The sequence below is a fragment of the Halorubrum zhoui genome (genome assembly GCF_051194155.1).
GTDB lineage: Archaea > Halobacteriota > Halobacteria > Halobacteriales > Haloferacaceae > Halorubrum.
On record NZ_JBLZNJ010000001.1, the window covers coordinates 168,390 to 223,406 of the forward strand.

A 55,017-nucleotide genomic window follows, 5' to 3' on the forward strand; every position below is an offset into this window, starting at 1 on the left:
CAGCCCCAGGTCAACGTACCCCTTCGCGGTCTCCGAGTGGTAGTTGCCGGTGCCGACGTGCGAGTAGAGTCGGACGCCGTCGTCTTCTTGACGAACCACGAGCGCCGTCTTCGTGTGCGTCTTGAGCCCGACGGTGCCGTACGCGACGTGGATCCCCTCCTCTTCGAGCTGGCGCACCCACTCGAGGTTGTTCTCCTCGTCGAAGCGCGCCTTGAGTTCGACCATCACCGCCACCTGTTTACCGTTGTCTGCGGCGTCGATGAGACTCTGGATCACCTTCGAGTCGCTGGCCGTCCGGTAGATTGCCGCCTTCACCGCGAGCACGTCCGGGTCGGTCGCGGCCGCGTCGAGGAACTGCTGGACCGTCCCCTCGAAGGAGTGGTACGGATGGTGCGTGAGCACGTCACCCGCCCGTATCTCATCGAAGATGTCGTGGCCCCCCTCGCCGGTCTCCCCGTTCACCGGTCGAACGCGCGGGTGCGGCTTCGGTGACCAGGCCGGAAACGTCAGCTCGGGCCGGTCGAGTTCGGTCAACTCGAAGAAGTCCTCGAAGTCGAGCGGGCCCTCGCGTCGAAACACCTCTCGGTCGGTCACGTCGAGTTGCGTCTTGAGCGTCTCCACCGACGCCTCCGGCATGTCCGCGCCGACCTCAAGGCGAACCACCGTCGCGAACCGACGTTGTTCTATCACCTCTTCGACCACCTCGATGAGGTCTTCGGCCACCTCCTCGTTGCGCCGTACCTCGGCGTTGCGAGTGACTTTGAACTTGGAGACGTCGAGTATCTCCAGGTCGGGCAGTAACAGGTCGAGGTTCGCCTCTATCAGGTCCTCGATCAGGACGTACCGGCCGTCGGCGTTGGGAACCGGAACCAACCGCGGGCGATTCGGCGGCACCTTGATCCGGGTGAACGTCTCGTCACCGCTCTCGTCTACCGACCGGACCGCGAGCGAGAGCGAGAGGTTCGAGATGAACGGAAACGGGTGTGCCGGGTCGAACGCCAGCGGCGTCAGCGTCGGGAGGATCGACTCTTCGAAGTACGTCTGTAACGCCGTCTGCTCGGCCGAGCTGAGCGACGCCGGATCACAGACCGCGATGCCCGCGTCGGCGAGTGCCGGCGCGAGCGTCTCCTCCCAGTACCGTGATTGGTCGCGGAACATCGGACGGGCCGCATCGAGTACCTCTCGCCACTGGGCCTCCGGCGTTCGGCCGTCGGGGGTCGTCTCGGTCACGCCGGCGTCGATCTGTTGTTTGAGCCCGCCAACCCGCTTCATGAAGAACTCGTCCGTGTTCTTCGTGAAGAACGCGAGAAAGCGGAGTCGCTCGAGCGGCGGGTTGCGCTCGTCCATCCCCTCGGCGAGCACCCGCCCCTGAAACGCCAACTCGGAGAGCTCTCGGTTGAGGTAGTACGCGCTGTCCGTCGGGTCGATGTCCGTCATCGGCGTGGTGGCGTCGGTCGCACACTCGGCGTCACTCGCCGCCCGGCGGCAGCCGTCGTCCGGGTCGCGTCGTCGTCACTCGGTCTCATCGGTGTTCGTCTGCTGTGGGTTCCATCGCGGCTACGCGTACACTACGTCCCGCGTCGACATCAATCTGGTCCGGAAGCCACGTCGCCGCCGGATCACACCACGCCGCCGTCGGGAGGCGGTCGCGATCCGTCGCCGAGACGAGAAGCTCAAGCGCGTCGGCGGCGACGTGGTGCGTGCCGATGGCGCGCCGCGGCTCGGACAGCGCGTGCGTTTCGAGGTGGCTCCGCGCGACCCGGTGTACGTCGTCCACCGCCGTCCCGCCATCGAGCACCCTGACCGCAGCACAGACGGGACACTGCAACAACACTGCTCGTGGCATTGTGCGACGTTCGTCCGTCCGGGTACAAGAACCCCGATTAATACCCCTATTGTGGCGTATATATCCCGTCGAAGCGCGCCGATCCGGCGGCGCGTGGCTCGCGAAGCGCGTAACTCACCGTACCTGCGCGTCGAACGCACGCCGAACCCGACTGCGACGGTCGTCGAGCACGTCGAACCGCTCGTCTCGCCGCCGCTCGAGCCACCCGAGTAACATCGCCGCCCACTCGAGCTTTCGCGCCTTCATCGGGCTGACGGCCGGGTCGTCGAACGCCCACCCCGGGAACGTCAACCGGCCGGCGCCGACGTGATCGGCGAGGAACGCCGCCCGATCGCCGTCGGTGAATCCACCGACGTTGTCGACGGCACCGATGGGTGCCGCCTGCGTCGTCACCATCGTGTGGTCGCTGTCGAACCGAGGCAGCCACTCGCGGAGTGCAGGCACGTTGTCGCCGTGGGCGTGTGCGACCACCGGAACACCAGCGTCGGTGAGTGCGGCCGCGGTTTCGGGGTTCTTGTCCAGGTCGGTCACCATACAGTCGACGGCGATGCCGTGCCGTGAGAGGACGTCGGCAGCCGTCGACGCGGCGACGACGACGTCCGCCGCCCGTACCCGATCGAGTTCGTCACCGAGACACGGTGCGGCCCCGACGACCGCCACCGTGGCCCCCGCCCAGCCGTCGAACCGCGACGTCGAGAACGACGTTGCGAGGGCCGTTGCGACGTCTCGCGCTCGCTCGTCTGCCCCGCGGTCGAATCCGAGGTCTGCGAGGATGGCCTCGTAGACGGGCTCGAACGTCTCGAAGTTCATCGGCGCCCCCGGGTCGACGCGGGCGAGCCGCCGACGGCCGTGGTGTCACTCACGACGAGGACCGACCGACCGAAGCGCTTCGTCGAGGGCGTCCGACGTCCCCGTCGCCGTTTCGACGACGGCAGCGAGTTCGGCTGCCGTCCCGACGAGCAGTCCTCGCTGGTCGCGACGACCCGCCTGCTGGCCGGGGCGGGCATCGGCCTCGTCGGCCGGCACGCCGCGGGCGAACGCGGCACCGCTCGTTCGAGTCGCCGCCTCGAGCGCCTCGGCCGCAGCCGTAGAGAGCCCCGTCAGCTCGTACGTGGTGACTGCGGACGCGTCCGCGACGTCGGCAGCGACGGCACCGAGCCGGTCGAGGCGCCGGCGAACCTCACGTGGCGTCTGGACGTCGAGTTCACGGACGGTCACCGTGCCGTCTCTGGTCACGACGTCGGCCCCGAGCGCGTCGCCGATCAGCGCGGCGTCACGCGTCTCTGCGACGTCGTGGGTGCGGATCACGTTCGCGCCGCGCTCAACGGCCATCGCGGTCGCCGCGAGCGAGACGGGGAGCGCCTCCTCGGTGCTGCGACCGGCGATCGTCTTGAGGAAGCTCTTGCGGTTTATCGAGACGAGGATCGGTCGGCCGTAGCCTGCGAACTCCCGGAGGCGACGGAACGTCTCGCGGTCGTCGGCGTGCGTCTTCGCCGCCGACCAGCCGCCGAACGCCGGGTCTACGATCGTCTTGTCGGTGAAGCCGTTCATCGAGAGCGCCTCGTAGATCTCGTCGACGTCTTCGATGGCCCCCGGTCGCTCGAGGTCCGGCGGGGAGGCCATCTTCGAGACGGCGGCGTCGTGTTCCCGACAGACACGGGGCATCTCCGGGTCCGCGAACCCACAGATGTCGTTCACCATGTCGAACCCGCGCGAGAGCGCCTCGTCTGCGACCTCGTGGTAGCGAGTCTCGATCGACCACACCGCGTCGCCGGCGGTCGACTCGAGCGTCTCGACCGCGGTGTCGAGTCGCGCCAGCTCTCCCTCAGCAGAGAGCACGTCGAGGTCCTTGTTCGCCGACTCGAGTCCGACGTCGACGATGTCGGCGCCCTCGCCGATGAGCTCCTCGTCGACGTACGCCGCCGCCTCTCCCGGGTCGTCGTACACGGAGGGGTCGTACGGCGACTCCGAGGAGACGTTCAATACGCCCATGATTCGCGGCGGGTGATCGGGGCCGATCTCGAGGCCCGCGGCCTCCACGTTTCGCATACGTCGTTCACGAGCGCGATCGTTAAAGCCGGTCCGGAAGCGTTCGCCGTCTCGGACGGAGGGACGCGCTTTTATTTGGTCCACTCGAACGCGCGTTCATGGCGAAAGTGAGCATTGGCCTCCGCGGCTGGCGATTCGACGAAGCGGACATCGTCTCCGAGGACGGCGTGTTGAAACCCCTCGAGGAGATTCCCGAGGAGCCACGAGAGCGTCTGGTTCGGCTCGTTGGACTCGTCGACAAGCCGTGTGACGTCTGTTATCTCGAGCACGGCGAGGAGGAGGCACACCGCTGTGCTGAGGCGGCGATCGTCTACGGCGAGCCAGGCGGGGAGGTGCTGTTGTGTGACGCTCACGAGCCGGACCTCGTCTACTGGTACCGCGAGGCCGGCGGCGCAGCCCACGCCGGCGAGCAGACGTTCGGTGACCGCTTCCACGAGTGGATCGCCGCGGGCAACGAGGCCCCACCGGGGTACGAGTCCGTCGAACACGTCGACGAAGACCCGGAGGGGCTGCCGGAGCTTCCCGACCAGCTCGAGGTGCAGCGGCGCATGGAGGAGAACTTCGAGGGACGACGAATCGACATCCGGGCGCTCGCCGGCGACGAACCGACCGAGACCGAACTCGCCGACTCGCTCGACGAGGAGACGCTCGCCGAGTCGGACGTCGACCTCTCGACCGAGTACCCGACGGACCGATGACCGGCGAGGAGCCGGCCCCGTCGACCGACGACCGGTCGCGTCGGTCACCGCCGACGGTAGTCGTCGTCGACGCCGAGACGCCGGGGAACGTCGGCACCATCGCACGCGCGATGAAGAATTTCGGCCTCGACGATCTCAAACTCGTGGACCCGCCGGCGCTGGCTGAAGACGGCGAGGCGTACGGGTTCGCTGGCCACGCGCGTGAGGACGTCCTCCCGAACGCCGAGGAGGTGACGTTCGAGTGGGTCGTCGAGAACCACCACACGGTCGGCACCACCGCCATCACCGGAGAGGACGACCGCAGCCACGAGCGGTTCCCGTTCAAGACACCGGTCGAACTCCGCGAGTCGCTCCGGACGGTCGACGCGCCGACTGCGCTGGTGTTCGGCCGGGAGGGGCGCGGGCTCAACAACGACGAGCTGTCGCAGCTCGACGAGGTGTGTTCGATCCCTGCGTCCGCCGACTATCCAGTGCTCAACCTCGGCCAAGCGGCGACGGTGCTGTTGTACGAACTCCGTGAGCTCACCGTTGAAGAGACGCAGCTCCCGGACACAGACGTCACCCGCGCGCCGGAGGCGGACGTCGAGCGATTCCACGACCACTTTGGCGACTTCCTCGCCGCGACCGGCCAGCGCGAGCACCGCCGTGAGAAGAACGCGCTGTTGATGCGTCGTCTCCTCGGTCGCGCCCACCCGACGGCTCGGGAGGTACACTCGCTCTTAGGGACCCTCAGGAAGGCGACGACGAAACTGGAGCACACGGAGTACCTCGCCGCGAAGTACGACGAACTGCCGTACCCACGGGAATGAGCCGGGGTGACGACGGTCCCGTCGACGCCGACCTCCTTGCCGGCGTGCGCGACGTCTCACCGCTCATGCTCGGGATCGTTCCGTTCGCACTCGTTGCGGGCATCGCCGCCGTCGACGCTGGATTCTCGCTCGCCGAGGCGCTCGGCCTCTCGGTCGTCGTGTTCGCCGGTGCCTCACAGCTCGCCGCGCTCGACTTGCTCGGCGCGGACGCACCGCTCGCGGTCGTGGTCGGGACCGCCGTCGTGATCAACCTCCGGATGGTGATGTACTCGGCGTCGATCGCCCCGTACTTCTCGCGGTACGGCACCCGACTGCGGGCCGGGCTCGCGTACCTCCTCACCGACCAGGCGTACGCGCTGTCCGTCGCCGAGTTCGAGCGGTCACCCGACCGAGTTCGCTGGCGGTACTACCTCGGGGTCGCGGCGTCGCTGTGGGTCGTCTGGCAGGCCGGCACGGTCGTCGGCGTCGCCGTCGGTACCGGCGTCCCCGACGCGTGGGGACTCACGTTCGCGGTCCCGCTCGTCTTCCTCGCGCTACTCGTGCCGGCGATGAAGGACCGACCGACCACCGCGGCGGGCCTCGTCGGCGGCGCGGTCGCGGTCGCGGCCGCTGGACTCCCGCTCAACCTCGGTCTCCTGGCCGGCGCCGTCTGCGGGGTCGGTGCCGGACTGCTCGTCGAGGGGGCGGCCTCGTGACCGACCCTACCGGCGGATTCCTCGGAAGCCTCGGCGGCTCGGTCCGCGTTTGGGTCGCGATCGTCGTCATCGGGCTCGCGACGTTCGGATTTCGCCTCTCGTTCATCTACCTCTTCGGGCGGATCGAAGACGTGCCGCCGCGGATTCGTCGACCACTCACGTACGTCCCGCCCGCCGTCCTCGCAGCGCTGGTCGTTCCGGACCTAGTCACCGTCGAGTCGACGGTGACGGCGACGTTCGTCGACGAACGGCTGATCGCCGGCGTCGCCGCCGGGGTCGTCGCGTGGAGGACCGAGAACGTGTTCGCGACGATCGCGGCCGGCATGAGCGTCCTCTGGGTCCTCCGGTTCGTCGTCCTCTGAGGAGGCGGCACGCACCCGACCGACCTCGCGTGACCGCTGCTGTCAGCCGTACCGTGCGGCTGTCGGGTGTATCGCACACCTCAGTCTCGTCGTGCGGTGTCGACACGCCGTGTCGCACGAGCAGCAGTGAAGACGGCGGCTCCGACGACCCCGGCGGCGACGGCTGTCTGCCGGACAGTGAGGTACCCACGAGTCTGTGGAACCGTATACGTCACCGCGGCACCGCCGACGAGGGTGTAGCCGACCGCGCCCGCACCGAACAGCAGCGGTCGAAGCGACGCGTGACTCCAGAGTCGGCTCCCGCTCAGGAGACCGACGACCACTCCGACGGCGACGCCGGCAGGGAGTGCGACGAGAACCGAAAACGCAACGTGTGGCGTCAGCGCTGCTGCGAGCCCAGCCGTCACGACGAGGAACGCGGTCACGCCGGTGCCGACCGAGACGAGTGCCCGGGTGCCCGCGTGCGACACCACAGCTGATCAGTACGCCGGTCGCTGTGCCTGGACCACGGAGGCGAACTGCTGGTGCTCGTCGGCGAGCAGCTCGGTGAGGTCGTCGGCCGTCACGATCCCCACGAGCGTGTCTGGTGTGGCGGTTACGACGTCGTCACGGGCGAGGTCTTCGATTGGCATCGTATCTCACCACGCACATGATTACGGTACGTCACAAAGAACGTGCTACTCGTTTTCGCGGCGCGGGAAGTCTACCGGGTACAGACCGGACGCTGCTGGTGGGAATCACCGGAAAAAATCGGTGTCGTGAGTCGGCGCTGACGCTCGCTCAGTCGTCGGCGGGTGCCGCCGAGTCGCCCGCAGAGACGCCCGTTCCGGGTCCGATATCGATGTCGAGCTCGGCGAGCTTCTCGTCGGGAACGACCCCGTCGACCCAGCCCCGACAGTCGTAGTACTCCGCTTTCATCAGGTCGAGTTCGGCGAGTTCGCCTTCACTCGCTCCGGAACCCGGAATCGCGTCCGGGTGCCCTTTGACGAAGCGTCCCGGGAGCGTGTCGTCTTCGCCGTCGAAGCCGGCGAGGTTGTTGAAGTACCGCTCGAGCGTGTAGATGCGCTCGCCGGCCTCGAAGAGGTCCTCTTCGGTCACCTCGTGGCCGGTCATCCCGCTGTACTGGAGCACGTACTCTTCGATTCCCTCGGCGAAGGCGTTGAACTTGCAGATGTCGAAGGAGTCGGAGATCGCGTGCAGATCCTGGAACGTGGCGGTGAGCTCGCCTTTGCCCTCCCACTCGTACGGATCGACCTTCTCTGGAATCCCGAGGATCTCCGCGGCCGGGGTGTACCCCCGGAGGTGACACGCGCCGCGGTTCGAGGTCGCGAAGGCGATCGCCATCCCCTTCATACAGCGCGGGTCGTACGCCGCGATGCTCTGGCCTTTGACCGAGAGCTTGTTGTCGTGTGCGTCCTTGCGCTCTGCGACGCGCTCTGGGCCCTCCGCTAAGAGGTCTCCAAGCTCCGTCGACCGCTCGCCGATCTCGTCGATGAGGTCGACCATCCGCGAGGCGTCGCCCCAGTCGACTCCGACGTCGAGTTTGCCCTGCTCCGTCATCTCCATCGCCATCGCGATGGTGTTCCCGACCTCGATGGTGTCGACCCCGACGTCGTTACACCGCTCCAACATCAGCGCGATCTCGTCGCGTTCCGTGTGGCCGGCGTTCGGGCCGAGCGCCCACGCGGATTCGTACTCGTACGACTCCGTCCGGACGTTCATGTCCTGGCCTTTGTGATGTAGCTGAACCTCGACCTCTTTTTTACACGCGACCGGACAGGAGTGACACGTCGGCTCGTCGACGAGAATGTTCTCGCGGACGTTTTCACCCGAGACGCGTTCGGCGTCTACGTCGGCCGCTTCCGTGCCGCCGTACGCCTCCGTCGAGGTGTACTGGGCGTTCTTCGTCGGAAGGCCGTCCATCTCCTCGGTGGCGTTCATCAGGACGTTGGTGCCGTACATCGAGAGGCCACCCTCGTTGGGGGCCGTCACGTCGGACTCACGGATGACCTCCATCGCCTGCTGGTACCCCGTCTGGAACGTCTCCGGGTCGGCGGGCCGGGGCATGTCAGTCCCGCTCTTTACCACGACCGCCTTCACGTTCTTCGAGCCCATCACCGCGCCGGTACCGCCACGACCCGAGGCGCGGTCGTCCTCGTTGAGCACGCAGGCGTACCGGACGCCGTTCTCGCCGGCCTGGCCGATCGTCATCACGGAGACGTTTCGACCGACCGTTCCGTCGACCTCCTCGCCGAGGGCATCGATCGTGTCGTGGACGCCCATGCCCCACACGTGTGAGGCGTCGCGAACCTCGACGTCGCCGTCTTCGACGACGAGGTACACCGGCGACTCGCTCGCGCCGTCCAAGAGGATGCCGTCGAGGCCGGCCCACTTGAGCCGCGCGCCGGACCAGCCGCCGTGGTGTGAGTCGGTGACGGTTCCCGTGAGCGGTGACTTCGTCACGAGCGCGATCCGGCCGCTCATCACCGTTTGCGTCCCGGTGAGCGGGCCGGTCATGAACGCCAGCCGATTGTCCGGCCCCATCGGGTCGACGTCCGGTCCGGCGTCGAAGACGTACTTTACCCCGAGCCCGCGTCCGCCGATGTACTTTTTCGCGTCCTCGTCGTCGACGCCGCGATACGCCACGTCGCCCTCGGTGAGGTCGACCTGTGCCACTCGGTCTCTGAAGCCGCCCATCTCGGTCATGTAATGCTCTATCATTATATACGGCCCGAATCGTGTTAGTTCTTCACGTCGTAACGTAACTGAGTGTACTTACGCCACCGACCGATCCGACGCGAACACTCACCACCGCCCAGCCCCTATCGTGGCCGATGCCCGACGAGCACGGCCCCTCAGGGCGCCACGACCGCGCCGACACGGCCACGCACGGGGTGGCCCGCGACGACGTCGGTGCCAGCGGCGACGTGACGCCACGCGAGGCCGACTCAGGCGAGTGCACCCGCTCCGACGGCACCCGTCCGGGCGCTGCGACGCGGGTTCGACGGTGGCGACTCGTGTGTGCAATCGTCGTCCTCGTCCTCGGGGCATCGATCGTCCCCGTCCCAGCCATTGGGGTACTGGAGCCCGCGAGTGCGGGCGCACGGGGCCCGACGCTCGTCTTCCACCTGAGTGGGTACGCAGCGCTCGCCGCGAGCCTCGCGCGGGTTCAACCGGTCGAACGACGGCACGTGTTCGCCGCTGCGGTTGCGGTCGGCGTCGCCGTGGCCGTCGGGTTCGGTATCGAGCTCGTCCAGACGCTCGTTCCCTGGCGCCGGTTCGCCTGGGTCGACGCGGCAGCAAACGCGGCGGGCGCGTGTGTGGGCGTCGTTGGTCACGCCGTGATCCGTGCCGGAATCCACGCTTCGTCCTGAACGAACGGTCCGTATCGCCGCCGCGTCGACACGGATTTACGCGCAGGCTCGTAGACCTCTGTCATGAGCAACCCGAGCCCGGAGCCCGCAGAGCGAGGGCGCGGCATGGACGCCCACAACGCGGTGATGCGCGACATCCGTGCCGAGCGGTCGGAGACGTACGATCCGACACAGCCCACGAGGGTGTGGATCGACGAAGACAACACCCCCGACGGTGTCGTCGAGTCACTCACGATCATCTTGAACACCGGCGGCTGCCGGTGGGCTCGCGCCGGCGGCTGTACGATGTGTGGGTACGTCGCCGAATCCGTCGAGGGAGGACGCGTGAGCCACGATGCGCTTATGACGCAGATCGACGCCTGTCTAGCCCACGAGCGCGAGCACGCCGACGAGCCGGCTCCGCTCGTGAAGATCTACACCTCCGGATCGTTCCTCGACGAACGCGAGGTGCCCGCCGAGACGCGTCGGGCCATCGCCGAGACGTTCGCCGACCGCGACCGAATCGTGGTCGAGTCGCTCCCGGACTTCGTCGACCGCGAGAAGATCGCAGACTTCGCCGAACACGGGATCGCGACCGACGTCGCCGTCGGCTTAGAGACGGCGACCGACCGCGTGCGCCGCGACTGCGTGAACAAGTACTTCGCGTTCGCCGACTTCGAAGCCGCCTGCGCGGAGGCGGCCACAGCAGACGACGCCTTCGACGCGGCCGTGGGCGTGAAAGCCTACCTCCTGTTGAAACCGCCGTTCCTCGCGGAGCCCGAGGCGGCCGCGGACATGGTCGACTCGATCCGGCGGTGTGCTGCCGTCGACGGCTGTCACACCGTCTCGATGAACCCGTGTAACGTCCAGCGGTACACGATGGTCGATGAGCTCTTCTTCGAGGGCGGGTACCGCCCGCCGTGGCTCTGGTCGGTCGCACACGTGCTCGCGGAGACGGCCGACGTCGACGCCATTGTGATCTCGGACCCCGTCGGCCACGGCTCCGACCGCGGCGCACACAACTGTGGCGAGTGTGACGACCGCGTCCAGACGGCGATCAAAGACTTCGACCGCCGGCAGGACCCGACCGTCTTTGAGCAGGTCTCGTGTGCGTGTGAGTCGACGTGGGAGCTCGTCATGGCAGAAGAGACGAGCTACAACATGCCGCTCGCGCGCTGACGCGAGGATTCAAATCCCGGCACGGCGTATCCTCCGTGTGCACCGAATCGCCGAGGCGCAGCTCGACGGAACCGAGGTGGCCCGCGCCCACCCCTGAGGTCGCCGGCATCGACATCAGCGGCCGACACGAAGAGGACGACGCGTACCGGATGGTCGCGGCCGCCGTCCACGCGACCGTCGACTCCACGCGGATCCGGTCGGTCCACGGCATCGGCCTCGCGACGGCGAGTGTGGAACCGACGCTCGAGGCGACCGTGCGGCTCACAGCAGCGGCGGTGGCCGACCTCCCGACGCCCCCGGAGTGCCCGGTCGTCGCCGAGCGCGGCGAGTTCTACGAGGAGCCAGCGACGCGAGTCGCGGTGAACTTCTCGACCGAGTTTAAATACGTCGAGAGCATAGGTGAGCGCGAAACAGTGCAGGCTGCACATCACGCCGCGTACGCCGCCAGGGGGCTGTTGCTGTGAGCGACCGGCCGACCGGGATCGACCGGCACGCGACGGATCCCGACCGCTCCGAACGCACCCGCGACGACCGGGCCACCGATCAAAGCCGACGACGGGCCGACCCCGACGGTCGGCGTGCGATCGTCGCCAAGCGGGTCGACGCGGGCGACGCCGACCTCACCGAGATCCGCCGTCTCGCGGCCGCCGCGGGCTACGACGTCGTCGGCGAGCTGACGCAGACGCGAACCGAAGACGCCGCGTTCATGTTCGGCGAGGGGAAGGTCGCGACGCTGCGTGACCGCGTGCTCGCCGCCGACGCCGACTGCGTCGTGGTCGACAACGACCTCGGGCCGTACCAGACGTTCAACGTCGGGGGCGTGTTGCCCGAGGGCGTCGCGGTGGTCGACCGCTTCACCCTCATCCTCGAGATCTTCGGCCAGCGTGCGAACACCCGAAAAGCACAGCTCCAGGTCGAACTCGCCGAGCTACGATACGAACTCCCGCGCGCGGAGGCGAAAGCCAGCCTCGCGAAGCGCGACGAGCGCCCCGGATTCATGGGACTCGGCGAGTACGACGAGAGCGTCGAACGAGACATCAAGCGGCAGATATCCGAGATTCGCGACGAGCTGTCGTCGATCGCGAAAAAAGAACAGGCCCGCCGCGAACAACGCCGTGACTCCGGCTTCGACCTCGTCGCGCTCGCCGGCTACACGAACGCCGGCAAATCGACGTTGATGCGCCGGCTGGCCGCGGAGCTCGACGTCGACGAGAACGAGGGCCGCCACCCGGACCTCGACCGAACCGCCGAGTCACAGGACATGCTCTTCACCACGCTCGGCACGACGACCCGCCGGGCGGCGATGGACAGACGAGACGTGCTGCTCACCGACACCGTCGGGTTCATCGCCGACCTCCCACACTGGCTCGTCGAGTCGTTCGAGTCGACGCTCGACTCCGTCTACCGGGCCGACCTCGTCCTGCTCGTCGTCGACGCCAGCGAGTCGGTCGAGACGATGCGCGAGAAGCTCGTCACGAGCCACGACACGCTCTACGAGCGCGCCGAGGCACCGATCGTGACCGTGTTCAACAAGGTCGACCGGCTCGCGCCTGGCGAGCTCGCAGACAAGCAGGCGGCGCTCTCCGGACTGGCTCCGAACTCGGTCGCCGTGTCGGCACGGACCGGTGCCGGCGTCGCCGAGCTCCGTGACCGCGTGGAAGCCGAACTCCCCGACTGGGAGCGCGAACGGCTGTTGCTCCCGGTGTCCGACGAGGCGATGAGCCTCGTCTCGTGGGTGTACGACCACGCCCACGTCGACGAGGAGTCGTACGCGGACGACCACGTCGCCGTCAGCTTCGAGGCCCGACCGTCCGTCGTCGCGAAGGCGCGAGCGAAGGCGGCCGAGGTGACGCCGGCTCAGTGACGGCCGTGTGACGCCGGCGGCTCGGCCGTCACACCCGCACCGCTCGCCGCGGCGTGATACACGCCGGCACCCGTCTCGGCGTCGAAGAGATGGAGCCGTTCCGGGTCCGGCCGGACGGTCACGGACTCGCCGGGTTCGAGAGTCGTCCGTGGTGGCGCCTCCAGTTTGAACCCCACTTCTCCCGCCGAACAGTGGACGAGAAGGCTGTCGCCGAGCGGTTCGGTGACCTCGGCCGTCGCGTCGATCGAGCCCGACTCGAGGTCCGGGCGCTCCGAGTCGAGATAGAGGTCTTCGGGTCGGACGCCGAGGACGAACCGTGACTCGCCCGGGAGGGCCCGGTCGAGCGCGACGGCGTGCCCGTCGGTCCCACCACACCCGTCGGGGTCGGGGTCGACCGTGGGAAGCGGCACCTCGATGGCCTCGCCGACAGCGACGCCGTCCACGAGGTCGACGTCGATCATGTTCATCGCTGGGTCACCGATGAACTCCGCGACGAACCGGTTCGCCGGGAAGTCGTACAGCGTCTGTGGGGCGTCGACCTGCATCACCTGCCCGTCGTTCATCACCACGACGCGCTCGCCGAGCGTCATCGCCTCCGTCTGGTCGTGGGTGACGTACACCGTCGTCGTACCGAGTTCAGCGTGGAGACGCGTGAGCTCTGCGCGCATCTGAATGCGGAGCTTCGCGTCGAGATTCGAGAGCGGCTCGTCCATGAGGAAGGCGTCCGGGTCGCGGACGATGGCCCGCCCCAGCGCGACGCGCTGGCGCTCACCGCCCGACATCGCCTGCGGCCTTCGGTCGAGGAGATCGGCGATGTCGAGCGTCTCGGCGGCCGACCGTACCCGTCGGTCGATCTCCGCGTCGGAGAGCTCGCCCGCGGTGTTCATCCCGAAGGTGATGTTCCGTCGACCGGTCATGTGCGGGTACAACGCGTAGTTTTGAAACACCATCGCGACGTTCCGATCCTGTGGCTCGGTCGCAGTGACCTCGCGACCACCCATGCGTATCTCGCCGCCGGTCGCGCGTTCGAGCCCGGCGAGCAGCCGCAGCGTGGTGCTCTTCCCACAGCCACTTGGCCCGACGACGACGAGGAACTCGCCGTCGCCGATCCGAAGGTCGATACCGTCGACGGCGACCACGTCGCCGAACGACTTCGAGAGGTTTCGCAGCGTTAGTGTCGTCATTTTTGTTGGATAGTGAACGTCTTCAACAGCGGGTCACGGAAGTAGATCATGAGCGCGAGCGGCGGCAAAAGCGTCAACACCGACCCCGCCATCACCAGCGACCACGAGAGCTGTCCGCCCTGTACGTCGCCTTGTAACAGCTGGAGTCCGACCTGTGCGACCTGGTTGGCCTCCGAGTCGATGATCACGAGCGGCCAGAGGTACTGGTTCCACGCGTACACGAACATGATGATCGAGACGCCGACGAGGACCCCCCGCGACATCGGGATCAACACCGACCACACGAACCGGAGCGGTCCGACGCCGTCGAGCTTGGCCGTCTCGACGATCGACGCGGGAATCGAGAGGAAGTGCTGGCGGAGGATGAACACCGTCGTCGCGCTCGCGAGGTACGGGACGGTGATCGCGAGCAGACTGTTGCCCCAGCCGAGGTCGTTTACGAGCTGGAACAACGGGACGAACCGAACTGGCACCGGTAACAACAGCGTAAAGAGGACGAACACAAAGACAAGGTCCTTGTACGGCACCCGGTAGTAGACGATCGCCGTCGCAGCGAGAACCGAAACGACGAGCTTCCCGACGACGACGATAACGGCCATCACGAACGAGTTCCACATGAACCGGGCGAAGCCGTAGCCGACGAGCGCCTCACGGTAGTTGTCGACCGCGTGGGTCCCGGGAATCAGGTCCGGCAGACTGGTGACGATCCCCTGTTGTTTGGTGCTCACGGTGAGCGCAACGAAAATCGGGAACACGATGAGTAGTGTGAGGACCCAGAGCTGGGCGTGAACGGCCACCCCATCGGTACCGATTCGGTCCACCGTGTCACGCGGCTGCGTGGGCGACCCGTCCTCGCGTCTGTCTGTGATCCACCGTCTCGCGTACTGGCGTATTCCACCCATCTTAGCCACCGTAGTAGGAGTACTTGTCCGTCAGCCGGAACTGGACGAGCATCAGGAGCCCGACGACGACGAACAGGACGACCGATTTGCTCGAGGCGACGCCGAAGTTGAAATACGAGAAGGCCTCTCGATACAGATCGAAGATGAGCACGTTCGTCGCGTTCGCCGGTCCACCGCTCGTCAGCAGGTCGACGTACGCGAACGTGCCGAAGAACGCGTAGATCGTGTTGATGATCACGAGGAAAAACAGCGTCGGCGTCATCATCGGGACGTACACCGAGACGAGTCGTCGCAGCCGGCTCACCCCGTCGAGCCGTGCTGTCTCGGTGAGCGCGTCGGGAATCGTGTTCATCGCGGCGATCATGAAGATCACGTTGTAGCCGATCTGTTTCCATATCGCAGTGAGCGTCACGACGGCAAACGCCTGTGGGCCGTCGTTGAACCAGTCGAGGTCGACACCGAGTGTCTCTATCGGCCCCGTGAGCACACCGAGTGTCGGATGGAAGATGAACAAGAAGACGAGCGCGGCGACCGCTGGCGGGAGTGCGTACGGCCAGATGACGGCGATCAGGTACGCCCCCTGTCGGACGTCGACCTCGTGGATGAGGAACGTCAGGTACAGCGACACGACCATGACGCCGCCGACGACGAGCGCCGCAAAGAGGACCGATATGCCGACGCTCCGGTGATACGCCGGGTCGGTCAACAGCGTCTGATAGTGCTCGACTCCGACGAACGCCGGGGCCTGCCCAAAGCCGGCATCGAAGAGGCTCGTTCGGAACGCCATAACCGTCGGGTAGTAGAGGAAGACGACCGAGACGAGGACCGTCGGTGCGAGTAACACCGCAGCTTCGAGTCGACCGTGGAACAGCTCACGCGAGGCCATGCGTACGTTCGAGACTCACTCGTAGTACTCGGCGAGCACCGACTCGATCTCGGCTTTCATCGCGTCGATCTCACTCGCAGGGTCGGCGGCGTTGACGATGTCGACCGACTTGTCTTGGATCACCGTCTGGACGTTCCGGGCGGGTCCGAGCAGCGCCCGCTTCGTCGCCGGGTCGCTCGCGTCGCCCTGCTGGAGCTGTTCGAGTGCCACGTTGTACATCGGGTTCTCCTCGAACCACCCGTCTTCACGCAGCGAGTCCACCGACGGCTGCGTGATCGGATAGTATCCTGATCCCTTGTGCCAGGTCGTCTGCACCGACGGCTTCGACATGTACTGGAGCAGCTGGCCGATCTCCTCGTATCGCGCGTCCGGAAGCCCGTCTGGAACGTAAAACGACGCCCCGCCGATGACCGGGCCGACACGCGTGTCCGAGATCGTCGGATACGGTGCTGCGTCGACGGTGAACTCCTCCGAGTCGGCGATCAGGCCGGCGACAGACGCCGTACTCGTCAACAGCATCGCGGTCTCCTGTTCGATGAACAGCGACGTCGCCTCGCCCCAGGCCTCGATTCCTGGGTTCGTGTAGAGTCCGTCGTCTGCCATCCCCTTCCACCAGTCGTAGAGGTCGTAGATCGGGTCGGGCGCGTAGAACGTCGATGGGTCGCCTGTGTGTCCGTTTTCGGCGTCGGTCATGAGCTCGCCTTCGAAGCCGTACCACGTCTCCACGAACCAGACGTGGTTCGGCCAGGCGATGCCGTACTGGGTAACGCCCTCGTCGACGAGCGTCTGGGAGGCTGTACGCACCTCGGCGAGCGTGCTCGGCGGATCGTCCGGGTCGAGTCCGGCCGCCTCGAACGCATCACGGTTGATGTACATGATCGCGTTCGAGTTGTTGAACGGCAGCGACGCGAGCTCGCCGTCGGTCGTGAAGAACTCGGCGACGTTGTCGAGGAAGATGCTCGTGTCGAAGTCGTCCGGGAGGATCTCTGCGACGGGCCGCACCTGCCCGGTGTCGAACACCTGTTGAGCGAAGAGGCTGTCGACCTGGAACATGTCCGCGACGTTGCCCGAGTCGAACGCCGCGAGCGTGTTCGTGAGGACGTTCTCGTAGGAGTCTTGAAACTCCATGTTCGCCGCCATGCCGGTCTCCTCCTCGAAGCCGGCAGCGATCTGGTCGAGCGTCTCGCCGTTGGTCCCGCCCATCGCGTGCCAGGCGGTGAGCTCGTCGGCGACCGGCGTGAACGTGGCGCTCCCACCGCTGCCGGCACACCCGGCGAGCCCGGTCATCCCTGCGAGTGCAGCACCCGTCGTGGCGAGCGTCCGTCGGCGCGTGAGTCCCCCGTCCGTGTCCGCGTTTCGAGGCATGTGCGTCGGCGTTTCGACAGCCGGGTGAAAACCGCTGCTAAGAGGGGTACGGCCGCCACACAGCGGTACGAGTGGCTCCCGACCGAAATTGAGGGCTCCGGAGTCCTCCATTTCGGCCGGTTCGAGAAGTCACTCCCCTGCGTGACGCGTCACCGATCGACGACGCTAGCGTAGTCGCTGATGAGGCCATCGACGCCGGCCGCCGCAAGCTGCGTCGCTTCGTACCACGTAGTCACCGTCCAGACGTTGACCGCACGATCCGCAGCGTGGGCCCGCTCGATGAGCCCTGGCTCGGCTTCCACGACCGACCCGTCAGTGAACGGCGTCCCGCCGACCAGTTCGACCGGCGGGTGGATCGCCGCCGCGTCGTGTCGCTCGGCGATCGCGAGGGCGTCTTCGACCGAGCGCCAACAGATCGGCGCGATTGGATACGACGACACCTCGCGAGTGGCTGCGAGTGCTCCCTCACAGAACGACGAGCAGAGCACCTCGTTATCGTACGCCTCCAGCGTCTCGACCACGCGCGTGACGAACGGCCGCCACGCGTCGGTCCGATCAGAGAGCGTGGCGCGGTCGAGCTTCTCGGCGATGCGCAGGTCGGACCGGCCGGGATTCTTCAATTCGACGTTCACTCCGACCGTCGGCGGTATCGCTTCGAGCGCGGCCGACAGTCGTGGCACGGTCTCACCGCTTTCGAGCACCTCCGCACGCGTGACGGTCGCCGTGTCGGTCTCTCGGACGAGGCCGCTGGCGTCGGTGAGCCCACGGGCTCCGCCGTCGCGGCCGGCGAGATCGTCGTCGTGAAACACCACCACGTCGCCGTCGGCGGTCGCGACGACGTCGAGTTCGATCAGGTCCGCCCGTCGGCTCGCCGCCTCGAACGCGGCGACCGTGTTCTCCGGATGCTCGCCGGCGAATCCCCGATGTGCGACGAGCGTGCACTCCTCCGGCGTACGCCGCGCCGACACGTCCTGCCCCGTCACGGCGCGCCCTCGATCGGGCGCTTCGTCTTCGAGACCACCTCGACGTCCGTGACCGCGGTCTCTGGGTACGAGCCGTCGTCGTCCTTCTCTGCGGCTTTGACCATGTCCCAGACGACGTTGAGACCGGTCGTGACTCCCTCGAGCGCCTCCATCTCGCAGCCGGTCGTTCCAGTCGTCTCGACCGCGACGGTCAGTTCGACGCGATCGTCTCCGACGACGAACTCGGTCTCCACGTTGGTGATCGGAATCTGGTGACACAACGGAATCGTCTCCCACGTGTGTTTGACCGCCTGTATCGCGCCGATTCGGGCGGTGGCCAGCACGTCCCCTTTGGCCACCTCATCGGCGTGAATCGCCTCCACCGTCGACGCCGTCAGTCGAATCTCCCCGCGAGCTACCGCTCGCCGCGCCGTCGTGGGCTTCGACCCGACGTCGACCATCTGCACGTCGCCGTCGCTGGTCGTGTGTGTCAGGTCGTCTCCCGGTCCGTGGTCACTCATCGTACAGCGCCTGCGGGAGCCGGTCGATTAAGTCCGTCGCCACGAGACTGTGGCCGTTCGCCTCGGCCGCTGCGTCCCCGGCGAGGCCGTTCACGTACGCGCCAGCGGCGGCGGCGACGAACGGCGTCGTGCGTGTCGTGAGCGCGCCGACGACGCCAGCGAGGACGTCACCGGTCCCCCCCACCGTCATCCCCGGGTTCCCGGTCCGGTTGCGTCTGGTGACCACCGACCCGTCGTGTCCGGGCTCCGCTGGTACGCCCGCGATCACGTCCTGGCGTCCCTTGACGAGCAAGGTGTGCCCGAGCTCGGCGGCGAACGCCCGAACGAGTCGTGCGCGCTCGACCGGGTCGGCGGCCGTTTCACCGCCCATCTCGCGGAGCTCACCCTGGTGGGGCGTACAGATCACCTCGGCGTCGGTGTCGACGTCGGGAACGGCGCGGAGCGCGTCGGCGTCGACGACCACGCGCCTATCGTACTCGGCGAGGAACGTCGCGACTGCCTCGGCGGTCGCCGGTGCGTTACCGAGTCCTGGGCCGATCACGACCGCGTCGACGCCGGTCGCCAGCGAGGTCAGCTGTGAGGTGTGAGCGGAATCGAGCGTCGAACCCGACAGGGGGTGGACGATGAGGTTCTGGCTGAATCCCTGGACGGTGTCGGCCACCTCGGCCGGACACGCAACGTGTGCGAGGTCGGCACCGGCCCGAAGCGCAGCACGCGCGGTCAGCGTCGGTGCCCCGGCGTACGGCCCGCCGCCGACGACCAACACGCCTCCGTTGTCGCCCTTGTGGGAGTCTGGATCACGGCCGAGCCCGAGCAGCGTGCCGGGTCCGGTGCACCGTGTCGCCGCTGCGGGGATGCCGATAGAGGCGACGGTCACCGTCGCGTCGAGCGACGCCAGGCCGGGTTTCTCGTCGTGAAACGTCACGATGCGGTCGGCGTCGACGGCGACACCGTCGGCGTCGCCGGTCGGGTCACCGGTATCGGCGTCGATCCCCGTCGGAACGTCGACGGCGACCACGGTCCCGTTCGCTCCAGCCGACGCACGCCAGTCGTCGATCCGTTCGACGGCCGTCCGGACGGGTTCTCTCGGAGCACCGTCTGCCCCAGTACCGAGCAGTGCGTCGACGACGACGTCCGGAGAGCCGACCGCGAAATCGGCCGAGTCGGTGACGACGTTCGTCGGGATCTCGCTCGCCTCAAGCACGTCCCAGTTTTCGCGTGCCACCGTCGTGTGGATCGCCGTCGGGCGACCGAGGAGGTGGACGACGACGTCACGGTCGGTGAGGTGACGTGCGGCGACGAACGCGTCACCGCCGTTGTTCCCCCGACCGCAGAGGAGGGCGACGGTGTCGCCCGGGTCTGAGACGGCGAGCACCTCGCGTGCGAGTGCGCTGCCCGCAGACTCCATCAGCCGGGCGGACGAGACGCCGAGCGCCGCGGCGTTGGCGTCGACCGCAGCCATGCGCTGACTCGAAATCACGTGTGCCGCTGCGGCGCTATCGAATAAAAACGTACGGACGAATCGACGCCGCTCAGACGGCCGGGTCGTCCGCGGTCGCGTCCGTGTCGGCAGTCTCACACCCGGGCATGAACCACTCAGCGGGGCAAATGCCGGTGAAACTGCTCTGTAACAGGTTCAACCCGGCGAAGGCCGCTATCGCGAGGAACCATGGACTGACGAGCTGTGAGAGTCCGACCCCAAGCAGTACAACGACACCGGCGAGCCGTCTGACCCGCTGTTCGCATTGCCGTGTCATTACAGTACAATACTACGTCGGTGATCCACTTAATCTCTCGGATCGATGCGGTCACCGCCACGTGTCGACGATTTTCTCCGGAACCGGTGGGGTGTGATGAACAACGAGTACGTAATAGGTGGGCGACACGAGCGCCGACTGAGCAGCTCCCAGGCGTCGTCGCCGGTACCGCAGACGCTGCCGCATTCGACCCCGATCGGCTTCTGGCAATCCAGCACACGCCCGGCGTATCACGCGATGTCCGTCCCTCTGCACCGGTTTCTATATAGCAATATGCAGTGTATACGTCTCGAAGCGAACGGGAACCGTGTCCTACCGCAGTCATTCTCCTGTGGGCTCCGGAAAAATTACCCTCCTCGCAGTACGAGCAGGGACATGACACGCTCCGATTGGGGAGACTGGCTCCCGAAGGCAGTTGCCAACGCCGAGCCAGACACCGTCTCACTCTGGTATGTGGGCTGTAACGGCTTCGCGATCAAAGGCCGAGACGGGACGGTCTTGTGGATCGACCCGTACGTCGGCACCGGTGACCCGCCGCGGACGATCCGAATGATCCCCGTTCCCTTCGACCCAGCAGACGTCGGCGTCGCGGACGCAGTCTTAGCGACGCACGAGCACACAGACCACGTACACGGGCCCTCACAGGCGCCGATTCTCGCTTCTACGGATGCGCCGTTTATCGCGCCCGACGACTCGATCGCCGTCGCCCGTGAAGACGAGCAGTGGACCGACCGGTGGGACGTCGACGCCGACCAGTTCGTCCCCGTCTCGGTGGGCGACGCGCGAGCGATCGGCGAGTTCACGATCCACGTGGTCGAGACACACGACCCCGACGCGACACAGCCGGTCGGCTACGTGATCGAACACGACACTGGAACCATCTTCCACGCCGGCGATAGCAAGCCGGCGGCGACGTTCAACGACCTCGCAGAGGCGTTCGACATCGACGTCGGCATTCTCGCGTTCGGCTCGACCGGGACGATCCCGGACAAGATGACCGGCGAGCCGACCCGGACCACGTGGTACAGCGACGAGACGCAGATCGTCGAGGCGGCGGCCGACCTCGGGCTTGACCGACTCGTACCGACGCACTGGGACATGTGGAAAGGGCTTACCGCCGATCCGACTGCCTTGCACGACCACGTCCGGAGCTTCGATCGGCCCGAACGACTCGACATCGTCGAAATCGGCGATCGCATCGAGTTGTAAGCGTGGTCCGCCAGGGCGTCGTGGTCGAGTGACGTCTCCGCACGATTTATCACCCCACTCGCGGTGCACGTTGACATGAGCGACCGGACGTCGGCTGTCGTCGAGTCGGATGGAATCCGCGTCGAGAAGTCGTTCACCCGCGACGACTTCCCCGTACCGGCGGTGGCGTTCGAACTCACCTCGGATCGCGACCGCCCCGTCACGGTCCGTCTCGTGGACACGGTTCCGGAGGCGGTCCCGATGGAGGCTATCGGGTTTCACCCGGCGTACGAGAGCGAACACTGGACCGCCTACAGCGACCGCCGCGTCGAGTTCGAGCGAACACTGGAGCCCGCAGAGACGGTCGAGACCGTCTACGGCGTTCGTGTCGACGATCCAGACCCAGCGACGTTTCTCACCGACCCGACCGTCGACCACGCACCGCACGAAGCGGAGATAGCGGACGTGCTCGGTCCAGACGGTGCGACACACGTCCGCGAGGCGCTCGCGATCGGGCCGGAGGGGCTCAAGCCGCTCGCCGACACGGACCCGTCCGAGGAGGCGTCGACCGCCGCTCCGGACGCAGACGACCCGTCTGAACCACCGGCCACGTCGGAGCCGCCGTCGACGGCGGCGAAGCGCCCTCGCTCGAGGACAGACCACACCACCCCGGCGGTCACCAGGCGAGAGTCGAAGGCAGTTGGGTCCGCCGACGACACGGACACGGCTGCGTCGGCCCCTACCGAGGCGGCTCCCTCCGACCGAGCCGATACGCCCGAGGGGTCGACCGTTTCGGCGGACCCTACAGGAACCGTCGCGGCTGAGTTGGCTGCGGCGATACGGCGTGACGAGGTCGACGAGGCCGACCTCGAGACGCTCAGGTCGGCGTTCGACACCGGTACGCCGCCGAGCGTCGGCGTTCGGCTCGACCGACTACAAGCCCGCGTGGGCGAGTTCGACGCCTACACAGACGCTCTCTCGACGTTGCTCGACGAGGAGCGAGCAGACGAGGCGGTGTTCGACAGACTCGACGCCCTCGAGAGCGCTGTCGAATCGGTTGAAACGAGAGTCGACGCCGCAGAGCGCGCACACGGCGCACTCGCGAGCGACGTGACCGCGCTAAGTGAGCGGCTCGCGGACGTCACCGACCGCTTGGATACCGAGGTAGCATCCCTCGAAGACCGCACAGACGAGGAGTTGGCGAGACTCGAGAAAGACGTCCAGGCGGTCGAAGCGGAACTCGCGGCGTTGGAGACGTTCCGCCGTCGGCTCAACGACGCGTTCGACCCCTGATTGGACCCACCGACGAAGCACAACCCGTTTTAGCACTCACCCCACAGGTACGGTGATGACCGATCCGCTTCCCGTCGCGGTTCCACGGAAGGGCCGGCCTCTCGAGGCAGTGCTCGACCGGCTCGCGACCGCCGGTGGAACCGACGAGCTTGAGTCGCTCGCCGACCGGGTCAGCAACACGCTTCGGTACGAGAAGGCGGTGACGAAGGGAGGCGTCGAGGCCGAAACGGGCCCGTACCGGCGACTCGCCGACTACTCCGACCCGACCGACCCGCGAGAGCCGGAGTTCACGCTACTGCGTGACGACCGCGACGGCAAGCCTCGTCGAGTCGTGTTCGACGCGGTGACCGTCTCCGTCGGCGGCGTCGACCTGAAGCTCGTCGGCCGGGAGGAACCGTTCCGTGCGCTTCGAACCCACGAGTTCACGCTCGGATTCGACTCGGCCGACCTGGTCTTAGAGGAGGTCGTCGGCATCCGCCCGTCCGGCCTCCGAGACCTCGCAGACGTGAACGACCGGATCGACCCGGTCGACACCGACGTGCGGGTCGTCACCGGACTCGGTGATACGGTGTACCACACGCTCATGGGGCGGCCGTCCGTGCTCACTTCCGGAGAACGCCTGGACCGAGACTTCTTGACGGCGTACGAGGGACCGCTGTGCATCTCGCCACGGTACGAACGGCTCGTCACCGCCGTCGTCGGGACGGCCGCACTCGACGACGTTGAGTTCGTGTATCCACCCGCGACCCGCACCGAGGAGGCTGCGATCGCCGACGCAGGCCTCGGTGTCTACCTCACGGTCACCGGCTCGACGGCGCGTGATCACGGACTCGTGACCGGCGAGCAGCTGTTTCCGAGCGAGACGGTTCTCATGCGAAACACCGCGGAGTCACACCCGGCGGCTCGTGAGGCGGTCGCGCTCTTCGACGGCGTCGTGACGGAGTCTAAGCTCACGGTGTGAGTCGGAGGTTATACGATCGTCTGTATCGCCGCATCGTGTGTATCGACGGACACTGCGCTGCGCATCACTAATATCCGATATTGTAGGATATACTGCCGAATTTGCAGTCCCGTATTTCGGTATAAATCGTACTTGCCGGTCGAAATACGGTTCGATAAATCAAGATAAGGTCTCTTATCACGAATTCTAGGATAGATTGAAGTGAGCGCCGCCGAAACCGGTCTGTCGATGAGCGACGACCGCCGATCGGTCAAGACGTACGTTCCGGCCGCACAAAAGGAGGTGTGGCAAGAACACGCCGACCAGTTAGATATGTCTCAGAGTGAATTTCTTCGAACGATGGTGCAGGCTGGACGACGGGGGTTCACCACGCCCGAGACGAGCGTCGCCGAGGAGACCCCTTCTTCGAGCGTAGACCCTAGGGGTTCCGACCTCGAAACCCGGATCGAGCGTGCGCTCGAGCGCGGTCCGTGTACGTGGGACGAACTGATCGACGTGGTGACCGGCGACGTCGAGGATCGACTCGAGAACACACTCGACGCGTTACAGGACCAGAATCGCGTCCGGTACAGTGGGAGAGACGGAGGGTACGTGCTCATCGATGAGTAGTACGCACACACCGAAAACCATCGAGGACCCGATCGCGTACTTCCTCGAAGATCTCACCTACCACGGGAAGACGGAGCGCACGCGCACGGCGTACGAACGCGTGCTCCGGCGATTCGAGTCGTCACTCGACGAGGAGACGACACCAGCCGACGCGACGCACCGTGACTGCATGGCGTTCGTTCACTCGCTGCGTGGTGACCTCGCCGAGAGCACGGTCGCGACGTACGCGGCGTACGTACATCGGTTCTACGGGTACATGACCGAGCTGGGGGCGTTCACCGGAAACCCGATGACGCTCGTGATAGAAGAGATGGACGAGACGGTCGAGAAAGACCCCGTACGGAGGGACGTCTCGCTGCCGGCGATGCGGGCGTTCGTCTCGTCTATCACCCACCCACTTCACCGTGCCGTCGTCTGCACGCTGTTGAAAACCGGAGTGCGGGTCGGTGAGCTGTGCAACCTCGACCTTCGCGACGTCCGACTCACCGACGACGCGGTGAACGCCGCGTACGCGCTCGGAACGAGACCCGCACTCGACGGGCGCCGAGACTCGCTGTACGTGACGCCCGCAGCGACCGTCGGCGAGTCGCTACACGGTGAGGTCAGGACGGCCTCGAACAAGCGAAAACGCGAGACGGTGATCCCGATCGACGACGAACTTCGTGACGTCCTGCGTGCGTGGCTCGCGATCCGTCCGGACACCACCTCTCCGGCCGAGCCGCTCTTCGTGGCGACTGCCGAAGCGTGGGGAGCGCGGCTCGACCCCGCTGCCGTACGGCACATCGTCGAACGGCACGCTCGGGATCACGGCTGGTACAGGACGGGAGGTGGCGCCGACGAGAACGTCACCCCCCACTACTTTCGACACTTCTTCACCACGCACCTGCGCGATACGACGGGCGACCGCGGCGTGGTGAAGTACCTCCGTGGCGACGTCGCCGACGACGTCATCGACACGTACACGCACAACTGGGGAGACCAGGTTCGAGAGACGTACGAGGCGAACGTGTTCAGCCTCTTCGAGGGCTGACCGCGTCCTCTGTGTGTCGTTCACTCGACTGTGGTGGGTGAGCGACGCGTGAGATCGTCACTCCTCGAACGCGTAAACTCTATGTTGCAATATAGAATAGCGCGTCGGCGGTTCTGGTCGGCTACGTCACTCGACGGTCGTGTACAGGCGGTCGAGGCGACTGCCCCGGGGCTTGACCCCGGGGTTGAAGCCGACAGCATTATTATGCTTAAGACAGTATAATTCAGTATAGGACAGATGAAATGCTATCCAAAACTGCGACAACGGGGTGTCGTCACGATCCCAGAAGAAGTCCGAGACGGTCTTGATCTGGAAGAAGGCGACCAACTGAAACTCATCGTCGAAAAACTCGACTAACCAACGGTGAAACACACGCTTCGTTTTCGTGCGTACCTGCCCGACGACGTGGAGAGCGAAGCGTGGCACCACATCGACATCCTCCGCCAAATCCGCAACCATACTGTCCGAGACTACTACAACTCCGACTACAACGACCGACCATCAGACTACGACCAACACAACAAACTTACCGCTTGGGCAGACCGCTGGCCGACCTTCGCGGAACCCTCCAGACACGCCGCACAACAAGCCATCACTCAGATCCACAGCGATCTGGAAACACTGCAAGAACGTCGAGAAAACGGCTACAACGTCGGAAGGTTGCAGTGGCAAGGCAAAGGCGAATTTCGGTCAGTGTCGTACAATCAACCCCGTCGCTGGAACGTGGATCACAACACGGGCGACGACCGATTCGTGCGACTCCGACTCGAAAAGATCGGCTGGTTCAACATCCGAGCAGACCGCAACGTGCCATCCAAAGACGAGATTGACGAGGTCATCCTCAAAAAAGAATCGACGGGTGAGTGGTACGTCTCGCTCGTCACCACCGTGGAAGACACGCCAGAGAAACCGCCACTAAGTGAGATTAAACCCGAAGACTGTGTGGGTGCTGACCTCGGCATCACCAACTACATCCACACCTCGGAAAATCTGTCCGTGGATACGCTTGACCTGTCGGATGAGTACGACCGGTACGCACGCGAGCAGCGGAAACTCGCTCGGAAAGAACACGGCTCTAACAATTGGGAGAAACAACGCCAACAGGTGGCGCGAGCCAAACGCAAAATCAAGCGGAAGGTCGAAGATTTCCAGCACAAGCTGACAACGTGGCTCATTAAAAAGTACGATGTGGTGGCCGTGGAGGATTTGGACGTGAAACCGATGCTGGAAACCAGTCAAAATGCGAAAAGCAAACAGGATGCGGCGTGGTCGCGGTTCATCGAACTGTTAGAGTACAAAGGTGAATTACACGGCACACACGTTGAAACGGTTGAACCTCGCGGGACGACAAAAGAGCGTTCGGTTTGTGGCGTCGAGACGGCCAAGCCGATCTGGGTGCGGGAGCATTCGTGCCCTGCGTGCGGACACAAGGAAGATCGTGATTTGAACGCGGCGAAGAATATTCTCACTCGTGGATTGCGGCAGTTAGGGCTGGGACAGTCCGAATCAACGCCTGTGCAGACTGCGCTCCCTACGTTCACGCCTCACCGAGAGGCCGTGGATGCAAAGCGCGTCGTTGAAGCAGGAAGCCCCGGGGCTTGACCCCGGGGTGCGTTCACCGGCCCCGCCCGACGTGGGCCTGGCGGGCGACTCGTGGCGCGGGTCACTCGTCGTGGTCGGACGCCACGTCTGGAGACAACAGCCCCGACGCGACGAGGCGCCGGACGATAGTCACCACCCCGTTGTCGAACCCTCGACCGACGACGCCGCGCTCGTGGTCGCGAGGAGCCGAGCCGGCGACCGAACTCACGACGATGGCCTCTCGATCGGCGAGCAGGAGGCGACGGATCTGTGTGTCGTCGTCGGACAGCGGTGGATCGTCGACCCAGTCGAGCGGCGAGACGAAGACGCGGCCACACGCGACGGCTGCTTGAACCCTCGCCCTCACGGTCTCGTCGGCGGCACTGATCAGCACCTCGACGCCGCGGTCGTGTGCCGACTGCAGCTGCCGGGCTAGCCGATCGGTGACCACAGCCTCGTGGCCGACGAGCAAGAACACCTCGTCTGTCGACTCCTCTATTAGCTGGGTCGTCCGGCTCGTCATCGCTCGTGCACCGGAGAGTGCCCACACCTCGTTGGTCGAGTCGGTGCGCTTGACGTCGTCGGTCGGATCGAGCCCGCTCAAGACGCTGTGAAGCGACGCGGTCCGGTCGACGTACTCGCGTTTGAGCGTCTCGACCGCCTCCTCGATCGGAACGGCACGAAACACCTGCGGGTTCGTGTGTCGCGTCTCGACGAGTCCCTTCGACTCGAGCACCCCGATGGCGTCGTACACGCGTTCGCGGCACCTCCGAGGTGTCGCTGATCTCTCTCGCTGTTCCGCTCTCTCGACGTGTGAGTGCGACGAACGACTTCGCCTCGTACTCTTTGAGCCCGAGCTCTTGAAGCAGTCCGACCGCACGCGCTTTGTTCGAATCGCCACTCATGGGTCCCAACCTGACTGCAAATATGCTATACACGTCCATCGTGTTGAGTCGATCGCTGTGGACCAACCGGCCGACACGGCTCCGCCCGGTCGGCCGTCAGACCCGACGGGAGACGCGCCCGCGATCGACGCGGGGTGTAGCCGCCGCGTCAAGTAGTGACCACACAGTAACTCAGATGATCACAGGAAGTTTTTGTGTGAGAAGCGAGAACGGACTGTTGGCGCGTCGTCACGTCTTGGTCCCAACCACACCGTGACGGCGCGCCGCGCGGTCGCCTCGGTGGCGACCGTTCGCGACGACAGGAGACGAGTGTCACCCAGGCCATCACAACATCTATACCCCTCGCGTGCAGATTAGGTCTCCGTGTGAGGACCGCCGCGAAGCGACTCGACGGTCACGCCCGAGCTATCGAAGAGCGGGGGACACGGAGACGACGCGGCGGAGGGGGTGTCAAATGAGTCGAAAAACCGACAATAACGACGACGGTGATAGCGCCGACGGCCGGCCCGTCCGCGACAGGCCGGATGCACCGACGGTCGAACACCAGTGGACCGATACGGCGTCGCCGCACACGAGCATCGTGGAGGCGGTGGCGGCAGCGACCGACCGTCAACCGACTGACCTGCCCACGCTCGACACGTACGTCGACGGCGACGCCCTTGATGCGCTCCTGTGCCGTGGCTCGTCGTCGGTGACGGTCTCGTTCGAGTACGCCGATTGCGTGGTCGTCGCCCGCGGAGACGGCACGGTCCGCGTCACGGTCACCGACCCCGCGCCGGTCCAGACGGACGAGTGACGCGCCACAGACTGGCACGCTCTTGCGGTCGCGCGGACCCCGCCACCGTTCCGACCGATTAAGCCGTCGCGTCGCTAACGGACCGTATCAATGTGTGGCCGCTACACGCTTTTCACCCCGGTCGACGAACTCGAGTCGCGATTCGGTGCTGCGTTCGACGCGGAACACGAACCGAGCTACAACTGTGCACCGGGAGAGCAACTGCCGGTGATTCCGGCCCGCGATCCGGACCGAGCCGTCGAGATGACGTGGGGGCTCACGCCGTCGTGGGCCGAAGAGCGGTTCGACCTCATCAACGCCCGCGCGGAGACGGTTCGCGAGAAGCGGAGCTTCGCCGAGGCGTACGAGTCGCGCCGGTGTCTCGTTCCCGCCGACGGCTTCTACGAGTGGGTCGAGGGTGATAGCGGCGGCACACAGCCGTATCGCGTCGCGTTCGAAGACGACCGGCCGTTCGCGCTCGCCGGACTGCACGAGCGGTGGCAGCCACCCGAGCGCGAGACGACACAGACCGGACTCGACGCGTTCGGTGGGGGGACGAGTGATGAGACGGACTCAACAACCGAGCCGCTGGAGACGTTCACGATCGTGACGACGGAGCCGAACGACCTCGTCGCCGACCTCCACCACCGGATGGCGGTGATTCTCGACCCCGCCGACGAACAGACGTGGCTCACCGGCACCCCCGAGGAAGCGGCCTCGCTGTTAGGCCCGTATCCGTCGACGTCGATGGAGGCGTACCCCGTCTCCTCGCGTGTGAACGCCGCGGGGACCGACGGCCCGGAACTCGTGGAGCCGGTCGAAGGCGCGGAAGTCCTCACGCGAGGCTGAATCGGTGACCGACTCCGAAGTCCGGTGTTGCGGAGACGCCGATTCAGGGGGCGACGAGGTCCACGACGGTCTCGTCGTCGACGACCACGTTGTACGCGCCTTCGTCGTCGTTCCAGAGGACGAGGCCGTTTTCGACGAACACGACCGCGCCGTACGCGGCCGTCCGTAGGTCGCGGTTGAGTGCGGTCTCACGGGTACAAACGAGGTAGTGGTCGACGGTCTGTGAGCCGTCTCCGACCCGGTACACCGCGTTCTTCCCGTCGCTGAGGTCGTGACTGAGCTTCACGGCGAGGAGGTTCACTCGATCGGTCACGTGTGACGCTGCGTCCGCCATGCGCGCACAGCGGTCGGCACGCCCCCAGACGTCGACCCGCCGCTCGCCGTCGGGTCGGAGGATCGAGTAGGCGAACTGGACGTCGACGTTCACGAACTCGCCCGGCTCGTCGTCCGCCGCGCGGGTCGCCGCCTCGTCCAACTGGCGTTGGAACGCGGGCACCGCGAGGTCCTCGCGGACGTCGAACGACCAGCCCCGGTCGGCCGGCGTCGCGTCGGGCCAGAGGCGAAGCGTCGGGGCGTACACGCTCGGTTCGCGCTCGTGATCGGCCGTGACCGCTCGCTCGACCTCACGAAGCGACGTCGCCGTCTCCTTGTCTGCTGGTGCGAGCGCGACCACGCTGCCGTCCGAGGCGAGCGCGTCGAGTCCCGCCGCACAGACGGCGACCGGGTCGGTGAGTTCAGAGAGCACGTTGCCGAAGAGGACGAGGTCGAACGGCGCTGTGAGCGGCGGATCCGCGTCGTGTTCGCCGAGTCCGAACGCCGCCTCGGCGGTCGTTCGGTGGACCGTCGTGCGGAAGTTCCGACCGGTCGTCTCGAGGAGTCGCTCGAGGACGGTCGCCGCCGAACTCGGTTCGATCGCGTGGTACGAGACGACCGCGTCGTCCGGGAGGTAGTCGTGGAGACCGAGCGCCGGCCCGCCGACGCCCGCACCGACGTCGAGGACGCGGAGCGTCCGGTCGAGCAGCCCGTTCTCCGAAAGCGCGTCGAGGACGTACCCGATCGCCGCGTAGTACCCTGGGAGGTGGTAGATCGCGTAGCCGAGCGCGGCGACCTCGTCGTACTCGACGTCGTTGCCGTACAGGTAGTCCGTCTTCAGCCGCCTGATGGCCGACCGGAGCGTCGTGCCGGTGTCGCCGACGGGCCAATCCGCGCCGAACGTCGACACGAGCACGTCTTCGAGCGCAAACGAGACGTCGGCCGGGACCGCGCTCGGCGCCCAACCGGGCGGGGCGACCGGGGCTTCCTCGACCGGCTCGAACCGACCGTCTTCGCGCTCGCGGAGCCGCAGGTCGAACGCCTCCTCTCTGAGCGCGGCTCGGACGGCCCCCGGATGGGCTGCTCCTTCGACGTACTGCGTGAGCTCGTCGGGGTCGATAGGACGGACTTCTCGGAGGTAGTTCGCGGTGTTTCGGAGCGTCGTTCGGTCTATCATCGTGACGAGGTGACGGTGGGGTACAGGGTCGAGTGAGCGCGCCGGCGGAGTCAGTCGTGTCGCTCGCGGGTCGTTCCGTCGCCGCGGGCCCGCTCGTACAGGGCGGCGAACTGTGACGCGTCGGCGTCGGCGAGGTCGGTCGCGGCCGTGGCTACTGCGTCCGCGCCGTCGAAGGCCTGCTGTATCTCGGCGTACACGGCCGGGGAGCCCTCGGTGACGGTGTCGGCGACGGACTCGAGTGCGGCGGACACCGGGGTGTGGAACTCCTCGCGCACCGGGTCGGCCGCGAGCCGCCAGGCCAACACCGCGGCGTGGGCGCCGGCTTGAACCGTCTCCATCGCCCGGTCGTGTTCGGCCGCGGAGGTCTCGAACACCTCGTTGCCACCCGCCTCGATGGCCGCCGTGATGGCCGACACCGACTCGCCGGGCTCGTCGACGACGACGGCCACGTTGCCGGGGACTCTCGGCGGCGCGAACAACGGGTGGTAGCTCGCGCGCGCGAGGTCGGAGGCGTGTTCGCGCATCGCCGCCACCGAGGCGGTCATCTCACCGGAGACGTCGACTATCGCCTGGGTCGCTCGTGGGGCGTACGTCTCGACGGCCGCTGGAACCGCAGACATCGGCACGGAGAGACAGACCACGTCGTGTGTCGTGTTCGCCTCGGGGGCTACCGTCTCGGCAGCTCGGTGTGCCGCGGCGTCGCTCGCGGTCGCCTGGTCGCGGTCGGTGAACGCGACCCAGGCGTCTGTCGGAGCGTCGGTACCGGTGAGGGTGTCCGCGACCCACCTGCCGATCTCACCCGCGCCGACCACGAGTACGTCCATTCGAGCGGTGGGAGGGCTCGAGCGGGGTAAAGTGACTCGATCGGGTCGCTCCGTGCCGCCCCTCGTTCACCGTCGCGCCTCGATCGCCGTGGTGATGGCGTCTGCCGTCGGCACCACCGACTCGCCGCCGACTATCACCGTCGGCGTCCCGCTCACCCCTCGTTCGACGCCCGTCGCTCGGTCGGCCGCGACGACGTCGGCGTACGTCTCCGCCCGTAGGTCGACGAGCGCGACACAGGGATCGGCACCCACGCCCTCGGCGGCGGTCCCGACGGCCTCACCGCTGTACGCGCCGATCGACTCGTAGACGGCCTCGGCGAAGTCGAAGAACGCCTCGTCGCCGTGGCGGGCGCCGACGCCTCGGGCCGCGCTCGCGACCGGAACCGCCCACTCCTCGTCGACCGGGATCGGAAAGTCCCAGTGCTCGTAACGAACGTCTTCGGCGCCGAGCGGTCCCGAACGGAGCGTCGGGAGCTCCTCGGTCGCGAACGTCGCACAGTGTGAACACGTGAAGTCTTCGAACACCTGGATGCGTATCGGGGCGTCGGGGTCGCCGATGGCCGGTCGGTACGTGGAGTCTGGCTCCGGCGCCGAGACGCCCTCACAGTCGAAGGCCGCACTCGCCGTCGAGTCTCCACCGAGACACCCCGTCGCTCCGACGACCGCGCCCGTCGCGACACCGGCCAGGAGCGACCGTCGCGTCCGTGACATACCGTCGTCTCGGGGGGCGACTCACTTAACCACACCGAGCCGCCTCCCGCTCGACGGGCTGCCGCTGGGTGCTCCCGACGCGTGCCGAACGACTTTATTCGCCGGGAACGTCTCGGCGGCCGTGACCCGACCGTCGACGTACACGCAGACGCGGTACCTCGAGGCCAAGCGAACCGTCGACGACCGGGCGCTCCACCGGCCGACGCTCGATGCCCTCGGGCGAGCACTCGACGGGCGTGCCGAGCCGATCCGCATCGTCGAGGCCGGCTGCGGGACGGGCTCCATGCTCCGGCGTCTGCTCGCCTGGGACGTGCTCTCTGACGCCGTCGCGTATCACGGCTTCGACCTCGACCCAGCGGCGGTCGAACGAGCAGCGACGGCGCTGACCGCGTGGGGCGAGGCGGCCGGGTACACCGTCGACGAGGAGACGGCGGGCGACGCACTCGAGACCACCGCTGGCGAGGCCGAGGCCACGACGGTCGCGCTCACCGACGAGGACGGGGCGACGGTCCGTGCCACCTTCGCGGTCGACGACGTGGTCGCGCGGGCTCGCCGGCTGGACGCGACCTACGACCTGCTCGTCGGCTGTGCCGTGTTCGACCTCCTCAACCTCGAGGACGCACTCGAGCCGCTCGCATCTCTCGTCCCCGGGGGCCTCGTCTACGCGCCGATCACGTTCGACGGCGAGACGTTCTTTCGGTCGGTGGCGACCGACGGCGACGCACCCGTGGTGCGACGGGAGCGGGAGCGAGCCGTGATAGCCGCGTATCACGAGACCATGGACGCGCCGACCCGACCGGGCGGCAGCCGGGCCGGACGAGAGCTGCTCGAGGCGGTTCCGGCCGCCGGCTGTCGCGTCCGCGCTGCCGGTGCCGCCGGCTGGCTGGTGACGCCGCCGTACCCCGGCGACGAGGCGTACTTCCTCCACCACCTGATCGACGGTATCGAGTCCGCGGTCGTCGACGCACGGCGCGCGGCAGCGGGGACGGACCGGCTCGCTCGCGAGGCGGTGCGGACGTGGGCCGACCGCCGCCATCGAGCGGTGTCGACGGAGACGCTCGCGTACGGGGCGCACAACCTCGACGTGCTCGCGGCCGTCCCAGACGCGTGAGCGGCGACGGAGGCGACCCCGCGAGCCGAACGCTTTTCTCGGCGTGCGTCGTCGCTCCGGTATGGCAGATTGGGACCTCGACCTCCGCGACGCCGAAGCCGAGCTGGACTCCCCGGTTCCCGCCGGCGGCGACGTGGTCCTCGACGTCCTCGACGGGTCGACCGAGCCGGCAGCGTGGGTCCGACACGTCGAGGCGGGCGACGTCCTCGTGTTGGCGGTCGACGGCGACCTCAACGAGCTCGCCGCCGGCTTCGCTCGCGAGGTGAGAGACGCCGGTGGCTCGCTGATGCACTTTCGGGGGTTTTTGATCGTGACCCCGCCCGAGACGGCCATCGACACCGACCGACTGTCTGCGTGAGTCGAGTCGGCGTCTCGGCTACGACGACTCGGTCGCGAGCCGCGAGAGCGTTTCGCGGGCGTTCTCGACGGCCGCGTCGTGTTTCGCGGGGTACGCCTCGACTTTCGCTCTGAGCGTGATGCCGTGGCCGAGCCTGACGTCACCGCGGAACGCCGCCTGCTTGTCGAGGCGCACGAACAGCGCGCAGTTGTCGTCGACCCGCTCGTCGAGCTCCTCGAGCACGTGGTCGAGGTCGGGGAGGGTCGCGAATCGGTCGAGGACGTGTCGCATCCCGTCTGCCACCTCGATACGGGCAGAGAACACGACGATTCGGTCGCCGTGGTGGCCGACGGTCTCCGCGCGGTCGATGGGTGCGTCCGCGGGTACGAGCGTTCGAAGCGCCGTCTCGACGCGCTTCTCGTCTTCGGTGGCGTACGAGAACGCTCTGAGGTCGACGTAGTGGAACGGGACAGCGGGCACGGGACGGTGTCGTTACGCCTCTGGCTCGTCTTCGGCGGCCGCCTCGGACCCGGCGGTCTCCAGTGCGTCCTCGGGGACGCCGGTCTCTTGGCCCTCGTCGAACGTCACGGTGTACGTGGCGTCGCCGAACATCGTCTCCATCACCTGGGTCACCGTCCCGGTCTCGCCGTCGTACTCGCTGTGTTTGTCGTGGAGGACCACTCGGTCGTCCTTCTCGAGACTCATGCGTCGGCTACCGGCGGGACGGTTAAAAACGCGTGGATTCGGCGAGGGCCGGGGCGTCACGGTGGCCGTGGACCGTCGATGGCCGTGGACCGTCGGTGGCCGTGGATCGTCGGTGGGTGGCCGTCTTCGGGGCTCACCACAGCAGCGAGAGCGTCGCGGCGAGCGCGACCACGATCGCTCCACCGGCGGCGAGCAGCAGCACCACGCTCTCGATGGCGAGGGCGGCAGCGACGCCGAGGGCGACCGCGACGAGCGAGAGGAGGAGCGCCGGCACGCCACCGCGTTCGACGGCCGTCGAGACGGCACCCGCGAGCCGTCGGTCCCACGAGGGCGGTGGCGGCTGTGCCGGCGGCTTCGTGAACTCCTCGTCGACGAGGACGCCCTCCCCGGCGGTCGGCGGCGGGTCCACGCGAACCTCGATAGACGCCCGATTCGAGCCGTAGCCGGTGACGACGTCGAGCGTCCCAGCGACCGGCTCCTCCGGCGGCGTGGTCGTGACGCGGACGTGCACGACCGACTCCGCTTCGACGTAGTGGTTCCCCGCGTCGAGCGAGGCCACTCGGTCGAGGTCGTCGTCGAGGTGGAGGTGGACGTGCGTGGACTGTCCACGGTTCGCGAGCGCGACGGTGAACGTCTCGTCGGTCTCGAACCGATCCGGTGCTCGGATCGCGTGCACCTCCGGCCCGTTCAGTTCCACGTCGAGCGTCGACACGGGCTGTGTATCACCCCGGGGTGAGAAAAAGGTGCAGCATACACAGTTCAACTCACCGTCACGTGTCCCGTGCGACACTTCCCTTCGTCAGCCCTCGCATCACCGTCGTCACGGCCTTCGACGCCCGTCTACGCCGCCGCCCCCTCTTCGTCGCGCATGTCCGGCGGGAGGAGGTTCGGAATGCCGTCTTCGATCGGGTACTGCTCGCCGCACTCGGCACAGCTGAGCGTTCCGGTCAGGATCTCGTCGTCCTCGCGGTCTTCGACGGACAACTCCAGGTCGGCTTTGTCAAGCGGACAGCAGACGACGTCCATGAGCGACTCCTTCATACCAACTCGGTTGGCGCGGCCGCCTCAAAAAGGGTCCGGGTCACTGGTTCGTCGACACCAGTTCGACTACGTCGCGATGGGCCAGCTCGTGGGCGGTTCCGATCTGTCGGCCCGTGCGGCAGTCGATCCCGTGGAGGAGGCCCTCGCCGATCTCCGAGTGGATGTGGTGGGCGAAGTCGGCGGTCGTCGCGCTCGCCGGGAGCAGGAAACAGTCGCGGAAGACGCCCTTCTCGTCGACCGTGCCGCTCGCCGTTCCGGGAAACACTGCGATTCGGTCGAGGACGTCGAAGACGGCCGCCTCCAGCGCGGCCTGAACACCCGTGCCGCCGTAGGCGTCGACGTGTGCACGGACGCGCTCCAGTCCGGCCGCCTGCTCCGGTGAGACGTCGTCGACGATCGTGAAGTCGTCGTCACCGGGGGTGTAGGTGACGACGCCCGCGTCGGCCGCGTTCTTCAGCGCCTTCTCGGCGTGTGCGCTCACCGGGACGAACGAGAGGTGCTCGTAGGCTGGGTCGTCGGTGATCGTCTCCCAGTTCGCCCGGGCCGTCTCGGTGTCCATCTTGTTGGCAGCGACGACCATCGGCTTGGTTCGAGTCCGGATCGCGTGTGCGAGTCCGGCTCGGTCGGCCACGGTCCACGCGTCGGGATCGAGTCCGATCGCCTCGGCGAGGATCACCTGTTTGAGTTCGTCTGGACCGATCCCAAACGCGGAGAGCTGCTCGCCGAGTGACTCCTCTATCGCCGGGTCGGCGCCGTGATACCGCGTGTCGAACCGCTCGATTCCCTTCTCGAGGACCGTCAGGTACCAGGCGTCGAGCTCGTCTTCGAGGAAGTCGATGTCCGTCCGTGGGTCGTGACCGGTCGTCCGCTCGCCTTCGCTGTCCGTCTCCCCAGAGAAGTCGACGACGTGGACCAACACGTCCGTCTCGTTGAGGTCGGAAAGGAACTGGTTGCCGAGCCCGCGTCCCTCGTGAGCGCCGGGGACCAACCCGGCGACGTCGACGAGTTCGACCGGCACGAACCGCGTGCCGTCGCGGCAGACGCCGACACTCGGCGTGCACGTCTCGTCGAACTCGGGTGCCGCACAGGGGACGCGGACGTACGCCTCGCCGACGCTCGGGTCGATCGTGGTGAACGGGTACGCGCCTTCGGGAACGTCGTTCATCGTCGCCGCGTTGAAGAACGTCGACTTCCCGACCGAGGGCTTGCCGACGAGACCGATCCGGTGACTCATACACACCGTCTGCACGTGGAGCGCAAAAACCAACCGAGACGCGGCGGCGTCTCGTCGCCGGGAACGGCGAGTGACGTCGACCTTCGTTGTCCGCCCGCCTCACGCGCTAGGGTCGGCCGCTCTGAGGTGCGTACAGTCACCGGCGTGTACGCGAACCGTCTCGGCATCGGTCTCGACCACGAGCGCCCCGGGCGGCTCGACGTCGACCGCCTCTCCGACGACCGTCTCCGTGGACGTCTCCACGCGGACCCGCCGCCCGAGCGTGAGAGCGCGATTGCGCCACGCCGGAAGTACCGCCTTGAGGTCGGCCGTCAGCTCGGCGTATCGCTCGAGCACGTCGCGGACGAAGGCGCGGCGGTCGATCGGATCGCCGCAGACCGCCCGAAGCGACGTCGCTCCGGCCGGGAGTTCGGACGGGTCCACGTTGGCGTTGACGCCGACACCGACGACGAGCCAGGCGACCCGATCGGCTTCGCCCTCCATCTCGGTGAGGATGCCGGCGAGTTTCTGCCCGCCACGTCCGACGGGCTCGTGGCCCTCCCTCCCGACGTTCGGGTCGCTCGATGCCCCACCCTCGCTCTCGAGCAGCACGTCGTTCGGCCACTTGATCCCGGCGTCGACGCCGACGGCTCGACAGGCGTCGGCCACCGCGACCGCGGCGGCGAGGGTGAGCTGCGGGGCCCGCGCCGTCGACACGGCCGGAGCCGTGAGCACCGAGAGCCAGACGCCGCCGCTCGGTGCGACCCACGAGCGGTTGAGCCGTCCTCGGCCGCCGGTTTGCGCGTCGGCGACGACGACGACGTCGGACGCGCCCGACTCGGCGAGCGCCCGCGCTCGGGTGTTCGTCGAGGAGAGCGTGTCGTGATACTCGACGGTGTACGGAGCGTCGAGGGCGAACTCGATCCCCGGTGCGCCGTAGCCGGGGTCGGCCGGCGCGACGTAGCCGTCGTCGGTCGACTCGACGGCGAATCCCTCCTCGCGGAGCCCTTCGACCGCCTTCCAGACGGCCGCCCGGGAGACGCCGAGCTCGGCCGCGAGCGACGGACCGGAGACGGGGCCGTCGGCCAACGCGTCGAGCAGCGCGCGGCGGGTGTCCATGGACGCGGAGAGCCGACCGAGACGCAAAGTCATTCCGGCTCGGTCCTCGTCCACCCCCGACGAACGGCTTTTCTCGTCCCCATCGCAATCGGTGGCATGAACGGACTCGTCCTCGGCGGCACCGCCTCGGGCGTCGGCAAGACGATCGCGACGCTTGCCGTCTCGCGGGCGCTCGCGGACGCGGGCTACGACCCCGTCCCGGCGAAGGCCGGCCCGGACTACATCGACCCGAGCCACCACGCGGCCGCACTCGGTCGGCCCTCTCGAACCCTCGACACGTGGATACAGGGCGTCGACGGGGTACGACGGACCCTCGCGCGGGGTGCCGAGGACGCCGGAGACGACGCAATCGCGGTCGTCGAAGGGATGATGGGGCTCTACGACGGCTCCGTGACGTCGACGGCCGCGACCGCGGCGGCGCTCGACGTGCCGGTCGTCCTCGTCGTCGACGCGGGTGCGGGCATGCAAAGCGTCGGGGCGACCGCACTCGGCTTTCGCGAGTACGCCGCACACGTCGACCTCCCTCCGGCGGTCATCGACGCGGTCGACGACTCTCGCGTCGACGTCGCCGGCGTCCTCGCACAACGGGCACACGCGGGCCGACACGCCGACGGCATCCGCGAGTCGCTCCCCGCAGGCATCGACTGGGTCGGTCACGTCCCGCCCGCAGACGATCTGACGATCCCCGACAGACACCTCGGTCTCCACATGGGCGACGAGCGTCCGATCGACGAGTCGGCCATCGAGGCCGCAGCCGAACCGATCGACGGCGAGGCCCTCGCGCGCCTCTCACGGCCCGTCGCCGCCCCGAGGGAGGCGGCACGGAGTCGACGGGAGCAGTCAGCAGGCTCCTCGACAGGAGACGTGCCAACGATTGCGGTCGCCGCCGACGACGCGTTTCGGTTCGTCTACCCGGCGACGTGGGAGCGACTCCGCGCGCTGGCGACGGTCGAACCGTTCGCTCCCGTCGCCGGCGACGACCTCCCGGCGTGCGACGCAGTCTACCTCCCCGGTGGGTACCCGGAGACGCACGCGGCGGCACTCGCCGCGTCGCCAGCACTCGAGACACTCGCCGAGCGCGCTGCCGACGGCCTCCCGATCCTCGGCGAGTGTGGAGGCCTGATGGCGCTCGCCGAGTCGCTGACCACCGTCGACGGCGAGACCCACGCGATGGCTGGAGTGCTCCCGGGCGACGTCACGATGTGTGACCGGTACCAGGCGCTCGACCACGTCGAGCTCCGCGCGGTCGACGACGGCGTCACGGCGCGCGCCGGCGACCGCCACCGCGGCCACGAGTTTCACTACTCTGCGCACGCGTTCGGCGGCGAGGCGACCGTGTCGACGGCGACCGACGCCCGGTTCGCGTTCGAACTCGAACGCGGCGACGGGATCGACGGCGACCACGATGGGCTCGTCACACGGCGCACGGTCGGAACGTACGCGCACCGGCATCCGGCGTGCGGAGCGTTCGACCGGCTGGTCGAGGCGGCCCGAACGTACGCGCGAGGGTGACCGTCGTGGCCGAACGCACTCCCGAGGACGTGGCCGACCGCGACCCCGACGACGCCTCACGCCCCGTCGAAGAGACCGTCACTGTCGTCGTCGTCGACCGGGACGGCGAGCGCCACGAGCTGGCCGTCGAGTCGGGGACGCGACTCCGCGACGCCCTCGTCGACGCCGGTTACTCGCCGTACACGGCGGCGACCAGCCGGCTGAACTGCGGCGGTCGTGGGGTCTGTGCGACCTGTGGCGTTCGGATTCACACCGGGCCGGCACCGACACACTGGCACGACCGTCTCGCGGCCCGGTTCGGGTACCCGCGGCTCTCGTGTCAGGTCGTCGTCGACCGGCCGATGACCGTCGAACTCGTCGACAAGCTGGTGTGGGGCGGACGCGAGTGAGCCAGCCCGGGTTCGCCGTATCGACCGCCACAAGAGACAAGTTCACTCGACCGGGAGTGTGACCCATGCAACCCTCCAAGGAGCGAGAGTCCGAGGAGACGGACCCGCTCGAAGACCTCGACGGGCTCCTCGACGACGATCGCTCGGGGGAGGCCAGCGACGAGGCAGGACGGTCCCGGTCCGGTGCGCCACCGACGTCGCGGGTCGGCGTCGACGGGCGGTGGCTGTCGCTCAAGCTGCTCGGCGTGACGGGCGCCACGGTCGCCGTCGGCGTCGTCGCCGGCGGGCTCGTGCCGCTCGTCGGTGGGACCCTCGGTGCGGCCGCTGGGATACTCCTTGGAACGTTTCTCGTCGGCCTCGCCACCGGAGGCCGGCGCTACGTCGAGACCGGACTCACCGGCGCACTCGCCGGCGCCGGGACGGCGGTGAGCAACGTACTGGGCGTCGGCTTCCTCCCGATCGGGGTGGACTATCTGAGCCAGTGGGGGCTCCCGCTGCTCGTGGTCGGCGGCACCCTCGGGCTCGTACTCGGACTCCTCGGACACTACTTTGGCAACGACCTCCGGGCCGGCGTCACCGGCGACCTCCCCGGGTGAACCGAGCGGTCGGCGTCACCCCCGGCTCACGGCTCGATCGTCGGGCCCATGCTGCGCTCAACGTACAACAATGCGACGAGCCCGAAGAGGACGATCGTGTACGACACCGCGGCGAACAGCGCGGCCTCCGCGGTCTCGTACTCGCCCGTCCGGTAGATGATGACCTTCCGCACCATCGCAATCACCCCCGTGTAGATCACGAGTCTGACGATCCGGCGGGTCTCGCTCTGTTCGATGTACGCGACGACCGTCTCGTACACCTCAACGATGATCAACAACAACAGCCCGGTCTCGATGAAGCCGATGACGACGAGCGGGTCCGTGATCTCGCCGGTCGGAACGGTCTCGGCTATCTGTAGCGCCAGGTCGACGACGCCGATCCCGAACAACAGCGCGAACAGCGCGGCGGCGGCCAGCTCGACGGCACTCACGAACCGCCCGGTCAGTCCGAAGATGCGGTCGTGCGGATCGTGTGCAGCCGGTCGACCGGCAGACTCGTCGGCCGATGGAGACTCATCCATTCGTGATACTCGTACTCAGTACTGCGGCCGGTGACACCTAAAAGTCGTGGCCTGACGGGCGTCCGAGCGGCGGTGTGTGAGACCGACGGGCCGAGCGACCGAACCGGACGGGCCGAGCGGGTCAGATCCGCGACTGGATCTCTTCGCGAAGCGCCTCGGAGACGACCTCGCCGTCGGCCTTTCCGCGAAGCTCACCCATGGCCTCGCCCATCAGCCCGGAAAACGCGCCCATCCCCTCCGTCGTCACCTGGTCGGCGTTGCGCTCGACGACCTCGGCGACGGCCGTCCGGACGGCCTCTTCGTCCACACCGGAGAGCCCCGCGGCCTCGACCGCGTCGGCTGCCGAGAGCGACGGCTCCTCGGCGAGCGTCGTGAGCACCGCCGGGACGCCCTCTTTCGCGAGCGTCCCGTCCTCGACGAGTTCGAACACTGCGAGGAAGTGGTCGTCGTCGAGCCGCTCGACGGGAGCGCCGTCCCGGCGAATCTCGGTCGTCGTCGACTCGAGCGTCGAGGCCGCGAACGTCGGGTCGACGCCACGTTCGACGGCCGTCTCGAACAGCGGGAAGCGGCGACCGAACGCGACCTGCGCTGCGAGCCCAGGATCCAGCCCAAACTGTTCGACGTAGCGGTCGCGCTTTTCATCGAGCAGCTCCGGCCGCTCGACGGCAGACGGGTCGGGGTCGACCGGCGGGACGTCCGTCTCGGGGTACATCCGGGCCGCTCCGGGAAGCGGGCGCAGGTACCGCGTGGTGCCGTCGTCGTTCGCCCCGCGCGTCTCCTCCGGAACGCCCTCGATCGCCGCCGCGGCACGGTCGGCGACCGCCTCGATCGCGAGTCGTGCGGTCTCGTCGTCGTCAGCGACCATGACGACCGCGTCGGCGTCGCCGGCGCCGACCGCCGCACGGAGCGCGGCCACCTCGGCGTCGGTGACGCCGTACGCCGGCAGCTCGTCGGTGTGAAACACGCCGCCGGCGCCGTGGCGTTTCGCGTGGTCCGACAGCTCGGTCCCGAGCCGCCGGTCCGGCCCTATCTCGCGGCCGACGAGCCCGTCGAACCCGAAAAGCGGCACGGCGAGCACCGACCCTCCCGCGTCGACCGCCCGGCGTACCACCCCGGAGTCGGTGTCGGCGAAGACGTCGGTCACCGCCTGGGGGTCACCGACGGCGGCGTCGCGGTCGCGGAGGGCGTCCCGGATCTCGAGCAACTCCGCCTGCCGGCCGACCTCGCCGCGGACGATGTCTGCGATGCCCTGGAGATCCTGGACGCCTTTGACCTCAACTCTGGCCCCCTCTGCGATCGAGACGTTGACGTCCTGGCGAATCGTCCCGAGTCCGCGTTTTACCGACCCCGTCGACCGGAGCAGCATCCCGATGCGTTCTGCGGCCGCGCGCGCACCCGCTGGGCTGCGAATGTCGGGTCCGGTGCCGATTTCCACCAGCGGGACGCCGAGTCTATCCAGCGAGTAGACGACTCCCTCGTCCGTCGCTTCGACCCGTTTCGCGGACTCCTCTTCTAACATGAGGTCAACGATGGAGACCTCGCCGTACTCGGTCTCTATCGACCCTCCCTGCCCGAGGAGGATCGACCGCTGGAACCCCGAGGTGTTCGAGCCGTCGATCACGAGCTTGCGCATCACGTGTGCCTGGTCGACGACCTGTACGTCGAGTAGGTCGGCTATCTGTAACGCCACCGACAGCGCCTCCTCGTCGACCCGCCGCGGCGGCTCGTCGTCCTCTTCGACGAGACAGGTGGTGTCGTACGCCAGGTAGGTGAACTCCCGGTCGACGCGGCTCTCTTCGAGTGCGGCCTGGTCGAGTTCGCCGAGTTCGCTCGTCGTCGGATGTAGTCGGCGGGTGATAGTCCGGTCGGCCGCAGCCGGGTCGCGCTCGACGGTCGGGGAGTCACAGAACAGCTTCGTCGCCGTGTCGAGCTGCTGGTGGATCTCCAGCCCGGCGACGAGGCCCAACTCCTCGTAGTCGTACTCGCTCATTACCGCTCACTCCGGTGCCGTGTGACTAAAAGGGTGGCAGTTCGCGCTTGAGCGGCCGGCGCGCGAGCGGCGGCTCGACGCTTCGGGTGGGTTCGACAGGAGTTGTGCGTGGGTGCTGTCGTGTAGACAACACCGTGCATCTGTGGCGGGTGTGCCGCCGTCGATGCGTGGGACCGGATTTGAACCGGCGGACCTCTACAGGACAGCGCCCTCAACGCTGCGCCGTTGGCCTGGCTTGGCTACCCACGCTCGGTGCGGTTTTCGCATACGGTCGTATCCAGTCCCCGATTAAAAGCCCTTCCATTCGACCGTCGGCGGGCCGGGCGCTCCCGGTCGGACGGGCGCGTGAACCGGTAGGCGTTTTGGCCCCCGGGCCCTCGGCTGTACCATGCGAGAGTGGGCCAAAGCGAACGTCTCGATACTGACCGCGGTCGCGTCCGTCGTCTCCCTCGCGCTCGTGTTCGGAGCCGTCGGCGGCGTCATTCCGAGCCGTGTCCTGCCGCGGGCGAGCGACGGGGTACTCGCGGCGATCCCGCACCTCAACGCCGCCATTTCGGCGACGGCCATCGGTACCATCCTCCTCGGCTGGCGAGCGATCGCCCGTGGAAACGTCCGCCGCCACCGCGCGTTCATGCTGACGTCGTTCGGACTGTTCGTCGCCTTCCTCGCGGGCTACCTCTACCGACTCGTGCTCGTCGGGACCGCGACGTTTCCTGGCCCAGAGACCGTCTACACGTACGTCTACCTCCCGTTCCTCGCGATCCACATCCTGTTCGCCATCGTCTGTGTTCCCTTCGTCTTTCACGCGCTGTTTCTCGCCGCCACCAGACCGTACGAAGAGCTGTACACGACCCGGCACGCACAGGTCGGGCTCGTCGGTGCGAGTCTCTGGCTCGTCTCGTTCGCGATGGGGATCGGCGTCTACCTCATGTTGTACCAGCTCTACTGACCGCGAGGGTCACTGGCCGACGACCCGCTCGACCGTCTGTAGCGCCTCGTCGATCGGCGGGACGTCGAACCACGTCCGCTCCGTGTAGGCGTTCGCACCCGCCGCGTACATCGTCGAGACGGCGTCGAGCACCGCGTCCGGGAGCGGCTCCGGCGTCTCCGTACACAGCGTCCGCCAGTCGTCGATGTCGCGGTCGGTGACGTCCCGCTTCGCCCGAGAGACCGCCTCGACCCACGTCGGGTCACTGCGTTTGTACCACTGCCGGACGACCTCCTTCGAGACCCCGTGGCCGTTCCACGCGAATCGGTTCTCGTCGAAGGTGCCGACGACGTCCGCGACACGGAGCTCGCCCTCGTCGTACAGACACTCTATTTTCCCGTCGTGATGGGTGAAGCCGGTCGCCTCTGCGCGGTCGGTGACGACCCGATTGACCCGCCGGGCGAGCGCCTCCAGCGACGCCACGTCCGCGCGGCCGGCGATGGCGTCCGCCTCTGCCCGCGAGAGGTAGCGGTCCCGTTCTTCGTACTTCGTCGAGAACTCGACGATCGGCTCCGGAAGCGAAACCGGCTCGTCCGGCCACTCCGTGGCCTCTAAGCCGACGTCGGTGGGCGTCGCTCGCCGTCGAAGACTCGACCCGACGGGGACGGTGTTGCGGAACACCACCTCCAGCGGGACCAGGTAGTGCTGCCCGCCCGCGGCGTGGTACGCCTCGTAGTCGTACCCCGCCTCGGGGCCGCGGTACGGAAGCTCCGGCACCTGTGTCAGCTCGATCGCCATCTCCGTCGGCGGCGTGCGCGCCTCCGCGAGCGGAACGACGGCCGATTCGGGGTCGGCGCCGGCGTCGACGGCCGTCGGATCGACCACGCCGCGGTAGTGCGTTGGAACGGCTGCCGCCGCTAGCTCTTCGAAGTTGTACGCACCCATCACACAGAGGCTCGCGCCCTTCCGTGGGACGTCGTCGGGCATCTGCCCCCAGTCGAAGACGGAGTAGGCGTCGGTGAAGACGAACCGCCCGCGACCGAGACTCGACGCGGTCGCCGGCTCGGCGACGCGAAACTCCTTGACGCTCGTCATACCGACTCCCGCGCCCGCCACCCAAATGAAGCTTTCACTTCTGTGGACACAGCCGAGGGTCGACGCCGCGTTCGATCCACGCTCACGGATCAACTCGGGCGTCCCACCGACGACGTCTCACACCGAAAGGCCCTCGCCGTTGCCGCTCACAGAAGCCGTATGAACGATTCGACGGCGGTGACCGTCCTCCGGTACGGCCATCGGCCCGGCCGAGACGACCGGGTGACGACACACGTAGGACTGACCGCGCGTGCGCTCGGTGCCGACCGCGTGGTGTTTCCAGACAACGCGAGCGGGTCGGCGGAGACCGTCCGGAGCGTGACGGACCGCTTCGGCGGCCCGTTTCGCGTCGAGTGCCGCGGCGACCAGCAGGGGTTCGTCCGCGAGTGGGACGGCGCCATCGCACACCTCACGATGTACGGGGAGCCGATCCAAGACGTCGTCGGGTCGGTGCGCGACCGAGCCGTCGACGGCGACCCCCTCCTCGTGGTCGTCGGCGGTGAGAAGGTCCCGTGGGCGCTGTACGAGCAGGCGACGGTCAACGTGGCCGTGACGAACCAGCCGCACTCGGAGATCGCGGGACTCGCCGTGTTCTTGGACGCGCTCTTCGAGGGGCGAGAGCTAGACCGCGAGTGGGTCGACGCCGATCGGCGCGTCGTTCCCGAGGCGACCGGCAAGACGGTCGTCGACGCCGACGACGCCCCGTAGCCACCACACGCTCACCGTCGCGCCGCCTCGGCCGCGGGATGTGGCACTCGTACCGTTTCGTTCGCCGCCGGGCGTTCGATCGTCAGCTCTCGTCCGTCGGGCCAGCGAACCAACGCCCGCAGCGGCTCGCTGCCGCCGAGCCCGAAGTGTGCCACCGGCTCCGTCTGGCAGAGCGAGCCCCCGCCGGCGTCGATCACCCGTCGAGACACCGTTCCGTCGTCCATCGTGAGCGTCACCGTCGCACCACGAGCCGGGGCGCCGTGCGTCGTCGTCGGTCGAACCCGGACCCACCCGTGGTCGGCCGCTCCCGGAACCGCGTACACACCGATCGGTTGGGCGGCCACCTCTCCGTGAACGACGAGCAGCTCCACTACGCCGTCGTCGTCGAGGTCGGCCGCGACTGCGCCCGTGCCGAAGCCACTTTCCTCGGCCGCCGCGCCGGCCGACGTCTCGCTCCACCGTGGCTCTGCGTCCGGATCGCCGACGGGGTCGACGCGTTCGAAGAGTCGGTTCGTCGTCCCGAACGCGTTACAGAACAGCTCCTGGCGGCCGTCGTTGTCGAAGTCGGCCGCGACCACCGAACGGACGCGGTCGGTCGCCCGAAACGCCGGTGGGGCGTCGTCCCGGTACGGCCCGTCGCCGGCCCGCCTGAGCAGCCGGCTCTCTCCCTCCCAGTTGCCCACGGTGAGCGCGAAGCGCCCTCCCTCGTCGACCAGCGAGACCCCCCGAGCGTCGCCGTCGGGGTCGGCGAGCGCCGGCCCGCCGGTGACCGGCTCGAAGTGACCGCGCTCGTTCCGAAACAGCCGGTTCGGTCCGCCTTCGACCCCGACGAAGAGGTCGGTGCTCGCCGAACAGAGCGGCCCCGAGAGCAGCGACCGACAGCCGTCGTCGACCGAGAGCCCGACCGCGTCCGCCATGTCGGACGCCTCGCCGTCGTCACCGAGTTCGTAGAACGCCAGTGGCGCACCGAAGCTCGCGACGGCCACGCCGTACCGTCCCGTCCCGAGACGGTCGAGCGCGGCGACGGCGCGACCCGCCCTGAAGTTGAGCCGGTCGGCGTTCACCGACCGCGCGAACGTGTCCGTCCAGCGGTAGCCGCCCGCTTCCAGTCGGCTCAAGAGGAGGTCCGAGTCGCCCGTGACGCCGACGCTGTTCGCGCAGTTGTGCACGTAGATCTCCTCACACCCGTCCGCGTCGAGGTCCGCCGCACAGACCCCCATCGCGTGTCTCCCGTCGTCGGCGACGATCCCGCAGGCGGTGTCGACGAACGGCGCACCCGGACCACCGGTCCGAGCGTAGAGCCGATTCGCCTCGCCGTAGCCCGCGACGAATACGAGCGGACCGTCGCGTCCCGGCGTCACGGTCACCCCGTACCCGCGCACCGGGTCGGCGTCGGCGAGGAGATCGGACCGATCCGCAAACATGGCCCACCATCACCGCCCGGAGAATAAGAACGCACGGGTTGGGTCGGCGTGTGTGCCGACGCGACACGGGTTCGACGAAACGAGCGAATCTGGACGAGGCGCCGACGTGACCGGTTCAGGCGTCGAGCGCCTCTTCGAGCAGCTGGAGCGGGTGGCGAATCTCGTAGCCCGTCCCGTGTTCCATCTGCATCGCACAGGTGGGACACTCGGTCATCCCGACGTCGCCTTCGGCGTCTTCCATGTGGTCGAACATGTCGTCGCCGATCTGCATGGACTTCTCGTACTTCTCCGATTTCCAGCCGTAGGTACCCGAGATACCCGAACAGGAGTCGCCGACGTCCTCCATCGTGACGCCGTCGACGTCACGGAACGTCTCGACCGCCTGGCGCTCGAGGCCCTGGTTCCGGGCGTGACACGGCGCGTGGTACGCGAACGCCTGGTCGGTACCGAGGCTGGCGTCTTCGAGCGCGCCGTGGAGGTCCTCGTGGATGCGGAGGTACTCCAGCGCCTCGAAGGTGTGTTCGGCCAGGTCGTCGATGCCGTGGATGTCGAACAGCTCGGGGTACTCCTGGCGCAGCGAGAGCGAACACGACGTACAGGAGGCGATGACGTCGGCACCGTCGTCTATCGCTTCGACGAGGTGTTCGACGTTGGTCTCGGCGTGTCGTCGCGCGTCACCGAGCATTCCGTTCGCGAACATCGGGGTGCCAGAACAGCCCTGTTTGGGCACCAACACCTCGTAGCCGAAGTGTTCGTACACGCGCACCATCGCCTTCCCGACCTCCGGCGTGTTGTAGTTCGAATAACAGCCGTGGAAGTACGCCACGCGCTTGTCGGGATTCGTCACCTTCGCGCCACCGCGGTCGCGCCACCACTCGCGGAAGGTCGTCGTGGCGAACTCGGGGAAGTCGCGCTCGCTCGGGATGCCGAGCAGTTTGTCCATCGCCACCCGAACCGGTCCGAAGTTCATCGCGACCGTGGCGAGCCGCGGGGTCAGGCTGGCCAGCCGTGCGGACGTGCGGTAGTTCGCGAGGATCCGGTTGCGGACGTACTCGACCGAGAGCTTCTCCATCTGTTCTTCGACGAACTGCCCACGCGCCTCGTTGTGCATCTGTGACAGCGGGACCGAGGAGGGACACGCCTCGTCACAGCGCATACAGTTCGAACACGAGGTGATCGACTCGTCGATGTCGTGGTCTTCTTTCCGCTTGAGCCGCCACTGCTCTGGCCCCTGGAACTTCGGCCCCGGGAACTCGTCGTCGACCTCGGCGACCGGACACGACGTATCACAGGACGTACACTTGTAACACGAGTCGGCACCCTCTCGCAGGTCGAGGTCACCGCCGGGGAACACGTCGACCGGGTCGTAGGCGTCCGGGTCGAGCTCTCCCGCGGGTGCGCCCCCGGTCGCGCTCTCGACGCCCCCGTCCGTCGCCGCCGACCGCTCGTCGTCGGCCGACGTCGCTGCCGCACGCTCTGTCGCGTCGTCCGTCTCGTCTGTATTGTGTCCTGACATCTCAGACCTCCATCGCCGCCTCCCGTCCGGCCACGAGGCCGGTGGCGAGCGAGACGCCGCTCGCCGACTTCTCTCTCGCGACGTCCGCGCCGCCGAGCACCGCGCCGGCTACCCGGACGTTGTCGTGCGATACCTCACCGTCCCCGTCGAGCGGTCGTAACCGCTCGTCTGCGGCGACCCCAAACCGCGCGTACGGCTGCTCGCCGTACGCGTCGTCGACGAACCACTCGTACCGCTCCGACGGCTGTGGGACGTGGAGGTCCAAGACGGGCTCCGTGACGCCCGCTCGGTCCGAATCCAGCCCCTTGCCGACGAGGCCACCCGTGGCGAGCACGATCGATTCGGCGCCGTACGGGACTTCGGTACCCTTTCGATCCATGAGGAGATGGTCTATCGATCCGTCGTCACCGGTTTCGTAGCCGACGACGGGCGTCCCGGTCTCGAACGAGACGCCCGCGTCGTCGAGCGCGTCGTACAGGAGGTCCTCGAGCCGAAGTCCCGGCAGACTCGGCGGCCCCATCGGAATCTCGAACACCGCCGCGCCGAGGCGGTCTGCGAGCTCCGCGCGAACCGCCGCAGACTCGTCGTCGCCGAGGAACGCGGGGAACCCGACGCGGTCGACCCGGCCGACGTCGCCGCGTTCGACCGCGTCGGTGAGATGGGGTTCGACCGCCGCTGCGAGCGCCTCGCGCGCCGGTGTTCCATCGATCGGCTCGTCCCGGTCGAGCGCCTTCGCGATCCGGGTGATCTTCGTGTCCGCGCGGAACGCCTCCGCGAACTCGACTTCCGCGCCGGCGACCTCGAACGGGACGCCGCCGGCATCCAGCCGCCCGGCGAGCGCCCGCGCGTCGTACTCGGTGAGCGAGCGGAAGCCGACGACGAGCGTCGCGCGGTCGTCGCTCGCGAGTCCGGCCTTCGCCGACGTCGGATATCGGGCGGTCGGCTTCACGCTGCCGCCGAACGTGGGAACGAGCGCGTTCTGGTCGGTGTGACCGCCGTGGTACGCAGCGCCGGTCAGCTCGTCGAACAACGACAACCCCTCGCGAAGCGCGTCGCCGCCGACGAGTCGGTACGGGTGGTCTGCAGGGAGTCTCGCGATCGCGTCGTACGGGTCGGCGAGCGGGCCCTCCGGATCCGGCCACTCGTCCCGATCGAGGTTCCGGCCGGCCGTCGGCGGGCCCTCCCGCAGTGGTTTCGAGGGGTCGGTCGGTGGGACGTACCCGAGCGCGTCTATCAGTCCCGACGCCTGCCGGAGCGTGCTCGCCTTGTGCGAGACGAGCCTGACGTGGGCGCCCTCTCTGGCGGCCGAGATGGCCGCCGTGATACCAGCGAGGCCGCCACCGACGACGAGTACGTCGCTATCTATCGCCATCGCGTCCCCCGTCGGTCGCCGTGACGCCGGTCGGCGAGCCGCCGACGTCCGAGCCGCCGGCGGCGGCCTCGCCCGCGTCGAACGCGCCGAAGTCGACGTCGGCGTCGATGCTCGCGAGGTCGCCGTCGCGGTTCATCGTCGTGGCGTGGAGCATCCGGTTCAACATCGCCTGTGAGAGCTGTCGACCCCACAGCGCGTGCCGCTGCCCCTTCCAGCGCTCCTGGAACAGCTCGGCCTCGGCGTCACGAACGACGGGCTCCGGGTACTCTCGTGCCAGCTCGGAGGCGATACGGTGGGTGCAGAAGCCGCCCTGACAGTTGCCCATCGAGGCGCGGGTCCGCAGTCGGACCGCGTTCAGGTCGGAGCCCGCCTGGTCGATGCCGTCGCGGACCTCCGCGCGGGTCACGCCCTCACACTCACACACCACGGGGTTCGGATCCGCGCTGGTGAGCACCTCGTCGGTTCGCGACCCGAGCCGCTGGGCCGACCGACGGCCGATGGGCGAGCGGATGCCGAACTCCTCCATGTAGTCACGGAGCACGGAGAAGTCCTCGGAGCCGGGAAGCGGCGCCTCGGCGGTGTCACACTCGGCCTCGTGGTCGAGCTTCTCACAGACGTGGTCGGTGATCGACTCCGCCATCATCCGGTAGGTGGTGAGCTTTCCACCGACGATGCTCGTCATACCCGGCAGGTCGTCGCGGACGTCGTGGTCGAGGAGGAAGTAGTCGCGGGTGATGTCGGTCGGGTCGTCGGTGCCGGTTCCCGGCGGCTCGTACAACGGTCGCACGCCCCAGAACGACCGGAGCGTGCGGGCGTCTTTCAGCGCGGGGACGAGCTCCGAGAGCGTCTCTATCATCAGGTCGACCTCCCACTCCTCTTCGGGGTAGTCCTCGGGGTCGTCGACCTCTTCGTCCGTGGTGCCGAGGATACACGCCGTCTCGTGGGGGACGACGATGTCGGCGTCGCCCTTCGGCCGACACCGGTTGATTACGGTGTCGACCTGTCTGGTGTTCATCACCGTCATGACGCCCTTCGACGGACGCACTTCGACGTCGACGCCGGCCATCTCGCCGATCTGTCCGGCCCACGCGCCGGTCGCGTTCACGACGTACCGCGCGTAGATCGCTTCGGTCTCGCCCGGCTCGTGGTGGACGCGCTTGCCTGGGCCGCTGTCGTGTTGGATCTCGATGCCGACGACCTCGCCGTCTTCAACGAGGATGTCGGTCACCTCGGCGTGCGTCTCAACCCGCGCGCCGTGTTCGCGGGCGTCCGCAGCGTTGGCGACACAGAGTCGGAACGGGTCGATCGCGCCGTCGGGGACGGCGATCGCCTTTTCGACGTCGCGTGCGAGGTACGGCTCGCGTCGACGGGCTTCCTCGCCGTCGATCACCTCTGCCGGGATGTCACACTCGCGGCATCCCTCGAGCTTCTCTTGGAAGTACTCCTCTGCGTCCTCCGGTCGTTTGACGAAGAGCCCACCGGTCTCTTCGACGCAGTGGCCAGCGATGTCCCGCAGTACCCGATTCTCCTCCATGCACTCGCGTGCGGACTTCTTGTCTGCGACCGCGTATCGACCGCCGCTGTGGAGCAGTCCGTGCATTCGCCCGGTCGTTCCGTGCGTCAGATTTCCCTTCTCGACGAGGACGGCGTCGAGCCCCCGTCGAGCGAGGTCGCGTATCACGCCGCACCCGGTCGACCCCCCACCGATGACGACGACATCCACTTGATTGTCCATGTCATATGCAGTGTGCCCGGGACACTTTACTTTACCTCCCGGTCGACCTCGGTCGTAACTATCAGGGACGATCAACGGCACCGGGTGGGCACACCACCGATTTATTTATATACAAGTGCCTACGCGCCGCGCTTTCGGGCGGATTCTAACAGCAAGATTATTATGGTAGTACATTATGTTCACGAACGGCGTGGTAGCTTCCGTGAAAATATCCCGAGACGACGACACCCCTCCGAACGTGGGGACGGATAGCCGGGGATGCCCCCCGGAACCGGCCCGTCGGGGTGGGGTGACAGACGAGACGTGCTCCCGCGGCACCCAGACCACAGCGCGGGTCGTCGACTCGAACGGACCAGCGCCGCAAGAGGGATCCAACACATGACACAGTATGTCGGTGCGATAGACCAGGGGACGACCGGGACCCGCTTCATGGTATTCGACCACGCGGGCCAGGTCGTCGCGAACGCGTATGAAAAACACGAACAGATCTACCCCAATCCGGGCTGGGTCGAGCACGACCCGCTCGAGATCTGGGAGAACACGAAGCAGGTCGTCCTCGACGGACTCGAGGACGCGGGACTCGAAGCGAGCCAGCTCGAGGCGCTCGGGATCACGAACCAGCGGGAGACCACCATTGTCTGGGACCGCGAGACGGGCCGACCGGTCCACAACGCGCTCGTCTGGCAGGACCGCCGGACGACCGACCGCGTCGAAGAGATTCAGGAGGCGGGCAAAGTCGAGGAGATCCGCGAGAAGACCGGTCTCGAGTGTGACGCGTACTTCTCTGCGACGAAGACCGAGTGGATCCTCGACAACGCAGAGCCACTCAAGATGTCCGCCTCGCGCGGTCGTGACCTCAGAGAGCGCGCCCGCGACGGCGAACTGCTCATGGGCACCATCGACGCGTGGCTCATCTACAACCTCACGGGCAACCACATCACGGACGTGACGAACGCGTCGCGGACGATGCTGTACAACATCCGAGAGATGGAGTGGGACGACGAGCTCCTCGAGGAGTTCGACGTGCCGCGGGAGATGGTTCCCGAGGTCCGTCCCTCCTCCGACGACGACTACTACGGCCACACCGACGCAGACGGATTCCTCGGCGAGGAGATCCCCGTCGCCGGCGCACTCGGCGACCAGCAGGCCGCGCTGTTCGGCCAGACGTGCTTCGACAAGGGCGACGCCAAGAACACCTACGGCACCGGTGCGTTCTACCTGATGAACACCGGCGAGGAGGCCGTCACCTCCGAGAACGGCCTGCTCACGACCATCGGCTTCCAGATGTCCGGTGAGCCGGTGCAGTACGCACTCGAGGGGTCGATCTTCATCGCCGGCGCGGCGATCGAGTTCCTCGAGGACATCGACCTGATCAACAACGCCGCACAGACCGCAGAGCTCGCCCGGTCGGTCGACTCGACCGACGGCGTCTACATGGTGCCGGCGTTCACGGGGCTCGGCGCGCCCCACTGGGACGGTCGCGCCCGCGGGGCGATCGTCGGCATGACCCGTGGAACCGAGAAAGAACACCTCGTCCGCGCGACGCTCGAGTCGATCGCGTACCAGACCCGCGACCTCGCCGAGGCGATGGAGGCCGACTCCGGCGTCGAGATGACGTCGCTGCGCGTCGACGGCGGCGCGGTCAAGAACAACTTCCTCTGTCAGCTGCAGTCCGACATCATCCAGACGGACATCGCGCGACCGGAGGTCGACGAGACCACCGCGCTCGGCTCCGCGTACGCCGCGGGGCTGGCGGTCGGCTACTGGGACACCGTGGACGAACTTCGGGACAACTGGCAGATCGACCGCGAGTTCAGCCCGGAGAAGTCCCAGGACGAGGTCGACCCGCTGTACGACCGCTGGGGTGACGCCGTCGAGCGCTCGCTCAACTGGGCGCAGGACGAGGAGGACGAGTAGATGAGCGCTGAAGTGTCGGCGATGCTCGCGTCGGGCGGTGTCGTTGCGCAGTCGGGACTGGTCGGTGCGCTCCTCGACCCCGCGCTCTGGCTCGGGGCCGCCGCCGGCGGCGCGTTCGGTGCCGCGCTCGGTGCGCTTCCCGCCTTCATCTTCACCGGCTTCCTCGTCATCGCCGGCGTGTTCGGCGGTGACGCGGCGAACGGCGCCGGCGTCGGCGTCGCGTTCGGCCCGGTGTTCGGCCCGCACATCTCGTTCGCCGGCGGTGCAGCCGCCTCCGCGTACGCCGCGAAGGCCGGCGCGATGGAGTCCGGCTTCGACTACCACAACGCGAAAGACATCGGCTTCGCGCTCGGTAGCCGTCCGGACATCCTGGGTGTCGGCGCCATCTTCGGCGTCTTCGGCGTGCTCTTACAGACCACGCTCGTCCAGCTCGGGATGCCGTTCGACCAGATCGCGTTCACCGTCGTGGCGAGCGCGATCCTCCATCGGGTCGTGTTCGGCTACTCGATCGTCGGCAACGTAAGCAGCAAGGCGAACGGCTTCTTCGACATGGGGCCGTTCGAGCGCGGCGAGATGCGCGACGCCGGTGAGGTACCCGGTGACGGCGGCAAAGACAGCGAGGACCGCCTGGCCGTCGAGCCGTGGCTGCCGAACATGTACAACTGGTCACACGTCGCGGCGATCGGTGCCGTCACCGGCGTCGCCGCGGGGTACATCACGATCCAGTCCGGCAACCCGTTCTTCGGGTTCGGCATCAGCGCCGCGACGCTCATCTTCTTGAACCTCGGCGTCGAGCGCATCCCGGTCACCCACCACATGACGCTCCCCGGTGCGACGGCGTTCGTCGGCGCGAGCGCGATGTACGGACCGGTCGCTGGTCTCCTCGCCGCGGCCCTCTTCGGGCTGTTCGGTGCGGTGTTCGGTGAGGCGTTCCAGCGCGTCTTCTACGCGCACGGTGACACCCACGTCGACCCACCCGCCGCAGCCATCGCCGTCTCGACGTTCATCATCGCGGTGCTCGTCGCGGCCGGCGTCTTCGGGTCGGTCTGGGTGACGCCGATCTGAACCCGGCGCCGCTCGAACCCTTTTATTCGTTCGGCAGCACCGAGAGAAACACCACGTATCCGACGCCACCAGCAAT

At 67.5% G+C, this 55,017-nt stretch carries 57 protein-coding genes, 1 tRNA gene and 2 pseudogenes (2 of these 60 running past the window's edge); 26 read left to right on the plus strand and 34 right to left on the minus strand.

All coding sequences use genetic code 11. The annotated features are described in order from the left end of the window. The 4 genes from ppk1 to ACNTAO_RS00835 form a co-directional block, all read right to left on the minus strand. Positions 1-1,437 carry the 5' portion of a polyphosphate kinase 1 gene (ppk1, locus tag ACNTAO_RS00820; RefSeq protein ID WP_435160023.1) on the minus strand. Its footprint begins 1,083 nt before the window's first position, so the window shows 1,437 of its 2,520 coding nt (coding positions 1-1,437); it begins with the start codon at positions 1,435-1,437; its stop codon lies beyond the left edge, outside the window. Between the two features lie 85 nt (positions 1,438-1,522). Continuing rightward, positions 1,523-1,846: a hypothetical protein gene (locus ACNTAO_RS00825; RefSeq protein WP_435160024.1), complete on the minus strand. Its 324-nt coding sequence runs from the start codon at positions 1,844-1,846 to the stop codon at positions 1,523-1,525. A gap of 114 nt (positions 1,847-1,960) precedes the next feature. Continuing rightward, positions 1,961-2,656: a 6-hydroxymethylpterin diphosphokinase MptE-like protein gene (locus ACNTAO_RS00830; RefSeq protein ID WP_435160025.1), complete on the minus strand. Its 696-nt coding sequence runs from the start codon at positions 2,654-2,656 to the stop codon at positions 1,961-1,963. A 45-nt stretch (positions 2,657-2,701) separates the two neighbouring features. Continuing rightward, positions 2,702-3,895, minus strand: a complete 1,194-nt coding sequence (locus ACNTAO_RS00835; RefSeq protein ID WP_435160026.1) for a dihydropteroate synthase — start codon at positions 3,893-3,895, stop codon at positions 2,702-2,704. Positions 3,896-3,993: 98 nt separating this feature from the next. Between ACNTAO_RS00835 and ACNTAO_RS00840 the strand changes: the two genes are divergently transcribed. The 4 genes from ACNTAO_RS00840 to ACNTAO_RS00855 are packed head-to-tail and all read left to right on the plus strand — an operon-like array spanning position 3,994 to position 6,459. After that, positions 3,994-4,593, plus strand: coding sequence for a DUF8114 family protein (locus tag ACNTAO_RS00840; RefSeq protein ID WP_435160027.1), 600 nt, complete (start codon positions 3,994-3,996; stop codon positions 4,591-4,593). Further along, on the plus strand, positions 4,590-5,402 hold the full coding sequence (locus ACNTAO_RS00845; RefSeq protein WP_435160028.1) for an RNA methyltransferase: 813 nt from the start codon (positions 4,590-4,592) through the stop codon (positions 5,400-5,402). Before ACNTAO_RS00840 ends, ACNTAO_RS00845 begins: the two co-directional genes overlap by 4 nt. After that, the gene (locus ACNTAO_RS00850) at positions 5,399-6,097 is read left to right on the plus strand and encodes an AzlC family ABC transporter permease (RefSeq protein ID WP_435160029.1); all 699 of its coding nucleotides are present in this window, start codon (positions 5,399-5,401) and stop codon (positions 6,095-6,097) included. The genes ACNTAO_RS00845 and ACNTAO_RS00850 overlap by 4 nt, the downstream gene beginning before the upstream one ends. Further along, positions 6,094-6,459, plus strand: a complete 366-nt coding sequence (locus tag ACNTAO_RS00855; RefSeq protein ID WP_435160030.1) for an AzlD domain-containing protein — start codon at positions 6,094-6,096, stop codon at positions 6,457-6,459. The genes ACNTAO_RS00850 and ACNTAO_RS00855 overlap by 4 nt, the downstream gene beginning before the upstream one ends. A gap of 80 nt (positions 6,460-6,539) precedes the next feature. Here ACNTAO_RS00855 and ACNTAO_RS00860 read toward each other — a convergent pair whose 3' ends face one another. The 3 genes and pseudogenes from ACNTAO_RS00860 to ACNTAO_RS00870 all read right to left on the minus strand — a co-directional run bounded on the left by ACNTAO_RS00860 (position 6,540) and on the right by ACNTAO_RS00870 (position 9,165). After that, positions 6,540-6,932 carry a DUF8147 domain-containing protein gene (locus ACNTAO_RS00860; protein WP_435160031.1) on the minus strand — a complete coding sequence of 131 codons (393 nt, stop codon included), beginning with the start codon at positions 6,930-6,932 and terminating at the stop codon, positions 6,540-6,542. A 6-nt stretch (positions 6,933-6,938) separates the two neighbouring features. Next, positions 6,939-7,037, minus strand: a pseudogene (locus tag ACNTAO_RS00865) (CBS domain-containing protein); the annotation flags it as partial. 202 nt (positions 7,038-7,239) lie between these two features. Beyond that, positions 7,240-9,165 (minus strand): aldehyde ferredoxin oxidoreductase family protein, encoded by a 1,926-nt coding sequence (locus ACNTAO_RS00870; protein ID WP_435160218.1) that lies wholly within the window; start codon positions 9,163-9,165, stop codon positions 7,240-7,242. Between the two features lie 128 nt (positions 9,166-9,293). Between ACNTAO_RS00870 and ACNTAO_RS00875 the strand changes: the two genes are divergently transcribed. From ACNTAO_RS00875 to hflX, 4 genes are all read left to right on the plus strand, one after another. After that, positions 9,294-9,833, plus strand: coding sequence for a hypothetical protein (locus tag ACNTAO_RS00875; RefSeq protein WP_435160033.1), 540 nt, complete (start codon positions 9,294-9,296; stop codon positions 9,831-9,833). 63 nt (positions 9,834-9,896) lie between these two features. After that, positions 9,897-10,991 (plus strand): archaeosine biosynthesis radical SAM protein RaSEA, encoded by a 1,095-nt coding sequence (locus tag ACNTAO_RS00880; protein ID WP_435160034.1) that lies wholly within the window; start codon positions 9,897-9,899, stop codon positions 10,989-10,991. Positions 10,992-11,098: 107 nt separating this feature from the next. Next, positions 11,099-11,455: a DUF2209 family protein gene (locus ACNTAO_RS00885; protein WP_435160219.1), complete on the plus strand. Its 357-nt coding sequence runs from the start codon at positions 11,099-11,101 to the stop codon at positions 11,453-11,455. 119 nt (positions 11,456-11,574) lie between these two features. After that, on the plus strand, positions 11,575-12,855 hold the full coding sequence (gene hflX / locus ACNTAO_RS00890) for a GTPase HflX (RefSeq protein ID WP_435160220.1): 1,281 nt from the start codon (positions 11,575-11,577) through the stop codon (positions 12,853-12,855). On the opposite strand, the gene ACNTAO_RS00895 is transcribed toward hflX, so the two are convergent. The 8 genes from ACNTAO_RS00895 to ACNTAO_RS00930 all read right to left on the minus strand — a co-directional run bounded on the left by ACNTAO_RS00895 (position 12,849) and on the right by ACNTAO_RS00930 (position 20,432). Further along, positions 12,849-14,039 (minus strand): ABC transporter ATP-binding protein, encoded by a 1,191-nt coding sequence (locus ACNTAO_RS00895; RefSeq protein WP_435160035.1) that lies wholly within the window; start codon positions 14,037-14,039, stop codon positions 12,849-12,851. The two genes, hflX and ACNTAO_RS00895, sit on opposite strands and share 7 nt — an antisense overlap. Beyond that, positions 14,036-14,941, minus strand: a complete 906-nt coding sequence (locus ACNTAO_RS00900; protein ID WP_435160036.1) for a carbohydrate ABC transporter permease — start codon at positions 14,939-14,941, stop codon at positions 14,036-14,038. Before ACNTAO_RS00900 ends, ACNTAO_RS00895 begins: the two co-directional genes overlap by 4 nt. Before the next feature lies 1 nt (position 14,942). Beyond that, the gene (locus ACNTAO_RS00905) at positions 14,943-15,827 is read right to left on the minus strand and encodes a carbohydrate ABC transporter permease (RefSeq protein WP_435160037.1); all 885 of its coding nucleotides are present in this window, start codon (positions 15,825-15,827) and stop codon (positions 14,943-14,945) included. Positions 15,828-15,842: 15 nt separating this feature from the next. Beyond that, positions 15,843-17,030, minus strand: coding sequence for an extracellular solute-binding protein (locus ACNTAO_RS00910; protein WP_435160221.1), 1,188 nt, complete (start codon positions 17,028-17,030; stop codon positions 15,843-15,845). A 311-nt stretch (positions 17,031-17,341) separates the two neighbouring features. After that, positions 17,342-18,175 (minus strand): glycerophosphodiester phosphodiesterase, encoded by an 834-nt coding sequence (locus tag ACNTAO_RS00915; protein ID WP_435160039.1) that lies wholly within the window; start codon positions 18,173-18,175, stop codon positions 17,342-17,344. After that, positions 18,172-18,675: a cyclic pyranopterin monophosphate synthase MoaC gene (gene moaC, locus ACNTAO_RS00920; RefSeq protein WP_435160040.1), complete on the minus strand. Its 504-nt coding sequence runs from the start codon at positions 18,673-18,675 to the stop codon at positions 18,172-18,174. Before moaC ends, ACNTAO_RS00915 begins: the two co-directional genes overlap by 4 nt. Further along, positions 18,668-20,155, minus strand: coding sequence for an NAD(P)H-hydrate dehydratase (locus ACNTAO_RS00925; protein ID WP_435160041.1), 1,488 nt, complete (start codon positions 20,153-20,155; stop codon positions 18,668-18,670). Before ACNTAO_RS00925 ends, moaC begins: the two co-directional genes overlap by 8 nt. 52 nt (positions 20,156-20,207) lie before the next feature. Then, a complete protein-coding gene (locus ACNTAO_RS00930; RefSeq protein WP_435160042.1) occupies positions 20,208-20,432 on the minus strand; it encodes a YgaP family membrane protein in 225 nt (74 codons plus the stop codon). 375 nt (positions 20,433-20,807) lie between these two features. On the opposite strand from ACNTAO_RS00930, the gene ACNTAO_RS00935 reads away from it, so the two are divergent. The 7 genes from ACNTAO_RS00935 to ACNTAO_RS00965 all read left to right on the plus strand — a co-directional run bounded on the left by ACNTAO_RS00935 (position 20,808) and on the right by ACNTAO_RS00965 (position 27,115). Next, positions 20,808-21,641, plus strand: coding sequence for an MBL fold metallo-hydrolase (locus ACNTAO_RS00935; RefSeq protein ID WP_435160043.1), 834 nt, complete (start codon positions 20,808-20,810; stop codon positions 21,639-21,641). A gap of 75 nt (positions 21,642-21,716) precedes the next feature. After that, the gene (locus ACNTAO_RS00940) at positions 21,717-22,913 is read left to right on the plus strand and encodes a hypothetical protein (RefSeq protein WP_435160044.1); all 1,197 of its coding nucleotides are present in this window, start codon (positions 21,717-21,719) and stop codon (positions 22,911-22,913) included. A 55-nt stretch (positions 22,914-22,968) separates the two neighbouring features. Next, positions 22,969-23,874 carry a phosphoribosyltransferase HisG-related protein gene (locus tag ACNTAO_RS00945; RefSeq protein WP_435160045.1) on the plus strand — a complete coding sequence of 302 codons (906 nt, stop codon included), beginning with the start codon at positions 22,969-22,971 and terminating at the stop codon, positions 23,872-23,874. Between the two features lie 228 nt (positions 23,875-24,102). Next, positions 24,103-24,483 (plus strand): DUF5805 domain-containing protein, encoded by a 381-nt coding sequence (locus ACNTAO_RS00950; RefSeq protein ID WP_435160046.1) that lies wholly within the window; start codon positions 24,103-24,105, stop codon positions 24,481-24,483. Next, entirely contained in the window at positions 24,476-25,513 is a 1,038-nt protein-coding gene (locus ACNTAO_RS00955) for a tyrosine-type recombinase/integrase (protein WP_435160047.1), read from the plus strand. The genes ACNTAO_RS00950 and ACNTAO_RS00955 overlap by 8 nt, the downstream gene beginning before the upstream one ends. A gap of 237 nt (positions 25,514-25,750) precedes the next feature. After that, positions 25,751-25,870, plus strand: a complete 120-nt coding sequence (locus ACNTAO_RS00960) for an AbrB/MazE/SpoVT family DNA-binding domain-containing protein (RefSeq protein ID WP_435160048.1) — start codon at positions 25,751-25,753, stop codon at positions 25,868-25,870. Positions 25,871-25,876: 6 nt separating this feature from the next. Next, positions 25,877-27,115 carry an RNA-guided endonuclease InsQ/TnpB family protein gene (locus tag ACNTAO_RS00965; RefSeq protein WP_435160049.1) on the plus strand — a complete coding sequence of 413 codons (1,239 nt, stop codon included), beginning with the start codon at positions 25,877-25,879 and terminating at the stop codon, positions 27,113-27,115. Between the two features lie 61 nt (positions 27,116-27,176). Here the strand turns inward: ACNTAO_RS00965 and ACNTAO_RS00970 are convergent. Beyond that, positions 27,177-28,038, minus strand: a pseudogene (locus ACNTAO_RS00970) (TrmB family transcriptional regulator). Positions 28,039-28,453: 415 nt separating this feature from the next. On the opposite strand from ACNTAO_RS00970, the gene ACNTAO_RS00975 reads away from it, so the two are divergent. Next, on the plus strand, positions 28,454-28,795 hold the full coding sequence (locus ACNTAO_RS00975; RefSeq protein ID WP_435160050.1) for a HalOD1 output domain-containing protein: 342 nt from the start codon (positions 28,454-28,456) through the stop codon (positions 28,793-28,795). A gap of 90 nt (positions 28,796-28,885) precedes the next feature. Next, complete coding sequence (locus ACNTAO_RS00980; RefSeq protein WP_435160051.1) at positions 28,886-29,623, plus strand: SOS response-associated peptidase; 738 nt, start codon at positions 28,886-28,888, stop codon at positions 29,621-29,623. A 43-nt stretch (positions 29,624-29,666) separates the two neighbouring features. Here ACNTAO_RS00980 and ACNTAO_RS00985 read toward each other — a convergent pair whose 3' ends face one another. From ACNTAO_RS00985 to ACNTAO_RS00995, 3 genes are all read right to left on the minus strand, one after another. Then, on the minus strand, positions 29,667-31,112 hold the full coding sequence (locus tag ACNTAO_RS00985) for a small ribosomal subunit Rsm22 family protein (protein WP_435160052.1): 1,446 nt from the start codon (positions 31,110-31,112) through the stop codon (positions 29,667-29,669). A gap of 50 nt (positions 31,113-31,162) precedes the next feature. Continuing rightward, entirely contained in the window at positions 31,163-31,936 is a 774-nt protein-coding gene (locus ACNTAO_RS00990) for an NAD(P)-binding domain-containing protein (RefSeq protein ID WP_435160053.1), read from the minus strand. A 66-nt stretch (positions 31,937-32,002) separates the two neighbouring features. Further along, positions 32,003-32,647 carry a thioredoxin domain-containing protein gene (locus ACNTAO_RS00995; RefSeq protein ID WP_435160054.1) on the minus strand — a complete coding sequence of 215 codons (645 nt, stop codon included), beginning with the start codon at positions 32,645-32,647 and terminating at the stop codon, positions 32,003-32,005. Between the two features lie 121 nt (positions 32,648-32,768). Here ACNTAO_RS00995 and ACNTAO_RS01000 point away from each other — a divergent pair, with 121 nt between their 5' ends. Continuing rightward, complete coding sequence (locus tag ACNTAO_RS01000) at positions 32,769-33,758, plus strand: class I SAM-dependent methyltransferase (RefSeq protein WP_435160055.1); 990 nt, start codon at positions 32,769-32,771, stop codon at positions 33,756-33,758. Between the two features lie 61 nt (positions 33,759-33,819). Further along, positions 33,820-34,116 carry a DUF5779 family protein gene (locus tag ACNTAO_RS01005; protein ID WP_435160057.1) on the plus strand — a complete coding sequence of 99 codons (297 nt, stop codon included), beginning with the start codon at positions 33,820-33,822 and terminating at the stop codon, positions 34,114-34,116. Positions 34,117-34,134: 18 nt separating this feature from the next. Here the strand turns inward: ACNTAO_RS01005 and ACNTAO_RS01010 are convergent, their stop codons facing one another. The 6 genes from ACNTAO_RS01010 to ACNTAO_RS01035 form a co-directional block, all read right to left on the minus strand. Continuing rightward, the gene (locus ACNTAO_RS01010) at positions 34,135-34,575 is read right to left on the minus strand and encodes an RNA-binding protein (RefSeq protein WP_435160059.1); all 441 of its coding nucleotides are present in this window, start codon (positions 34,573-34,575) and stop codon (positions 34,135-34,137) included. Between the two features lie 12 nt (positions 34,576-34,587). Beyond that, on the minus strand, positions 34,588-34,800 hold the full coding sequence (locus tag ACNTAO_RS01015; RefSeq protein WP_435160060.1) for a DUF1918 domain-containing protein: 213 nt from the start codon (positions 34,798-34,800) through the stop codon (positions 34,588-34,590). Positions 34,801-34,933: 133 nt separating this feature from the next. Then, positions 34,934-35,512: a DUF7524 family protein gene (locus ACNTAO_RS01020; RefSeq protein ID WP_435160061.1), complete on the minus strand. Its 579-nt coding sequence runs from the start codon at positions 35,510-35,512 to the stop codon at positions 34,934-34,936. A gap of 128 nt (positions 35,513-35,640) precedes the next feature. Next, positions 35,641-35,841: a methytransferase partner Trm112 gene (locus ACNTAO_RS01025; RefSeq protein ID WP_435160062.1), complete on the minus strand. Its 201-nt coding sequence runs from the start codon at positions 35,839-35,841 to the stop codon at positions 35,641-35,643. Between the two features lie 40 nt (positions 35,842-35,881). Continuing rightward, positions 35,882-37,075 carry a redox-regulated ATPase YchF gene (locus tag ACNTAO_RS01030; RefSeq protein WP_435160063.1) on the minus strand — a complete coding sequence of 398 codons (1,194 nt, stop codon included), beginning with the start codon at positions 37,073-37,075 and terminating at the stop codon, positions 35,882-35,884. Between the two features lie 99 nt (positions 37,076-37,174). Further along, positions 37,175-38,173: a biotin--[acetyl-CoA-carboxylase] ligase gene (locus ACNTAO_RS01035; RefSeq protein WP_435160065.1), complete on the minus strand. Its 999-nt coding sequence runs from the start codon at positions 38,171-38,173 to the stop codon at positions 37,175-37,177. 96 nt (positions 38,174-38,269) lie between these two features. Between ACNTAO_RS01035 and ACNTAO_RS01040 the strand changes: the two genes are divergently transcribed. From ACNTAO_RS01040 to ACNTAO_RS01050, 3 genes are all read left to right on the plus strand, one after another. After that, entirely contained in the window at positions 38,270-39,685 is a 1,416-nt protein-coding gene (locus ACNTAO_RS01040) for a cobyrinic acid a,c-diamide synthase CobB (RefSeq protein WP_435160066.1), read from the plus strand. 29 nt (positions 39,686-39,714) lie between these two features. After that, entirely contained in the window at positions 39,715-40,074 is a 360-nt protein-coding gene (locus ACNTAO_RS01045) for a 2Fe-2S iron-sulfur cluster-binding protein (protein WP_435160222.1), read from the plus strand. A 65-nt stretch (positions 40,075-40,139) separates the two neighbouring features. After that, the gene (locus tag ACNTAO_RS01050; RefSeq protein ID WP_435160069.1) at positions 40,140-40,670 is read left to right on the plus strand and encodes a DUF8526 domain-containing protein; all 531 of its coding nucleotides are present in this window, start codon (positions 40,140-40,142) and stop codon (positions 40,668-40,670) included. A gap of 26 nt (positions 40,671-40,696) precedes the next feature. Here ACNTAO_RS01050 and ACNTAO_RS01055 read toward each other — a convergent pair whose 3' ends face one another. From ACNTAO_RS01055 to ACNTAO_RS01065, 3 genes are all read right to left on the minus strand, one after another. After that, positions 40,697-41,191, minus strand: a complete 495-nt coding sequence (locus ACNTAO_RS01055) for a phosphate-starvation-inducible PsiE family protein (protein WP_435160070.1) — start codon at positions 41,189-41,191, stop codon at positions 40,697-40,699. Between the two features lie 121 nt (positions 41,192-41,312). After that, positions 41,313-43,181, minus strand: coding sequence for a Glu-tRNA(Gln) amidotransferase subunit GatE (gatE, locus tag ACNTAO_RS01060; protein ID WP_435160071.1), 1,869 nt, complete (start codon positions 43,179-43,181; stop codon positions 41,313-41,315). Between the two features lie 164 nt (positions 43,182-43,345). Continuing rightward, a tRNA-Leu gene (locus ACNTAO_RS01065) sits at positions 43,346-43,430 on the minus strand. Between the two features lie 139 nt (positions 43,431-43,569). Between ACNTAO_RS01065 and ACNTAO_RS01070 the strand changes: the two genes are divergently transcribed. Then, a complete protein-coding gene (locus tag ACNTAO_RS01070) occupies positions 43,570-44,130 on the plus strand; it encodes a DUF420 domain-containing protein (protein WP_435160072.1) in 561 nt (186 codons plus the stop codon). Positions 44,131-44,139: 9 nt separating this feature from the next. Here the strand turns inward: ACNTAO_RS01070 and ACNTAO_RS01075 are convergent, their stop codons facing one another. Then, complete coding sequence (locus tag ACNTAO_RS01075) at positions 44,140-45,204, minus strand: phosphoribosylaminoimidazolesuccinocarboxamide synthase (RefSeq protein WP_435160073.1); 1,065 nt, start codon at positions 45,202-45,204, stop codon at positions 44,140-44,142. A gap of 159 nt (positions 45,205-45,363) precedes the next feature. On the opposite strand from ACNTAO_RS01075, the gene ACNTAO_RS01080 reads away from it, so the two are divergent. Then, positions 45,364-45,912: a tRNA (cytidine(56)-2'-O)-methyltransferase gene (locus ACNTAO_RS01080; RefSeq protein ID WP_435160074.1), complete on the plus strand. Its 549-nt coding sequence runs from the start codon at positions 45,364-45,366 to the stop codon at positions 45,910-45,912. 11 nt (positions 45,913-45,923) lie between these two features. Here ACNTAO_RS01080 and ACNTAO_RS01085 read toward each other — a convergent pair whose 3' ends face one another. The 4 genes from ACNTAO_RS01085 to glpA form a co-directional block, all read right to left on the minus strand. Then, entirely contained in the window at positions 45,924-47,336 is a 1,413-nt protein-coding gene (locus ACNTAO_RS01085) for a CRTAC1 family protein (protein WP_435160076.1), read from the minus strand. A gap of 115 nt (positions 47,337-47,451) precedes the next feature. Then, a complete protein-coding gene (locus tag ACNTAO_RS01090; RefSeq protein ID WP_435160078.1) occupies positions 47,452-48,852 on the minus strand; it encodes an anaerobic glycerol-3-phosphate dehydrogenase subunit C in 1,401 nt (466 codons plus the stop codon). A 1-nt stretch (position 48,853) separates the two neighbouring features. Beyond that, positions 48,854-50,224, minus strand: a complete 1,371-nt coding sequence (gene glpB / locus ACNTAO_RS01095; RefSeq protein ID WP_435160079.1) for a glycerol-3-phosphate dehydrogenase subunit GlpB — start codon at positions 50,222-50,224, stop codon at positions 48,854-48,856. Then, complete coding sequence (gene glpA / locus ACNTAO_RS01100) at positions 50,211-51,959, minus strand: anaerobic glycerol-3-phosphate dehydrogenase subunit GlpA (protein ID WP_435160080.1); 1,749 nt, start codon at positions 51,957-51,959, stop codon at positions 50,211-50,213. The genes glpB and glpA overlap by 14 nt, the downstream gene beginning before the upstream one ends. Positions 51,960-52,337: 378 nt before the next feature. Between glpA and glpK the strand changes: the two genes are divergently transcribed. Further along, a complete protein-coding gene (gene glpK / locus ACNTAO_RS01105; RefSeq protein ID WP_435160082.1) occupies positions 52,338-53,876 on the plus strand; it encodes a glycerol kinase GlpK in 1,539 nt (512 codons plus the stop codon). After that, positions 53,877-54,941 carry a DUF7973 family transport facilitator gene (locus ACNTAO_RS01110; RefSeq protein ID WP_435160083.1) on the plus strand — a complete coding sequence of 355 codons (1,065 nt, stop codon included), beginning with the start codon at positions 53,877-53,879 and terminating at the stop codon, positions 54,939-54,941. It begins immediately after the preceding gene. Positions 54,942-54,963: 22 nt separating this feature from the next. Here the strand turns inward: ACNTAO_RS01110 and ACNTAO_RS01115 are convergent, their stop codons facing one another. Continuing rightward, positions 54,964-55,017 carry the end of a hypothetical protein gene (locus ACNTAO_RS01115; protein ID WP_435160084.1) on the minus strand. 348 nt of this gene lie beyond the right edge of the window, so 54 of the gene's 402 nt are visible here — the last part of the coding sequence; its start codon lies beyond the right edge, outside the window; it ends in the stop codon at positions 54,964-54,966.

Excerpts from the sequence above, each read along its gene's own strand:
- ACNTAO_RS00830 (WP_435160025.1), bottom strand. The coding sequence starts at position 2,656 with ATGAACTTCGAGACGTTCGAGCCCGTCTACGAGGCCATCCTCGCAGAC.
- ACNTAO_RS01015 (WP_435160060.1), bottom strand. The coding sequence starts at position 34,800 with ATGAGTCTCGAGAAGGACGACCGAGTGGTCCTCCACGACAAACACAGC.
- moaC (WP_435160040.1), bottom strand. The coding sequence starts at position 18,675 with ATGAGTGACCACGGACCGGGAGACGACCTGACACACACGACCAGCGAC.
- ACNTAO_RS01075 (WP_435160073.1), bottom strand. The coding sequence starts at position 45,204 with ATGACGAGCGTCAAGGAGTTTCGCGTCGCCGAGCCGGCGACCGCGTCG.
- ACNTAO_RS01050 (WP_435160069.1), top strand. The coding sequence starts at position 40,140 with ATGCAACCCTCCAAGGAGCGAGAGTCCGAGGAGACGGACCCGCTCGAA.
- ACNTAO_RS01110 (WP_435160083.1), top strand. The coding sequence starts at position 53,877 with ATGAGCGCTGAAGTGTCGGCGATGCTCGCGTCGGGCGGTGTCGTTGCG.
- ACNTAO_RS00850 (WP_435160029.1), top strand. The coding sequence starts at position 5,399 with ATGAGCCGGGGTGACGACGGTCCCGTCGACGCCGACCTCCTTGCCGGC.
- ACNTAO_RS00955 (WP_435160047.1), top strand. The coding sequence starts at position 24,476 with ATGAGTAGTACGCACACACCGAAAACCATCGAGGACCCGATCGCGTAC.
- ACNTAO_RS00950 (WP_435160046.1), top strand. The coding sequence starts at position 24,103 with ATGAGCGACGACCGCCGATCGGTCAAGACGTACGTTCCGGCCGCACAA.
- ACNTAO_RS01090 (WP_435160078.1), bottom strand. The coding sequence starts at position 48,852 with ATGTCAGGACACAATACAGACGAGACGGACGACGCGACAGAGCGTGCG.
- ACNTAO_RS00995 (WP_435160054.1), bottom strand. The coding sequence starts at position 32,647 with ATGTCACGGACGCGACGGTCGCTCCTGGCCGGTGTCGCGACGGGCGCG.
- ACNTAO_RS00845 (WP_435160028.1), top strand. The coding sequence starts at position 4,590 with ATGACCGGCGAGGAGCCGGCCCCGTCGACCGACGACCGGTCGCGTCGG.
- ACNTAO_RS01070 (WP_435160072.1), top strand. The coding sequence starts at position 43,570 with ATGCGAGAGTGGGCCAAAGCGAACGTCTCGATACTGACCGCGGTCGCG.
- ACNTAO_RS01040 (WP_435160066.1), top strand. The coding sequence starts at position 38,270 with ATGAACGGACTCGTCCTCGGCGGCACCGCCTCGGGCGTCGGCAAGACG.
- ACNTAO_RS00985 (WP_435160052.1), bottom strand. The coding sequence starts at position 31,112 with ATGATAGACCGAACGACGCTCCGAAACACCGCGAACTACCTCCGAGAA.
- ACNTAO_RS00905 (WP_435160037.1), bottom strand. The coding sequence starts at position 15,827 with ATGGCCTCGCGTGAGCTGTTCCACGGTCGACTCGAAGCTGCGGTGTTA.
- ACNTAO_RS00840 (WP_435160027.1), top strand. The coding sequence starts at position 3,994 with ATGGCGAAAGTGAGCATTGGCCTCCGCGGCTGGCGATTCGACGAAGCG.
- ACNTAO_RS00975 (WP_435160050.1), top strand. The coding sequence starts at position 28,454 with ATGAGTCGAAAAACCGACAATAACGACGACGGTGATAGCGCCGACGGC.
- ACNTAO_RS00990 (WP_435160053.1), bottom strand. The coding sequence starts at position 31,936 with ATGGACGTACTCGTGGTCGGCGCGGGTGAGATCGGCAGGTGGGTCGCG.
- ACNTAO_RS00825 (WP_435160024.1), bottom strand. The coding sequence starts at position 1,846 with ATGCCACGAGCAGTGTTGTTGCAGTGTCCCGTCTGTGCTGCGGTCAGG.
- glpA (WP_435160080.1), bottom strand. The coding sequence starts at position 51,959 with ATGGACAATCAAGTGGATGTCGTCGTCATCGGTGGGGGGTCGACCGGG.
- ACNTAO_RS01085 (WP_435160076.1), bottom strand. The coding sequence starts at position 47,336 with ATGTTTGCGGATCGGTCCGATCTCCTCGCCGACGCCGACCCGGTGCGC.
- glpK (WP_435160082.1), top strand. The coding sequence starts at position 52,338 with ATGACACAGTATGTCGGTGCGATAGACCAGGGGACGACCGGGACCCGC.
- ACNTAO_RS01080 (WP_435160074.1), top strand. The coding sequence starts at position 45,364 with ATGAACGATTCGACGGCGGTGACCGTCCTCCGGTACGGCCATCGGCCC.
- ACNTAO_RS00880 (WP_435160034.1), top strand. The coding sequence starts at position 9,897 with ATGAGCAACCCGAGCCCGGAGCCCGCAGAGCGAGGGCGCGGCATGGAC.
- ACNTAO_RS01055 (WP_435160070.1), bottom strand. The coding sequence starts at position 41,191 with ATGGATGAGTCTCCATCGGCCGACGAGTCTGCCGGTCGACCGGCTGCA.
- ACNTAO_RS00930 (WP_435160042.1), bottom strand. The coding sequence starts at position 20,432 with ATGACACGGCAATGCGAACAGCGGGTCAGACGGCTCGCCGGTGTCGTT.
- ACNTAO_RS00935 (WP_435160043.1), top strand. The coding sequence starts at position 20,808 with ATGACACGCTCCGATTGGGGAGACTGGCTCCCGAAGGCAGTTGCCAAC.
- ACNTAO_RS00945 (WP_435160045.1), top strand. The coding sequence starts at position 22,969 with ATGACCGATCCGCTTCCCGTCGCGGTTCCACGGAAGGGCCGGCCTCTC.
- ACNTAO_RS01025 (WP_435160062.1), bottom strand. The coding sequence starts at position 35,841 with ATGAAGGAGTCGCTCATGGACGTCGTCTGCTGTCCGCTTGACAAAGCC.
- ACNTAO_RS00870 (WP_435160218.1), bottom strand. The coding sequence starts at position 9,165 with ATGACCGAGATGGGCGGCTTCAGAGACCGAGTGGCACAGGTCGACCTC.
- ACNTAO_RS00835 (WP_435160026.1), bottom strand. The coding sequence starts at position 3,895 with ATGCGAAACGTGGAGGCCGCGGGCCTCGAGATCGGCCCCGATCACCCG.
- ACNTAO_RS00900 (WP_435160036.1), bottom strand. The coding sequence starts at position 14,941 with ATGGGTGGAATACGCCAGTACGCGAGACGGTGGATCACAGACAGACGC.
- ACNTAO_RS00875 (WP_435160033.1), top strand. The coding sequence starts at position 9,294 with ATGCCCGACGAGCACGGCCCCTCAGGGCGCCACGACCGCGCCGACACG.
- ACNTAO_RS00940 (WP_435160044.1), top strand. The coding sequence starts at position 21,717 with ATGAGCGACCGGACGTCGGCTGTCGTCGAGTCGGATGGAATCCGCGTC.
- ACNTAO_RS00910 (WP_435160221.1), bottom strand. The coding sequence starts at position 17,030 with ATGGGCGGGACCAACGGCGAGACGCTCGACCAGATCGCTGCCGGCTTC.
- ACNTAO_RS01005 (WP_435160057.1), top strand. The coding sequence starts at position 33,820 with ATGGCAGATTGGGACCTCGACCTCCGCGACGCCGAAGCCGAGCTGGAC.
- gatE (WP_435160071.1), bottom strand. The coding sequence starts at position 43,181 with ATGAGCGAGTACGACTACGAGGAGTTGGGCCTCGTCGCCGGGCTGGAG.
- ACNTAO_RS00980 (WP_435160051.1), top strand. The coding sequence starts at position 28,886 with ATGTGTGGCCGCTACACGCTTTTCACCCCGGTCGACGAACTCGAGTCG.
- ACNTAO_RS01035 (WP_435160065.1), bottom strand. The coding sequence starts at position 38,173 with ATGGACACCCGCCGCGCGCTGCTCGACGCGTTGGCCGACGGCCCCGTC.
- ACNTAO_RS00895 (WP_435160035.1), bottom strand. The coding sequence starts at position 14,039 with ATGACGACACTAACGCTGCGAAACCTCTCGAAGTCGTTCGGCGACGTG.
- ACNTAO_RS01030 (WP_435160063.1), bottom strand. The coding sequence starts at position 37,075 with ATGAGTCACCGGATCGGTCTCGTCGGCAAGCCCTCGGTCGGGAAGTCG.
- glpB (WP_435160079.1), bottom strand. The coding sequence starts at position 50,224 with ATGGCGATAGATAGCGACGTACTCGTCGTCGGTGGCGGCCTCGCTGGT.
- ACNTAO_RS00960 (WP_435160048.1), top strand. The coding sequence starts at position 25,751 with ATGAAATGCTATCCAAAACTGCGACAACGGGGTGTCGTCACGATCCCA.